This is a genomic window from Pyxidicoccus caerfyrddinensis (assembly GCF_010894405.1).
Lineage (GTDB): Bacteria > Myxococcota > Myxococcia > Myxococcales > Myxococcaceae > Myxococcus > Myxococcus caerfyrddinensis.
Map to the genome: position 1 here is coordinate 1 of NZ_JAAIYA010000025.1, position 57,671 is coordinate 57,671.

General features: G+C 70.9%; 43 protein-coding genes (1 of these 43 running past the window's edge). 33 read left to right on the plus strand and 10 right to left on the minus strand.

Annotated elements, in window-relative coordinates:
- Positions 1 to 554 (minus strand): DUF1611 domain-containing protein (locus G4D86_RS40925; protein ID WP_163999753.1); only part of this gene is annotated, 554 nt, incomplete at its 3' end.
- Positions 555 to 943: 389 nt separating this feature from the next.
- Here G4D86_RS40925 and G4D86_RS40930 point away from each other — a divergent pair.
- The 9 genes from G4D86_RS40930 (at position 944) to G4D86_RS40970 (ending at position 16,738) form a co-directional block, all read left to right on the plus strand.
- On the plus strand, positions 944 to 1,477 hold the full coding sequence (locus G4D86_RS40930; RefSeq protein ID WP_163999754.1) for a hypothetical protein: 534 nt from the start codon (positions 944 to 946) through the stop codon (positions 1,475 to 1,477).
- A gap of 37 nt (positions 1,478 to 1,514) precedes the next feature.
- A complete protein-coding gene (locus tag G4D86_RS40935; protein ID WP_163999756.1) occupies positions 1,515 to 2,747 on the plus strand; it encodes a ferritin-like domain-containing protein in 1,233 nt (410 codons plus the stop codon).
- A gap of 1 nt (position 2,748) precedes the next feature.
- On the plus strand, positions 2,749 to 3,588 hold the full coding sequence (locus G4D86_RS40940) for a hypothetical protein (RefSeq protein ID WP_163999758.1): 840 nt from the start codon (positions 2,749 to 2,751) through the stop codon (positions 3,586 to 3,588).
- Positions 3,585 to 5,030, plus strand: a complete 1,446-nt coding sequence (locus G4D86_RS40945; protein ID WP_163999761.1) for a hypothetical protein — start codon at positions 3,585 to 3,587, stop codon at positions 5,028 to 5,030. The genes G4D86_RS40940 and G4D86_RS40945 overlap by 4 nt, the downstream gene beginning before the upstream one ends.
- A 30-nt stretch (positions 5,031 to 5,060) precedes the next feature.
- Complete coding sequence (locus G4D86_RS40950) at positions 5,061 to 10,508, plus strand: trifunctional serine/threonine-protein kinase/ATP-binding protein/sensor histidine kinase (RefSeq protein WP_163999763.1); 5,448 nt, start codon at positions 5,061 to 5,063, stop codon at positions 10,506 to 10,508.
- 135 nt (positions 10,509 to 10,643) lie between these two features.
- Positions 10,644 to 11,876: an FAD-dependent monooxygenase gene (locus G4D86_RS40955; RefSeq protein WP_163999764.1), complete on the plus strand. Its 1,233-nt coding sequence runs from the start codon at positions 10,644 to 10,646 to the stop codon at positions 11,874 to 11,876.
- Between the two features lie 276 nt (positions 11,877 to 12,152).
- Positions 12,153 to 13,208, plus strand: a complete 1,056-nt coding sequence (locus G4D86_RS40960) for an Ig-like domain-containing protein (protein ID WP_163999767.1) — start codon at positions 12,153 to 12,155, stop codon at positions 13,206 to 13,208.
- A gap of 55 nt (positions 13,209 to 13,263) precedes the next feature.
- The gene (locus G4D86_RS40965; protein ID WP_163999769.1) at positions 13,264 to 15,240 is read left to right on the plus strand and encodes a hypothetical protein; all 1,977 of its coding nucleotides are present in this window, start codon (positions 13,264 to 13,266) and stop codon (positions 15,238 to 15,240) included.
- A gap of 187 nt (positions 15,241 to 15,427) precedes the next feature.
- The gene (locus G4D86_RS40970; RefSeq protein WP_163999771.1) at positions 15,428 to 16,738 is read left to right on the plus strand and encodes a peptidase associated/transthyretin-like domain-containing protein; all 1,311 of its coding nucleotides are present in this window, start codon (positions 15,428 to 15,430) and stop codon (positions 16,736 to 16,738) included.
- A gap of 62 nt (positions 16,739 to 16,800) precedes the next feature.
- Here the strand turns inward: G4D86_RS40970 and G4D86_RS40975 are convergent, their stop codons facing one another.
- Entirely contained in the window at positions 16,801 to 19,170 is a 2,370-nt protein-coding gene (locus tag G4D86_RS40975) for a gluzincin family metallopeptidase (protein WP_163999773.1), read from the minus strand.
- Positions 19,171 to 19,443: 273 nt separating this feature from the next.
- On the opposite strand from G4D86_RS40975, the gene amaB reads away from it, so the two are divergent.
- The 5 genes from amaB to G4D86_RS41000 all read left to right on the plus strand — a co-directional run bounded on the left by amaB (position 19,444) and on the right by G4D86_RS41000 (position 24,170).
- Entirely contained in the window at positions 19,444 to 20,976 is a 1,533-nt protein-coding gene (amaB, locus tag G4D86_RS40980; protein ID WP_163999775.1) for an L-piperidine-6-carboxylate dehydrogenase, read from the plus strand.
- Positions 20,977 to 21,106: 130 nt separating this feature from the next.
- Positions 21,107 to 21,490, plus strand: a complete 384-nt coding sequence (locus tag G4D86_RS40985) for a hypothetical protein (RefSeq protein ID WP_163999776.1) — start codon at positions 21,107 to 21,109, stop codon at positions 21,488 to 21,490.
- A 93-nt stretch (positions 21,491 to 21,583) separates the two neighbouring features.
- The gene (locus tag G4D86_RS40990) at positions 21,584 to 22,678 is read left to right on the plus strand and encodes a vWA domain-containing protein (RefSeq protein ID WP_240360768.1); all 1,095 of its coding nucleotides are present in this window, start codon (positions 21,584 to 21,586) and stop codon (positions 22,676 to 22,678) included.
- Positions 22,679 to 22,938: 260 nt separating this feature from the next.
- Positions 22,939 to 23,580: a metallophosphoesterase family protein gene (locus G4D86_RS40995; RefSeq protein WP_240360769.1), complete on the plus strand. Its 642-nt coding sequence runs from the start codon at positions 22,939 to 22,941 to the stop codon at positions 23,578 to 23,580.
- 17 nt (positions 23,581 to 23,597) lie between these two features.
- Complete coding sequence (locus G4D86_RS41000; RefSeq protein WP_240360770.1) at positions 23,598 to 24,170, plus strand: hypothetical protein; 573 nt, start codon at positions 23,598 to 23,600, stop codon at positions 24,168 to 24,170.
- Between the two features lie 9 nt (positions 24,171 to 24,179).
- Here the strand turns inward: G4D86_RS41000 and G4D86_RS41005 are convergent, their stop codons facing one another.
- Positions 24,180 to 26,075 (minus strand): sulfatase-like hydrolase/transferase, encoded by a 1,896-nt coding sequence (locus tag G4D86_RS41005; RefSeq protein WP_163999781.1) that lies wholly within the window; start codon positions 26,073 to 26,075, stop codon positions 24,180 to 24,182.
- A 215-nt stretch (positions 26,076 to 26,290) separates the two neighbouring features.
- Here G4D86_RS41005 and G4D86_RS41010 point away from each other — a divergent pair, with 215 nt between their 5' ends.
- Positions 26,291 to 27,211 (plus strand): LysR family transcriptional regulator, encoded by a 921-nt coding sequence (locus G4D86_RS41010; RefSeq protein ID WP_163999782.1) that lies wholly within the window; start codon positions 26,291 to 26,293, stop codon positions 27,209 to 27,211.
- A gap of 92 nt (positions 27,212 to 27,303) precedes the next feature.
- Positions 27,304 to 28,878, plus strand: a complete 1,575-nt coding sequence (locus G4D86_RS41015; protein WP_163999784.1) for an aromatic amino acid hydroxylase — start codon at positions 27,304 to 27,306, stop codon at positions 28,876 to 28,878.
- 201 nt (positions 28,879 to 29,079) lie between these two features.
- Here the strand turns inward: G4D86_RS41015 and mrpC are convergent, their stop codons facing one another.
- The 3 genes from mrpC to G4D86_RS41030 all read right to left on the minus strand — a co-directional run bounded on the left by mrpC (position 29,080) and on the right by G4D86_RS41030 (position 32,526).
- Positions 29,080 to 29,826, minus strand: coding sequence for a Crp/Fnr family transcriptional regulator MrpC (mrpC, locus tag G4D86_RS41020; RefSeq protein WP_163999786.1), 747 nt, complete (start codon positions 29,824 to 29,826; stop codon positions 29,080 to 29,082).
- A 264-nt stretch (positions 29,827 to 30,090) separates the two neighbouring features.
- Complete coding sequence (locus G4D86_RS41025) at positions 30,091 to 31,542, minus strand: sigma-54-dependent transcriptional regulator (RefSeq protein ID WP_163999788.1); 1,452 nt, start codon at positions 31,540 to 31,542, stop codon at positions 30,091 to 30,093.
- Positions 31,543 to 31,551: 9 nt separating this feature from the next.
- A complete protein-coding gene (locus tag G4D86_RS41030) occupies positions 31,552 to 32,526 on the minus strand; it encodes a sensor histidine kinase (RefSeq protein ID WP_163999790.1) in 975 nt (324 codons plus the stop codon).
- A gap of 77 nt (positions 32,527 to 32,603) precedes the next feature.
- Between G4D86_RS41030 and G4D86_RS41035 the strand changes: the two genes are divergently transcribed.
- The 4 genes from G4D86_RS41035 to G4D86_RS41050 all read left to right on the plus strand — a co-directional run bounded on the left by G4D86_RS41035 (position 32,604) and on the right by G4D86_RS41050 (position 37,686).
- On the plus strand, positions 32,604 to 35,435 hold the full coding sequence (locus G4D86_RS41035; protein WP_240360771.1) for a fused MFS/spermidine synthase: 2,832 nt from the start codon (positions 32,604 to 32,606) through the stop codon (positions 35,433 to 35,435).
- A 180-nt stretch (positions 35,436 to 35,615) separates the two neighbouring features.
- On the plus strand, positions 35,616 to 35,870 hold the full coding sequence (locus G4D86_RS41040) for a hypothetical protein (RefSeq protein WP_163999795.1): 255 nt from the start codon (positions 35,616 to 35,618) through the stop codon (positions 35,868 to 35,870).
- 151 nt (positions 35,871 to 36,021) lie between these two features.
- Positions 36,022 to 36,876: a cupin domain-containing protein gene (locus G4D86_RS41045; protein ID WP_163999797.1), complete on the plus strand. Its 855-nt coding sequence runs from the start codon at positions 36,022 to 36,024 to the stop codon at positions 36,874 to 36,876.
- Between the two features lie 48 nt (positions 36,877 to 36,924).
- Positions 36,925 to 37,686, plus strand: coding sequence for a MerR family transcriptional regulator (locus G4D86_RS41050; RefSeq protein ID WP_163999799.1), 762 nt, complete (start codon positions 36,925 to 36,927; stop codon positions 37,684 to 37,686).
- Positions 37,687 to 37,737: 51 nt separating this feature from the next.
- Here the strand turns inward: G4D86_RS41050 and G4D86_RS41055 are convergent, their stop codons facing one another.
- The gene (locus tag G4D86_RS41055; RefSeq protein ID WP_163999801.1) at positions 37,738 to 39,246 is read right to left on the minus strand and encodes a hypothetical protein; all 1,509 of its coding nucleotides are present in this window, start codon (positions 39,244 to 39,246) and stop codon (positions 37,738 to 37,740) included.
- Positions 39,247 to 39,258: 12 nt separating this feature from the next.
- Positions 39,259 to 40,425: a hypothetical protein gene (locus G4D86_RS41060; protein ID WP_163999803.1), complete on the minus strand. Its 1,167-nt coding sequence runs from the start codon at positions 40,423 to 40,425 to the stop codon at positions 39,259 to 39,261.
- 154 nt (positions 40,426 to 40,579) lie between these two features.
- Here G4D86_RS41060 and G4D86_RS41065 point away from each other — a divergent pair, with 154 nt between their 5' ends.
- Genes G4D86_RS41065 through G4D86_RS41095 form a run of 7 tightly spaced genes read left to right on the plus strand, consistent with a single transcriptional unit; the run spans position 40,580 to position 47,183 of the window.
- Positions 40,580 to 41,431, plus strand: coding sequence for a DUF6782 family putative metallopeptidase (locus G4D86_RS41065; RefSeq protein ID WP_163999805.1), 852 nt, complete (start codon positions 40,580 to 40,582; stop codon positions 41,429 to 41,431).
- Positions 41,428 to 42,108, plus strand: a complete 681-nt coding sequence (locus G4D86_RS41070; RefSeq protein WP_163999806.1) for a hypothetical protein — start codon at positions 41,428 to 41,430, stop codon at positions 42,106 to 42,108. The genes G4D86_RS41065 and G4D86_RS41070 overlap by 4 nt, the downstream gene beginning before the upstream one ends.
- Positions 42,109 to 42,147: 39 nt before the next feature.
- The gene (locus G4D86_RS41075; protein ID WP_163999809.1) at positions 42,148 to 43,473 is read left to right on the plus strand and encodes an amidohydrolase family protein; all 1,326 of its coding nucleotides are present in this window, start codon (positions 42,148 to 42,150) and stop codon (positions 43,471 to 43,473) included.
- Positions 43,474 to 43,481: 8 nt separating this feature from the next.
- A complete protein-coding gene (locus tag G4D86_RS41080) occupies positions 43,482 to 44,471 on the plus strand; it encodes a class I SAM-dependent rRNA methyltransferase (RefSeq protein WP_163999811.1) in 990 nt (329 codons plus the stop codon).
- A gap of 36 nt (positions 44,472 to 44,507) precedes the next feature.
- Complete coding sequence (locus G4D86_RS41085; protein WP_163999813.1) at positions 44,508 to 45,743, plus strand: serine/threonine protein kinase; 1,236 nt, start codon at positions 44,508 to 44,510, stop codon at positions 45,741 to 45,743.
- A gap of 1 nt (position 45,744) precedes the next feature.
- Complete coding sequence (gene truA / locus G4D86_RS41090; protein ID WP_163999815.1) at positions 45,745 to 46,542, plus strand: tRNA pseudouridine(38-40) synthase TruA; 798 nt, start codon at positions 45,745 to 45,747, stop codon at positions 46,540 to 46,542.
- 20 nt (positions 46,543 to 46,562) lie between these two features.
- Positions 46,563 to 47,183 carry a hypothetical protein gene (locus G4D86_RS41095; RefSeq protein WP_163999816.1) on the plus strand — a complete coding sequence of 207 codons (621 nt, stop codon included), beginning with the start codon at positions 46,563 to 46,565 and terminating at the stop codon, positions 47,181 to 47,183.
- 57 nt (positions 47,184 to 47,240) lie between these two features.
- Here the strand turns inward: G4D86_RS41095 and G4D86_RS41100 are convergent, their stop codons facing one another.
- A complete protein-coding gene (locus G4D86_RS41100) occupies positions 47,241 to 47,753 on the minus strand; it encodes a hypothetical protein (RefSeq protein ID WP_163999818.1) in 513 nt (170 codons plus the stop codon).
- A gap of 969 nt (positions 47,754 to 48,722) precedes the next feature.
- A complete protein-coding gene (locus G4D86_RS53380) occupies positions 48,723 to 48,938 on the minus strand; it encodes a hypothetical protein (RefSeq protein WP_240360772.1) in 216 nt (71 codons plus the stop codon).
- 3 nt (positions 48,939 to 48,941) lie between these two features.
- On the opposite strand from G4D86_RS53380, the gene G4D86_RS53385 reads away from it, so the two are divergent.
- From G4D86_RS53385 to G4D86_RS41130, 6 genes are all read left to right on the plus strand, one after another.
- Complete coding sequence (locus G4D86_RS53385; protein ID WP_240360773.1) at positions 48,942 to 49,166, plus strand: hypothetical protein; 225 nt, start codon at positions 48,942 to 48,944, stop codon at positions 49,164 to 49,166.
- An 11-nt stretch (positions 49,167 to 49,177) separates the two neighbouring features.
- Complete coding sequence (locus tag G4D86_RS41110; RefSeq protein ID WP_163999820.1) at positions 49,178 to 50,272, plus strand: efflux RND transporter periplasmic adaptor subunit; 1,095 nt, start codon at positions 49,178 to 49,180, stop codon at positions 50,270 to 50,272.
- Positions 50,269 to 53,382 (plus strand): efflux RND transporter permease subunit, encoded by a 3,114-nt coding sequence (locus G4D86_RS41115; RefSeq protein ID WP_163999821.1) that lies wholly within the window; start codon positions 50,269 to 50,271, stop codon positions 53,380 to 53,382. The genes G4D86_RS41110 and G4D86_RS41115 overlap by 4 nt, the downstream gene beginning before the upstream one ends.
- A complete protein-coding gene (locus G4D86_RS41120) occupies positions 53,379 to 54,062 on the plus strand; it encodes a response regulator transcription factor (RefSeq protein WP_163999823.1) in 684 nt (227 codons plus the stop codon). Before G4D86_RS41115 ends, G4D86_RS41120 begins: the two co-directional genes overlap by 4 nt.
- On the plus strand, positions 54,059 to 55,450 hold the full coding sequence (locus G4D86_RS41125; protein WP_163999824.1) for a sensor histidine kinase: 1,392 nt from the start codon (positions 54,059 to 54,061) through the stop codon (positions 55,448 to 55,450). The genes G4D86_RS41120 and G4D86_RS41125 overlap by 4 nt, the downstream gene beginning before the upstream one ends.
- A gap of 234 nt (positions 55,451 to 55,684) precedes the next feature.
- A protein-coding gene (locus tag G4D86_RS41130; RefSeq protein WP_163999826.1) for an Ig-like domain-containing protein crosses the window boundary here: on the plus strand, positions 55,685 to 57,671 show its 5' portion. 1,439 nt of this gene lie beyond the right edge of the window; only the first 1,987 of its 3,426 coding nucleotides appear in the window; the start codon lies at positions 55,685 to 55,687; its stop codon lies off the right edge, out of view.

Genomic DNA, 57,671 nt, shown 5'->3' on the forward strand with positions numbered 1-57,671 from the left:
CCGGAGATGAAGATGCCCGTCTGCCCGGTGGCGCGGAAGTCCGCCTTCAGGCCGCGCGCGCGCATCTCCTTCTCCAGCGCGAGCACCGTGTACTTCTTGCCCACCGAGCAGTCCGTGCCCACCGTCAAGAGCCGCAGGCCGGGGCGCTTCGAGCCCTTGCCGGTGGCGAAGTCCATGTCGGGGATGCGCACGTCGTGCAGCTTGCGGCCATTGCGCGCGGCCGCCGCGGCGATGGCGGGGAACGCGCTCAGCCGCTTGTGCAGCCCGGTGGCGATGTCCATTCCCGCGTCGAGCGCCTCCACCAGCTTGCCAATCCAGTGCTCCGGCAGCACGCCGCCCGCGTTGGCCACGCCGACGATGAGCGTCTTCGCGCCCTTCGCCTTCGCCTGGGCGATGTCCAGGTCCGCGAGGCCGCAGTCCGCCTTGCAGCCCTCCAGCCGGAGCTGACCCACACACCAGTCGGGCCGCCAGTCGACGATGCCGTGCGCCGTCTTGGCGGCGAGCTGGTCGGGAACGTCACCCAGAAACAGAAGGTACGGCTTCTCGATCTCCACCACGGACCTCCGCGCCCCATGTCCAGGGCTGTGGGCCGGGCTTTTCAGCACGCCCTCGGGGCTCGGGCAAGGTCGCTGGAGGCGACGCGCCGGCTCGGAGGGGGCCGACCTCACCCCTCAAGGCCGCGTCCCGCGCGAACGCGCGCGCGTTCCACCGTGACGCGCGTGCGTCACGCGGCGACACATGCCGGACGCCAGGGGGCCTGCATTCCCCCTGGGACTTCGGGACGCGCACCGAGGCGCTCCGTGGGCCTGACCGAAGCCCCGGCTTGCTGGCCCATGGCTTGCTTAAGGGCGCGGCGCGCGACCCCATCCAGCGGGTAACGGTGGTTTGGCGGTATCCTGGCGCGCGTTTTTCCACCCCCAAGCCAGGACCGTGAGGTCAAGCGATGCCAGACAATACCGTCGTGCCCGGGCTCTACCAGTTGCTCAACTCCCTCGAGGAGGAGGACCCGACGAGCCTCGAGAAATGCGAGTGCACGACCAAGCGCCAGTCCCTGCTCGACCGCTTCGACGTGCCCTATCCCAACGGAAGCCCGGGGTTCAACCTGCTGAAGTACGAGCAGGGCAACAACTTCAACACCTTCATCCAGCAGATCATCAACGGCTCGAAGCAGGTGCTGGTGGGAACACCCGCCGAGGAGCCCTTCGGAGACCGGCAGGCCATCCAGCCGTGGGTGACGACCGAGTTCTTCAACTTCCTCTACACGCTGACCCAGGACGCGGCCCTGCTCCAGAGCCTGCGCGACGGGACTCAGGAACAACGGCAGCAGATCCTCGTGGCCCACCTGCAGCACAACGCCTACGGCGAGCGGGAGGCCATCCAGCAAATCCTCGCCAACCCGACGAAGGATGAGGCCTTCTCGACCGCCGTGAACAAGATCTCCACCACGTTCCAGAACCAGTTCAGGTTCTGCTGCTGAGCCGCCGTGAGAGCCACGCCCGTGCACCCGAGGGACCATGCAACTTCGTGAGCCCTTGATAGCGGCCCTCTCGGACGCGGCGTGGCTCGAGCACAGCCTCACCTGCCAGTACCTCTTCGCGGCCTTCTCCCTGAAGACGCACCCGGAGGAGGGCGGCGTCGACTGGCCGGGGCTGGAGCGCATCCGTGGGTGGAAGACCGAGCTCCTGAGCATGGCCCGCCAGGAGATGGCCCACCACGGCATGGTGTGCAACCTGCTGATTGCCATCGGCGGGGCGCCGCGCTTCCTCGACACCGGCTTCCCCCATCCCACGACCTATTGCCCGCCGTACCCCACGCTCCAGCTCCTGCCCTTCTCGGAGGAGGCGCTGGAGCGCTTCGCCTGCTACGAGCGCCTGCACCAGCCCACCGACGGCAAGCTGTCCCCGGAAGGCGGCATCGGCACCCTCTACGCCGCCATCCGCCAGGCGCTGGAGCGCGCGGACCGCGCCAATCCCCGGCTCTTCATCGGGCCGCTGGAGCACCAGGTGGGCAACCCGGAGCTGCGCATCCGCCCGGGGCAGTTCGACGTGGACCTGTCCAAGGCCCACGACCTGCGCTCCGCCCTGGCGCTGGTCGACTCCATCCGCGAGCACGACCACCACGCGCGCGTGGTGGCCATGCAGCGCGAGCTGGCCGAGTGCAAGCGCGCATCCCCGGGCTTCTCGCCGGCGCGGCCGGTGGCCCCCAACCCCCGCCTGCGCGCGCTGGAGGACTCCGCCGACCCGGTCTCCCTCATCCGCCACCCGCGCACCCGCGCCGCCGCCGGGCTGTTCAGCGCCGCGCACGAAACCATGGTCCTCATGCTGACCCGGCTCTACGGGCGCTCCAGCGAGACGGACGCCGAGGCGGAGACACTCACCCGCACCGCCTTCTTCCCGCTGATGACGGCCGTCATCCGTCCCCTGGGCGAGCTGCTGACCCGCATGCCCCTGGAGGAGGGCACCGACGCGCCCACGGCGGGCGCTCCCTTCGGGGCCACCTTCGGCCTGCCGCTGCAGCCCTTCAAGCGCGGCGCCTGGGTGCTCCTGCACGAGCGGCTCCTGGACCACGCCAGCGCCTGCGCCCGGCTGTGCGCGGAGCTCCAGTCCGCGCAGGAGCCCTGGGCCACGGCCATCCAGCCGCGACTCACCATGCTCCAGGAGAACCTGGAGCGCATCGCCCGGAACTTCGAGCAGTCCCTGCACCTGGACCGCGACTCCCTGCAGCACCTGCTGAAGAGGGGCCTCTGAGATGCTGGCCATCGACTTCGAGGGCTGGTTCCAGTGCCGGCTCGCCACCGACCCGGACCCGTCGGACGAGCCCCGCGGCGCGAGCGGCTTCACCTTCGCGATGCCCGGTGAGCCGGACCTCGACCGCGTCCTCCGCTTCCACCGCCCCGTCGCCCCGCGCTCGCACGCGCCCGAGGTGGGCGTCTTCGTGCGCACCGTCTCCGTGGACGGGCGGCCCGTGGATGGGCATCCCCTGGTCGGCGCCCCCGTGGAACTGCTGGGCGAGCCCAAGTTCGAGTCGCGCAACTACGTCCTGCGCGATTCCAGCCAGGGCCCCATCGTCCCCTTCCACCTGCGCATCGCCGGCGCCGGACTCCGCGTGGAGCGCGAGGACGTGCTGTACCCGCCCGACCCGGGTCGCAAGCTCCACCACGTCCCGTCCGCGGCCCTCGAGCGGCGCGGCTCGCATATTCCGCTCACCGTCGACCTCTTGAAGATTGCAGACGCGACGGGCATCCGAGACCCCGGCGCGTACCGGCGGCAGCGCAAGGCCCTGCTGGAGGCGGACCTGCGCGAGGAGCGCGACGCCACGGCGCGGGCGGCCCTGGAGAAGCGAATCTCTGAGCTGTCCATCGCCGGCCGCGAGCGGCTCCAGGTGGTGACGCTCACCGTCTACAACGACTATCGCTTCGATGTCCGAGGCCCGGCCACGCTCGTGGACCCCGAGCGCCGCCTCGGCTTCGAGCCCGCGCTGGACAGGGACTGGCCCCTCGCCTTCTGGATGGGGGCCTGGGACAGCGACGCGCTCTGCGGCTTCGTACGGGGAATGCTCTCCATTCCCCGAGTGGGGGAGGAACCATGACGAGATGGAACGGAGTCACCTTTTTGTTCCTCGCGGCACTGCTGGCGGGAGTCGTTGCCTGCACGCCCGAGCCCGCCACGGGGGACGCCACGGACTCCGGGGTGGCCCAGGCCGGAGTGAACGCGGCGCAAGCGGATGCCGGCCACGAGGATGCGGGCAGCGGCGGGGAGGCCATCGTCGACCCGTGTGCCATCCCCCTGCAGCCGCTGGACGGAGTCATTCCCTTTCCCCGAAAGGACTGCCTGTCCATCGCCCAGCTCAGCCAGCTGATGTGGAAGAGCTTCATCGCGGTCAACTGGCCGGCGGACCCGCAGGCGGGACGGGGCGTGGCCGCCAATCCCCAGGACTCCTCCGCGATGGCCCGGACCGGCGTTCCCCGCGTCTGGGAGACGTGGAAGGCGGACTGGGAGATAGACCCCAAGCTGGGCCCTGCTTCCGAATGGAACAGCTACGCGGTGGCCAGGCCCCCCTGCAAGGTGTTGCAGACCCGGGAGGGCAAGCGACTGGAGGTCACCGCGGAGAACTGGCCCACGCTCTACCCGCAGTACGGCGGCATCCTGCAGGACAAGATCAACCTCGTGAAGCAGGGGCCGGACGGCGGGGCGCCCATCCTGACGGGTCCCCTCATCGACTCCGCTCGCGAGTACCTCCGCTACGGCACCCACTTCAGCCGGGAGCTCTACGACTGTGCCCGGAGCGGAGTGGGCGCGGGGTGCGTGAAGACGCCCACCTCCTTCGAGTTCCCGGCGGGCAGTGAAGGCGCCATCGGCTCCATCGCGGTGAAGGCGTCCTGGCGCAAGCTGCAGAAAGACGACGAGAAGGACCGGTACCACACCCGCGACGTCCTCGTGATCGACTACGAGGGGGCGCGCAAGCCCTACACCGCCGTGTGCCGCCAGGAGACGATGGTCCTGCTGGGCCTGCACGTCATCTACAAGAACAGCTACATCTTCGCGCCCGAGCGCGGGCAGAACCAGTGGGTGTGGGCCACGTTCGAGCACCGCGACAACGCGCAGGTGTGCGGGCAGACCCAGTTCGGCTTCAACAAGCCCCAGGGCTTCAGCCACGAGCCGCAGACGCTTCCCGCGGAGACGCCGCTGCCGCCCCAGGACAAGCGCATCCCGGTGATGCTGTGCCGGACCACGGCCATCCCCTCGTTCGGCGTGCCGACGGTGAACAGGGAGGCCCAGGCGGCCCTGCCTTCCCCGTGGGACCACTATGAGATGGTCAACATCCAGTGGTTGCTGGGCGGCCAGCCCTCACCCACGACGAGCGTGGCCAACGTGACGCTGGAACCCTACTCACAGTCGGATAGCTGCATGGGCTGTCACGGCTCCCAAGCCGGGGAGCAGGCCAGCAAGGCGGACTTCATCTGGGCCCTGGCGCTCGACTCGCTCAAACAAACCCCCACCCGGCAGTGGGCGATGCCCCTGTGGCGGTAGCGGTCACCGCCCCTTCGAACGGACAAGGCCATGGCGAACATCTCCGGCTACCAGCTCCTCGACATGCTGCACGAGAGCAGCAACTCACGCGTCTACCGCGCACGCGGCGAGCAGGACGGGCGGTCCGTCGTGCTCAAGCTGCTCGGTCCCGCGTACCCCTCACCGGAGAGGATTGCCTGGTTCCGGCGCGAGTATGAGACCACGCGCGGCCTGGCCGACGTGGAGGGCGTCATCCACGCCCATGCCCTGCTCAACGAGCAGCAGCGCTGGTCCATGGTGCTGGAGGACTTCGGGGGCACCTCGCTGGCGCAGCTGTCGCGCCAGCGGCGCTTCACGCTCGACGAGCTGCTGGGCCTGGCCTGCTCCCTCACCGCCATCCTGGGCCGCCTGCACGCGCGGCACGTCATCCACAAGGACGTCAACCCCTCCAACATCGTCTTCAACCCCACCACCGGGCAGCTCAAGCTCATCGACTTCGGCATCTCGTCCGTGCTGACGCGCGAGAGCGCCGCCGCGATGCCTCCCCGGAGGCGCGAGGGCACGCTCCCGTACATGTCGCCGGAGCAGACCGGCCGCATGAACCGGGCGGTGGACTACCGCACGGACTTCTACTCCCTGGGCGTCACGCTCTACGAGCTGGTGACGGGGCAGCTCCCGTTCTCCAGCCTCGACCCGCTGGAGCTGGTGCACTCCCACCTCGCCCGCCAGCCGCTGCCTCCCCACGAGGTGCGCGAGGGCGTGGACCGCCCGCTCTCCGACATCCTGATGCGGCTGCTGGCCAAGAACGCCGAGGACCGCTACCTGTCCGCGCACGGCCTGCTGCATGACCTGGAGCAATATCGGCGGCGGCGCGCCGAGGGACGGACCGACGCCTTCCCGCTGGGCCGCGAGGACGCGTCGGACCGGTTCCAGCTTCCGCAGAAGCTCTACGGCCGCGGGCACGAGCAGCAGCTGCTCCACGAGGCCTTCCAGCGCGTGGCGGACGGCGGCAGCGAGGTGCTGCTCATCTCCGGGTACTCGGGCGTGGGCAAGTCGGCCCTGGTGCGGGAAATCCACCGGCCCATCACCCGGCAGCGCGGCTCCTTCATCTCCGGCAAGTTCGACCAGCTCCAGCGCGACGAGCCCTACGCGCCGCTCATCCAGGCGTTCCGCGGGCTGGTCCGGCAGCTGCTCTCGGAGGATGAAGAGGTGCTCTCCGCCTGGCGCGTCCGGCTCGTCGAGGCGCTGGGGCCCAACGCGCGCGTCATCACCGACGTCATCCCCGAGGCGGAGGTCATCCTGGGCGAGCAGCCGCCGCTCGTCGAGGTGGAGCCGAGCGAGGCGCGGCACCGCTTCCACCGCGTCTTCCAGGGCTTCATCCAGGTGTTCGCCCGGCGCGAGCACCCGCTGGTCCTCTTCGTGGACGACCTCCAGTGGGTGGACGGCGCCTCGCTGGACCTGCTCCACGCCCTCATGACGGGCCTGGAGCGCCCGCAGCTGCTCCTCATCGGCGCGTACCGGGACAACGAGGTGGGCGAGGCCCACCCGCTCATGCTGGCCCTGGAGCGGCTGAAGAAGGCCGGCGTGACGGTGGGCGGGCTGGCGCTGCAGCCGTTGACGGAGGCGAACGTCCTCCAGCTCGTCTCGGACGCGCTCTCGCGCGAGCCCGGAGAGGTGCGGCCCCTGGCCGCGCTGGCGCATGCGAAGACGGGGGGCAACCCGTTCTTCCTGGGCGAATTCCTGAAGCTCCTGGCCGCCGAGTCGCTCGTGCGCTTCGACTTCCAGCGCGGCGGCTGGCAGTGGGACCTGGAGCAGATCTCCGCGCGCGACGTGACGGACAACGTCGTGGACTTCATGGCGGGCAAGGTGCGCCGGCTCGGCGCGGCCTGCCGCCAGGCGCTGCAGATTGCCTCGTGCATGGGCGGGGTGTTCGACCTGCGGACCCTGGCGCTCCTCCTGGAGAAGCCGCCCCGGCAGGCCGCCGCGGACCTCTGGGACGCGCTCGCCGAGGGGCTCATCCTCCCGGTCGACGACACCTACAAGCTGACCGGCCTGGACATGCAGGGGCTGCTCGACACGGTGGACGTGCGGTACCGGTTCGCGCACGACCGCGTCCAGCAGGCGGCCTATTCGCTCATCGCCGACGACGAGCGGCGCCGCGTCCACTGGAGGCTGGGCCGGCTGCTGCGTGAGAGCACGCCGGAAGCGGAGCTGGGCCAGAAGGTCTTCGACATCGTCCACCAGCTGGACCATGGCCTGGTGTTCGCGCTGGACCGCGCCGAGCGGGACGCCCTGGCCCGGCTGTACCTGCTGGCCGGACGCAAGGCCAAGGCCTCCGCGGCCTATGGACCGGCGCTGCGCTACCTGCGCACCGGCCTGTGGTTGCTGACCGAGCCGGAGGTTCCCCGGGACGACGTGGGGCCCTCGGCCGAGCAGGTCCGCGCGGCCTGGACCCGTCAGTACACGCTCAGCCTGGACCTCTTCGACGAGGCCGCCGAGACGGCCTGCCTCATGGGCGAGTACGCGGAGACGGGGCGGCGCATCGAGGTGGTGCTCCTCTTCGCCAGGACGCTGCTGGACAAGCTGCGCAGCTTCAAGACGGAGATCCAGTCCCACGCGGCGCGCAAGCAGCTCCTCGAGGGCGTGAAGGCCGGGCTCCGCGCGCTGGCGCAGTTCGGCGTCCACATCCCCGAGTCACCGGTGCCGGCGGACCTCGGGGGGCCGGGCGGCGCGGCCGCGGCGGCGTGGGCCGGGCGGGACATCGACGGCTTCATCGACCTGCCGGAGATGACCGACCCGGAGAAGCGGGCCGCCATGGAAATCATGGCACGGCTCTACATCCCGGCCTTCAACTCCAGCCCCCTGGTGTTCCTGCTCGTCGTCTTCAACCAGGTGCATCTGTCCCTCACCCATGGCGTCACCGCGAGCAGCTCGCCGCGCGCGTTCGCCGCCTATGGCTTCATCCTGTGCACGAATGGCGACGTCGCCTCCGGCTACCGCTTCGGCACGCTGGCGCCGCGCCTGGCGGACCGCTTCCATGGCAGGGACCGCTCGAGCACGCAGTTCATGTTCAACTTCTTCGTGCGCCACTGGCGGGACGACTTCCGCGACGGCGTCGACCCGTGCCTGGAGAGCTACCGGCACGGGCTGGAGAGCGGCGACCACGAGTTCGCGGCGCTGAGCCTCATCGGCGCGCTGGGCATGTCCTTCTGGAGTGGCCGCGAGCTGACCGCGGTCGCCGCGGAGGGGGCGACGTACAGCCGCACCATCCGCCACCTCAAGCAGGAGCTGCCCCAGGAGACCAACGACATCCACTGGCAGACGGTCCGCAACCTGATGGGCGTGAGCGCGGACCCCTGCATGCTGGTGAGCGAGGTGTACGACGAGCGGGAGAAGCTGCCCTTCTACGAGGCGACCCACAACGTCACCGAGCTGGCGTTCCTGCACACGAGCAAGCTCTTCCTCCACTACCTCTTCGGGAACATGGAGCAGGCAGTCGCGCACGGGCACGAGGGGCTGAAGAATGCCCCGGGCATCACCTCCATGGTGTCGCTGGCGGGCCTCCATTTCTACGACGCCCTGGCCTGCCTGGCGCGCTACGTGGAGCTGAAGGGCGAGGGTGCCGCGGGCCTCCTGGAGCGGGCGGACGCCGACCTGGAGCAGCTCCGCGTGCGCGAGCGGACCGCGCCGCACAACTACACGCACAAGGTGCTGCTGGTGGAGGCGGAGCGCGCCCGGGCGCTGGGTCAGCCGGGCGAGGCGCGGGAGCGCTACGACAAGGCCATCCGCCTGGCGCAGCGTCACGGCTTCATCCAGGAGGAGGCCCTGGCGCACGAGCTGGCGGCCCGGTTCCACCAGGAGCAGGGCCACGCGCACCTGGCCCGCAACTACCTGCGCGACGCGCACTACGCCTGGCAGCAGTGGGGGGCGCAGGCGAAGGTGCAGCAGCTCGCGACGCGCTTCCCGCAGGAGCTCTCCCGCGCGGCGCTCCGCGTCGTGCCCGTGCGCAGCGGCCCGCGGGGCACCACCACCCAGCAGCTCGAGTCCGCCGGCGCGCTGGACGTCCTCAGCGTGCTCAAGGCCTCGCAGGCGCTGTACGGCGAGATTGCCCTGGACCGGCTGCTGGCCAAGCTGCTGACCACCGTCATCGAAAACGCGGGCGCGCAGCGGGCCTGCCTCCTGCTGCAGAAGCAGGACGGGCTCTTCATCGAGGCGGAGGCCTCCGTGGACGGCGCGGAGCCGCGCGTGCTGCAGTCGGTTCCCGTCGCCGCCAGTGACGGCGTGCTGCCGTCCATCGTCAACCTGGTGGCGCACCTAGGCGGGCCCCAGGTCACCGACAATGCTTCGGAGGACGACCGGTACGCCCACGAGCCGTACGTGCGCCATCACGCGCCCAAGTCCATCCTCTGCATGCCCCTCATCAACCAGGGGCGGCCGTCCGCCATCCTCTACCTGGAGAACAACCGGGTCGTCGGCGCCTTCAACAGCGAGCGCCTGGCCCTGCTGAACCTGCTCTCCTCGGGCATGGCCATCGCCATCGACAATGCCCGGCTGCTGCGGCAGGTGGAGGTCGCGAACAAGGAGCTGGAGGTCTACAGCCGCACGCTGGAGGACAAGGTCGCACTGCGCACCCGCGAGCTGTCGGAGAAGAACCAGGAGCTGCAGCAGACGCTCGGGCAGTTGCGCGAGACGCAGGAGCGGCTCGTCCTCCGGGAGAAGATGGCGTCCCTGGGGACGCTCACGGCGGGCATCGCGCACGAGATGCGCAATCCGTTGAACTTCATCAACAACTTCGCCGTGCTCGCGAAGAACCAGGCCGAGGAGCTGGCCGGGGAGATTGCTGTCTGGCTGGAGAATCCCGCCCCCAACCGGCTGGCGTACATCCAGGAGGTGCTCGGGGATTTGACGAGCAACGCGGCGCACATCGAGCAGCACGGCAAGCGGGCCAACGGCATCGTCAACAGCATGTTGATGCACGCGCAGCCCTCCAGCGAGCGGCGCGTGGCAACGGACGTGAATCACCTGGTGAATCAATCGGTCGAGCTCGCGCGCCAATCCATCAAGGCCCGGGAGCCCTCCACCGGGATTGTCCTCACGGAGGACTACGACGCCACGCTGGAGTCCCTGACGGTGCTACCGCAGGAGCTGAACCGCGTCTTCATCAACATCCTGGAGAACGCCTGCTACACGATTTCGAAAAAGCGCCAGCAGCGGGGCGCCGGCTACGAGCCGCACGTCTGGGTGCGCACGGTGCGCCAGGAGCGGGCCCTCGAGGTGGTCATCCGGGACAACGGTCAGGGCATCGCGAAGGAGCACCTGGACAAGATCTTCCAGCCCTTCTTCACCACCAAGCCACCGGGGGATGGGACCGGGCTGGGGCTGGCCATCTGCTACGACATCGTGGTGCGCAAGCACCAGGGTGACATCCGCGTCTCCACCCACGAGGGGGAGTACACGGAGTTCACCGTCGTCCTCCCCTGGGAGCAGCCGTCGAAGTGAGTCCGTAGCGCGAGCCGGACGTCGTGCGGAGCAGAGCACTCGCATCACCCCCGAGTGCTCTAACCCGGCGGGGTGCCAGTCCCCAAGATGGACGCAGCCAGGGGTGTATCCGGGCGCTGGCGGCGGGAGGGCTGGATGAGAATCGTTTGTGTCGGCGGGGGCCCGGCGGGGCTGTACTTCGCAATCCTGGCGAAGCTGGCCAACAGGGGACATGACATCACCCTCCTCGAGCGCAATCCGGCGGGGGTGACGTATGGCTGGGGCGTCGTGTTCTGGGAGGACCTGCTCGAGAGCCTCTACCGGAGCGACCCCGAGAGTGCCCGGGAGATTGCGGAGGCAGCGGTCCGCTGGGACCAGCAAGAAGTGCACATCCGGGGACAGACGGCGCTCCACATTGGCGGGTACGGTTTCAGTATCGGGCGAGACCGCCTGCTCGAAATCCTGACCCGGCGGGCGGTGAGCCTGGGGGTCGACATCCAGTTCCAACGCGAGCTGGGTGACGTGTCCGAGCTCGCGGACGCGGACCTCATCGTCGCTTGCGATGGCGCGAACAGCACCGTGCGCCGGCTTCAGGGCGCCCACTTCCAGACGAACGTCGAGGTGGGGAGGAACAAGTACATCTGGCTGGGGACGGACAAGGTGTTCGACGCCTTCACGTTCGCCTTCGAGGAGACCGCCGCGGGGTGGCTCTGGTTCCACGGCTACCGCTTCTGCGGCGACGCCAGCACCTGCATCGTCGAGTGTCCGCAGGAGACCTGGGAGGGGCTGGGCTTCGACACGCTGGGGCCCGATGAGACCCTGAGGCGCCTGGAGGGAATCTTCCCGCGCCAACTGGCGGGCCATTCGCTCTTCAACCAGCGCAGGGACCTCGACAAGGCGCCGTGGCTCAACTTCAGGCGCCTCACCAACGAGCGCTGGTACCACGACAAGGTGGTGCTGATGGGCGATGCCGCCCACACCACGCACTTCACCATCGGCTCGGGGACGAAGCTGGCCATCCAGGATGCGATTGGCCTCGCCGGGAAGTTGGGCGAGACGCAAGACCTCCAGGCCGCGCTGAAGGCCTACGAGGAGGAGCGTCGCACCGCGCTGCTCCCCATCCAGGACAAGGCGCGCAGCAGTGCCGAGTGGTTCGAGAACGTCCCGAGCTACGTCGGACAACCCACCATCCGGTTTGCCTACTCCCTGTTCAATCGGCGCGGGGGCACGTCCTGGTACTACCCCTTCTACCTGGCGAGCCAGACCGCGGCGCTGAGGGGACTGGTGCGTTCGCTCCACTCGGCCAGGAGGTGGGTGCGCCAGGGCGGGACGTGGGCCCCTTCGCGTCGGATGGGCACTGAGTTGAGATTGCCGAGCTCGTTCCGGTGAGTGCGTGCGCGCCGACGGCCCCTCACCGTCGGCGCCGCCTCCCGTGCGCAAGCCCCTGGGGCGCGTTCACGTCTACTGACCAGGCGCTCCTGCGGGGTCTTCGCGACTCACCCCTGGCCGGAAGTGGCCCTGCTCGATGAGCCTTCGGGCTTGTCGCGGGCGCAGGCCGCGGTGAGAGACATCCGTAGAGCCAGCCGTCTTGTGTCGGTCCGCACCGTCACCTCGGGCGAAGGCGCATGTCACCCTCCGCTCGTAGTGTGCGATTGGGCGTAGTGCGTGAGCGGAAGACAACGGGTTGGAGACATCAATGCACGTCATCAGCTGGTGTCGCCCACGGCGGGGGCCACCGTGCGGCAGAGCTACGCCCTGTACGCCTACGCGTCCGACAACGTGGGCGTCACCTCGGTGGAGTACCTCCTGGACGGCGTCCTCCTCGGCACCGCCTCCCAGCCGTTCCCCACGTCGGGCCCCACGTACTACTCCCTCACCTGGAACAGCACCTCGGCGGCCAACGGGGCGCACACGGTGACGGCCCAGGCCCGGGACGCAGCGGGCTTCGTCACCTCCGCCAGCGCGAGCGTGACGTTGGACAACGACTACACCCCGCCCACCGTCGCCCTCACCGCACCCACCGAGGGCTCCGTGCTGGCCGGCATCGTCACCGTGACGGCGGATGCCACGGACAACGTGGGCGTCACCCAGGTGACCTTCTACCGGGGTAGCACCGTCCTGGGGACGGACACCACCGCGCCCTACAGCGTGACGTGGGACACGCTCGGCACCGCCAATGCGAGCTACACGCTGACCAGCAAGGCCTTCGACCCCACGGGGAATGCCACCACCTCCGCGGGCGTCAGCGTGACGGTGAGCAACGCCGGTGCGGGCGGGCCGCTCGTCAATGGCGGCTTCGAGGGCTCCTCCAGCCCGTGGGCACTGTTCGGCCAGGCCGCCTGGTTCGCCAACGGCACCCTCCCGCACGGCGGCAACGGCTACGTGGAGCTGGGGCGCATCAACAGCGCCACGAGCAGCATCGAGCAGCTCATCACCGTGCCGGCCAGCGCGCCTTCGCTGTCCTTCTGGATGTACATCACCACCACCGAGACCACGACGTCGGTCCAGAATGACCAGCTCTTCGTCGAGGTGTTGACCTCCTCGGGCACGCTGCTCGGGACGCTGGCGACGTACAGCAACCTCAATCGCGGCACCCAGTATTCGCTTCGCTCCTTCAGCCTGTCCGCCTATGCCGGGCAGTTGGTGCGCCTGCGCTTCCGCACCACCATGAACGGGTCGCTGGCGACCACCTTCCGCCTGGATGACGTGGCGGTGCAGTAGCGCCCGCTCGCCGCATGGACACGGCTCCGAGGCCCATGCCAGCCTCCCCGTGTCCATGCATTCCAGTCCAAGCGCTTCGCTCCTTCGTCCCCTGTGGCTGCTCCCGTTGCTGTCGACGCTGGCCCTCACCGCCTGCCGGGAAGCGTCGAAGTCAGGTGAAGCCGCCACCGAGGCGCCGCGTGACACGGGGCCGAAGCTCTACGTCCTCGGCTCCAGCATCCACCTGCGCAAGGCGCCCTCCCCGGAGGGGGAGAGCCTGGCGAAGGTGCGCATCGGCACCGCGTGTGTCCCGCAGGGGCCCGCCCAGGGCGAGTGGCGCAAGGTGCGGTGTGGAGACCAGGAAGGCTTTGCCTCGGTCTCCCTCCTGGGCCCGGAGATGCCCTCGCTGGAGAAGCTCAAGGCGGAGGCGCGCGACACGCACCTCAAGCTCGCCCAGCGCCATGACAGTGCCCTGCGCGCGTCGTCGCTCGCGCCCGAGGATGCCGGACTGCGCAAGGAATTGGGCGAGCTCTTCTTCGAGCGCAACTTCGAGCTGCTCGCCGGGCTGAAGAAGCCGCTGAAGGGCCGGAAGCTCGAGCTCCCGTGTCCCGGCGACAGCGTCACCCACTGCATCCGCGAGAGCGCGGGCTTCGTCCGGGGCGTGAAGCGCCGGGCCGTGACGAAAGGACAGACCTTCGTGGTCGCCGTCGGCGACGCCGAGCAGGTCGTCGTCTACCGGGGCCGCTTCCAGTACGACCAGAAGCGTCAGTGGCTGACCGAGGAGGTGCAGGAGCGGACCCGCTTCGAGTCGACCGACCCGGTGCTGGTGCAGGCCCTCTTCGACGGCATCAAGGCGGATGACCCGGAAGACACCACGGTTCCGCGCCTCGGACAGCTCGTCCTGGACGCATCCGCGCAGGCCCTCCTGGCGAAGCTGCCTCCGGCGTGGGAGCTCCTGACGCGCTCGGAGGAGGGCGCTCCCGCGGTGCGCATCAACGGCTGCAACCAGCGGCCCTACCTGCTGCAGCTCTCGGCGGACCTTCACGGGCGCTGGCTCGCGGAGATTGACCGGCCCGGGGCGCCCTTCCCCGAAGAGCGCTGGGTCACCGCCGCTTCGAGGACGGAGCACGGCACGAAGCTGACGCTCGCGAAGAGCGCGGAGGACCCCTCGCCCCAGGTGTTCGAGATTCCGGCGGAGGACGCCGCGCTCGCGTCGCTGGGGGAGGCGCTCTACTCCTACCAGGAGGCAGACCATCCGGATGCCCCCGAGCCCTGCGGGAGTGGCGAGGGGCCTGCCTTCAGCGGCGAGTTCGTTCCCGTGAAGGCCATGATCGCGCTGTACGGAAACTTCGACTCGGCGGCGGGCTCCGTCCGGTGGGCACCGTCCGGCACGGAGCGGTTGCGAATCCAGCGGCTCGAATCCTTCGGGGCCTCCCGCTTCCAGGCGCGTCCCTGGAAGTGGGCGACCTGGCGCGAGGGTGAACAGGAGAAGATGCTGTTCCTCACGGAGACGCCCTCGGAGGGCCGCTCCCACGGGTCCCCGGCGCTCATCGGCGGCGGCGTCTTCGCCAGGACGGAGGACGGCTGGAGGTTGGAGCGGGCCAACCGGGTCATCACCGAGGCGGGCCAGTTCGGACAGGCACCGCTCCGTGACATCTCCGTGCAGGCGGCAGGAGAGAGAGGGTTCATCGCCGTCATCACGGAGGCGTACGCCTTTCCTCCCGAAGTCTGGGATGAGCTCGAGCTGCTCTCCGACCTGGGGGGAGAGGAGAGCATCGACACGGTGGGCGACATCGGGAGGGTCAAGGAGACCGACGCGTTCGCCTGTTCGTCCGACGAGGAGCACGATGCCGACAGGTGCTTCTCCTACGACTCCGAGTGGAAGCTCGTTCCGAACCCCGAGAGCCCGCTGCCCGACTTCGTCGTCACCACGAAGGGGACCCGCATGAAGGACGAGCAGAGCAAGGGGGTCGAACCCTTCCACGAGGTCCGCACCTTCTCCTTCCGCTCGGGTGGGTACACCCTCTCCTCCCGGAAGGACGTGCCCCGGTAGCGGCCCGGCCCCGGGAGGGAAGGGCACGCCGGGGTGAGCCCCTGTCCTGTGTTCGACATTCACCGGCAGTGCGGGGCATACGTGGAGTGCGGGGTGTTCTGTTTTTCACTACCTTGCCATGGGTGTGCCGGGGCCATGTCTGCCTTTGGCTCCAGCACACATCACCCGCACCCCAAGAGGTCGTGTCATGGCAACGATGAAGAGGTGGTGGCTCGCGATGCTGGCTCCGGCGATGCTCTCGCTCGGCTGCCTCGAAGGACCTGACACCCAGACCTCCGAGCCCGTCCCGGCGGAGCTCCGCGAGGGTGAGGCGGCCCTGGCCACGGTCGTCTTCACCGGCACGGTGAAGGACGTCCAGGGCAAGGTCCTTCCTGGTGCCACCGTCAGCATCAATGGCATCAACCGGACCACCGACTCCGCCGGCAAGTACTTCGTCTCCCTGACGGCCGTGCCCGCCGGCTACATCCTCAACGTGAACAAGGCGGGCTACGGGCCGGTGACGCAGTTCCTGGCCGCGGGCAAGCTCAACGCCATCCACGTTCTTCCGACGGCCACGGTGCGGCCCATCAACCCGGCGGTGAACAACGTCATCGAGACGGCGGACGTCCAGATTTCGATTCCGGCGAACTCGCTGGTCAACGCCTCCGGCCAGACGGTGACGGGCACCGTGAATGTCTCCGTCGCGGCCTACGCGCCGCTCAGCATGCCGGGTGACTTCACCGCGGTGAACAACGCTGGGAAGACGGTGGCCCTGGAGTCCATTGGCGCCTTCTTCGTCGGTGCGGCCACCAGCGAGGGGGCCGCGGTGAACCTCGGCCAGAACAAGACGGCCCAGGTCTTCCTCCGCGTTCCCGCGCAGGTGAAGACCATGCCGCCCTGCGTGCTCACGGGGGCCTGCCGCGCCGCCATGTGGCGGTTCGACAACGCGACGAACCGTTGGGTCGAGCAGAACGCCAACTTCACCGCCACCTCCACGGGCACCAACTTCACGCTCATCGGCGGCCCGGCTTCCCGGCCCGGCAACCTGGTGCCCACCAACGGCGGGCTCGGCACCTGGAACGCGGACATCGAGAAGGTCACCCCCGCGTGCACCATCGTCCAGTTCGTGGGCTTCGACCAGACCTGCTACGACCTCATCGTCAACCTGCAGCTGATGAACGCCGCGGGCACCTTCATCCCCAAGACGGACACCGTGGGCTCGGACGCGCTGTTCATCGCCCTCTACAACACCCGGCCGAACGTGGAGCAGGAGGTGGGCATCAGCTTCCCGGCGGGCGCGCCCGCCAGCTGCAATGACTTCACCATCACCTCGACGCCCGCGCCGGTGGGCGGCTACCCCGTGTACACGCCCTCGGGCGGCTTCACCCGGTTCGACTCGGGGGCTCCCTGGGGCGGCGTGGGCTTCCCGAAGGACCCGATGGGCAACAACATCGACCTGACGGACGTCCTCAACTTCGACGACCCGTGCAACTCGCGAGTGGTGTTCCAGCACAACTAGCGCCGTGAAACACCGGCGCGACCGCTCGTGAGTCCGCGGTCGCGCCGGAGCCGTACCCGTGGCTAGAGCGGCGTCGCGCAGGTGCAGGTGCTGGCGCGGCCGTAGCAGGCGTTGGAGCTGGCGGGGACGATGGAGTAGCAGTACTGCCGGCCGCTCATCACCTCGCCATCCGTGTAGGCCGTGCCGGTGACGGTGGCGGCGCGCACCTTGCCGTAGCTGCACGCGGCGAAGCCCTCGGACTTCATCACCCAGTACTCGCTCGCTCCGGCGGCCGCGGTCCAGGTCGCGGTCACCTGGCCGGTGCCGGCCGTCACGGTGAGGGTGGGCGCGGCGGTGGGGCCGGCGGCACAGCCGCTGTTCACCGGCGCGGGCGCGGTACAGGCGATGTTGTGCCGGTTGAAGGCGGCATGGATGGCCGTCATGTGCGGCGTACCGTCGTTGATGTTGCCGTTGTCGTCATCCGCGGCCAGCCACTGCTTGTAGCCATGCGTGGCGGCGCAGCCGTCGGAGGTGCCGGCGGTGCAGCTGCACGCGTGCCAGGCGCCGACGTTGCCGCTGCCCTGGTAGAAGATCTTGTTGCCGATGATCTGCGCCGTGTTGGCGTCGTAGCTGAAGGGCGCGGCCCGCAAGTCACGGGCGATGAAGTCCCAGGCCGCCTGGCGGACGGGGGACGCCGCGCAGTGGACCTGCTTGCCGCAGGGGCCCGAGCCGGCGCTGCAGCTGGTACAGACGAAGTTCTGCGGCGTGGAGGGCGTGGCGGAGGCGTGGGCCCCCCAGTCCGCGTCGCGCACGCCCGAGCAGCGGGTGGTGCACTTCGCGGCGCCCACCTGGGCCTCGTTCACGTTGTAGCCGGTGCCGTCCGGCGTCATGCCGCAGCCCTGGTTGATGGTCTGGTAGAAGCCGTAGCCCACGCAGGAGGACGGCAGGCGGTAGATGGCCGCGATGTCCGCGTAGGCCTCGCTGGAGTTGCTCAGCACGCCCGCGGCGTCGTTGTCATCCAGGCCGTGGCCCCACTCGTGGTCGAACACGGCGGCAATCTCGCCCGTGTTCCGGCAGCCACCGCCGCTCCGGTAGAAGTTGACCGTCGAGCCGTTCCAGAAGGCGTTGCAGGTGCTGACGATGTTCACGTTGGCGGTCATCTGGTTGTTGAGCCACACGTTGGTGGGCAGCCAGCTGCGGGCCACCTCGGCGATGCGGTTCAGCTCGTAGAAGGAGCTGCGCGACGCGGCCGTGTTTCCGGGGGAGGTCCCGGGGGGCACGGTGCAGTCATGGTCCCCGTTGGCGCCCCCCAGGTCGATTGAGCCCGAGGCGGAGACGTTGATGGCGCCGCAGCCATCGCTGACCCGGATGTACTTGCCGTTGAGCGTGGTGGTGGTGGTGCCGGAGGTGTAGTCGAAGACGCCCGCGCCGTCGGTGAAGTTGTTCGGCAAGGCGAAGCCCGTGTTGGCCCACGGCATGGGGGTGTTGGAGAACATGGCCCCGCATGTCGCGGTGCCGGTGCAGGTGCCGGTGTTGGTCAGCGGGTAGACGCCGCCGCGGATGTTCTGGTCGAGGTAGTGGTTGTCGTCCTCCAGCGCGAGCACCTCGCCGGTGGTGGCGTCGACCGTCACCTTCCAGTGCTCCTGCTCGTTGGGGAGCTGGAAGCCATAGGTCCAGACGAGCTGGTGGCCCTGGCCCTCGCCGAAGGCGGCGTCCTTGCGGGCCACCGGCGCAATCTCCAGCGTGGGCGGCATCCACTGCTCGGGAGGGCTCTCGTAGAGGCCGAAGTGCTCGCTGCCCGCCAGCACCGCGCCGTCCGCGGACACGAGGGGCAGGGGAGCGATGTCGACGTTGCTCCACGACTCGGTGCCCAGGAGGATGAGGTTGCCGTGGCTGATGGTGGCGGCCAGCCGCCCGTGGCGCACGGGGATGCCCTTGAGCTGCTGGGGGACGGAGACCTGCCACAGCTGCTCCGTCACCTGCGTCACCCGGGGCTCGCCGAGCTGGAGCAGGTCCACGCCGATGACCGCGTGGTTGGCCTGGACGAACTTGACGAGCAGGTCGGCCACGACGGCCTCGTCGACCTTGCTGACGGAGCGCCCGAGCTGCTGGCGCACGGTGGAGAGCGTGAGCTTGTTGCCCACGCCGTCGCCGGGGATGAGGGGAATGGCGCCCTGGATGTTGGTGACCGCGCCCGTGTAGCTGTCGACGTAGACCTCGAAGCCCTTGCCATTGCGCGCGAAGAAGTCGTCCCAGGCGCCCGCGGCGTCGCGGCTCATGCGGGGCAGGGCGTCCTGCAGGGGGAGATGCGAGCTGGGCAGGGACAGCTCCGGCTTGAAGAAGGCCTGGCTCGCCAGCGAGCCGGAGGTGCGGGGCGTGGGGGGCTCGATGGCCAGCGCCGGGGTCGTCAGCAACAATGAAAGACAAACGGCTGATTTCAACAGTCGTCGCATGGGTGCTCCTTTACGGGAGAGGACTTTCGGGAGTGGGGATGGTGGATGTCTGGGAGCAGATCAGAAATCCCCGACTTACTTATATTTCCGGTTCACTCCTGGTATGTGCCCTAGAGCCTGGGTAAGTGTTGGTTGGCGGACATCCTCCAGGAGGGCGCGTGCGAGCTGGCGGCGTGTCCCGCCTGGCGCCGTCCTGGGCCGCACCGCGTCCCCCGTGGTACCTCAGGCCGTCATTCGGGCACCCCGCGTGCCGCCCACTTCCGAGAGACCTTCATGACTCGCGCCCTCCTCGACGTGTTCGGCCTGGCCGAGCGCACCCCCGGCACCTACCTCGGCAACGGCGAGTGGTCCGGAACCTCTCCGGACACGGACATCGAGGTCTTCAACCCGAGCAACGGCCAGCGCCTCGCCCGGGTGGCCTCGGCCAGCGCGGAGGACTACGAGCTGCTCGTGCGCAGGGCGCAGCAGGCCTTCGTGGCCTGGCGTGCGACGCCGGCACCCCGGCGTGGCGAGGCCATCCGCCTGTGCGGTGAGGCCCTGCGCAAGCACAAGGACGCGCTCGGCTCGCTCGTGTCCCTGGAGATGGGGAAGATCAAGCCCGAGGGCGACGGCGAGGTGCAGGAGATGATCGACATCGCCGACTTCGCCGTCGGCCAGTCGCGCATGCTGTACGGCCTGTCCATGCACTCCGAGCGCCCCGGCCACCGCATGTACGAGCAGTGGCATCCGCTGGGCGTGGTGGGCGTCATCAGCGCCTTCAACTTCCCGGTGGCCGTCTGGGCGTGGAACGCGTTCATCGCCGCCGTCTGCGGCAACATCTCCATCTGGAAGCCGTCACCGAAGACGCCGCTGTCGGCCATCGCCTCCATGCGCATCTGCAACGAAGCGCTGAAGGCCGGCGGCTTCCCGGACGTGTTCTTCCTGCTCAACGACGGCGGCACCACGCTGGCGCAGCGACTGGTGGATGACCCGCGCATCGCGCTGGTGAGCTTCACCGGCTCCTCCGCCGTGGGCAGGCAGGTAGGCGTGCGCGTGGCCCAGCGCCTGGGTCGGAGCCTCCTGGAGTTGGGGGGCAACAACGCCATCATCGTGGACCGGAGCGCCGACCTGAAGCTGGCGATTCCCGCCATCGTCTTCGGCGCGGTGGGCACCGCCGGCCAGCGCTGCACCACCACGCGCCGGCTCATCGTGCACGAGTCGCTCGTCGACGACGTCGTGGCCCGGCTCACCGCCGCCTACAAGCAGGTGGAGGCCCGCATCGGAGACCCGCTGCAGCCGGGCACCCTCATGGGGCCGCTCATCGACGATGCCGCGGTGCGGCGCTTCGAGGCCGCCGTGGAGAAGGCCCGGGCATCCGGCGCCACGGTGCTCAGCGGCGGCAGGGCCCTGGGCGGGCCGGGGAACTTCGTGCTGCCCACGCTCATCACCGGCGTGCGGCCCACGGATGACGTCGTCCAGACGGAGACCTTCGCGCCCATCCTCTACGTGCTGCCCTACCGCACGCTGGAGGAGGCCATCGCCATCCAGAACGGCGTGCCCCAGGGGCTCTCCTCGGCGGTCTTCACCCAGGACCTCCGGGTGGCCGAGCAGTTCCTGTCGGCGTCCGGCTCCGACTGCGGCATCGCCAACGTCAACATCGGCACCTCGGGCGCCGAGATTGGCGGCGCCTTCGGCGGCGAGAAGGAGACCGGCGGCGGCCGTGAGTCGGGCTCCGACTCCTGGAAGGCCTACATGCGGCGGCAGACCAACACCCTCAACTACTCTGACGCGCTGCCTCTAGCGCAGGGCATCAGGTTCGACGTCTGAGGCGGTTTCATGACGAAACCATGACAAAGAGGCGGAGGTCTCATGACCCATCGACCTCCCCTGGCTCTCTAGGCTGACTGTCGACGTTGCGCCGCACGTGGCGCAACTTCCATCCCTGGAGCACGCCCACATGCGCGTCCTCACCGCCTCGTTGCTCGTGGAAGCCGTCATCGAACTCTCGAAGGGCACGCCGTTGGTCAAGGCGAGAGACGTCTTCGCCTGGTGCCAGCGCAACGGCGTGGACTACCAGGGCGAGGGGCCACTCCATCAGGCGCTCTGGGATGCGGACCGCGAGGAGGCCCGGGGCCAGCGGCGCCTGCTGCGGTTCAAGAGCGGGGAGTGCAAGCAGTCGCGCGTGGGCTGGTCCGTGGCCGCTCGCGGGGTCCGGGCGCGTGAGGCCGCGGCGCGCCTGGGCTGGGACGAGATGTTCTGGAACGGCGAGCAGTGGGACTGGATGCACGGGCCCCACCCGAAGGCGATACCCGGGCTCATCGAGGCCCCGCGAGCGGCCTGAAAGCGCCCCGCGCCGGGCCTCCCGGAACGCGGCTGAATGTCAGACCCGACACGTATGGTTCTCCTCGTCGGCACACACGAGGGGGCCATACGCATGAGCGCGTCAGTCATTGATAACCGCGTCGAAATCGCCTTCAGCTTCGATACCACCGGCAGCATGTATCCGTGTCTCGCGCAGGTGCGCAAGAAGCTGCGGGGCACGGTGTCCCGGTTGATGAAGGAAATCCCCGGCATCCGCATCGGCATCATCGCGCACGGGGACTACTGCGACGCGGGCTCCACCTATGTCACCAAGGTGCTGGACCTGACGGATGACGAGAACGCCGTGGTCCGCTTCGTGGACCGCGTGGGACAGACGGGCGGCGGCGACGCGCCCGAGTGCTACGAGTTGGTGTTGCACGAGGCGCAATCCCTCTCATGGACGACGGGCTATACGCGCGCCCTCGTGCTGATTGGCGATGACGTGCCGCACCCGCCGAACCAGAACCCGAAGAAGCTGGACTGGCGCAAGGAAGTGGACGCGCTGGGTAGGATGGGCGTGCCGGTGTACGGAGTGCAGGCGCTCGCGCGCCGCCACGCGACGCCCTTCTACAGGGAGCTGGCGGAGAAGTCGGGCGGCTTCCACCTGAGCCTGGACCAGTTCGCCCACGTCACCGACATGCTGCTGGCCGTCTGTTACAAGCAGTCGTCCGACACGCAGCTCCAGGCCTACGAGGCGGAGGTGGTGAAGGAGGGCCGCATGAGCCGCGGGCTGAACACCATGTTCAGCACGATGCTCAAGCGCAAGACGCCGTCCATGTTCGGTGCGGCGGACCTGCGCGCGGTGCCGCCGGGCCGCTTCCAGGTGCTGGACGTGGACCGGGCCATGCCCATCAAGGACTTCGTGCAGGAGAACGGCCTGGGCTTCAAGACGGGCCGCGGCTTCTACGAGTTCACCAAGACGGAGACCATCCAGGGCCACAAGGAGGTGGTGCTGATGGACCGCAAGACGGGCGACCTCTACAGCGGCGAGCGGGCGCGCGAGCTGCTCGGCCTGCCCGAGGGTGAGACGGTGCGCATCCGCCCGGCGAACCTGGAGAAGTACGCCGTCTTCGTGCAGAGCACGTCCGCCAACCGCAAGCTGATGGGCGGCTCGAAGTTCCTCTACGAGGTGGAGGACTGGGACGGCGAGAAGGCCGCCGCGGCGTAGTCCCCGCGCATCGTCCCCCGGCCCGGGGACGGTGTCCCGCAGCAGATGTGGCGCGTGCGGCTCCACCGCGCCCTATCGACTTGTGGCCACCGCGGGTTGAAGGCGGAGCGCCGCGCCACTAGCTCGCAGCCCGTGCGCTGCTGGGTGCCATGGCTGCTGCTCTGCTCGGGCTGCGGCGTCTTCGAGCTCCACCCCTATGAGCTTCGCGGGGGGACACGGACCGCCATGCCCGGGCGCTCGAGCGGCTGCGAAGCGAAGCGGTGGACGGCCCGCTGCGCTTCGCGGTGCTTGGCGACATCCAGCTCTTCCTGGACGACGGCGCCGACGCCGTGGAGGACCTGCGACGGCGGGACGTGGACTTCGTGGTGCAGCTCGGCGACCTCACCGAGTACGGCTCCGCGCAGGAGTACGCGTGGGTGGCCGAGCTTTTCGACAGGCTGCCGGTGCCTTCCTTCGCGGTGCTCGGCAACCATGACGTGCTGGGCACCGGGGCGGACATCTATCGGAGGACCTTCGGGCCGCCGTTCCTGTCCTTCCAGCACGCGGGCAGCCGCTTCGTCCTCTTCGACTCCAACTCCCGCGAGTACGCCTTCCCGGGCAACGTCCCGGACCTGGAGGCCCTGGGCGAGGCGCTCGCGCCGGAGCCGGGCGTGGACCACCGCTTCACGTTCTCCCACGTGCCGCCGTGGAACGGCGACTTCGACGCCGCGCTGACGGGGCCGCTGGAGCAGCTCCAGGCGGAGCGTGGCGTCTCCGCCTCCTTCCACGCGCACCTCCACCAGTTCGAGAGCGAGGTGCGGCGGGGCGTGCCGTACTTCGTCGCGGACTCGCTGGAGCATCGCAACTACCTGGTGGTCGCCGTCGACGGGCCCGTGGTGCGCGTCGAGCGGGTCTTCTACTGATGGCGGCGGCCTGGCACGTGCGAGGGCTCGTCCTGGCGCTCCTCCTCGCGGCGGTGGAAGGCCGCGCGGAGCCACCGGAAGAGGAGTCGCCCTGGTTCGTCCCGGACCATGCGGCGCTCCAGCTCGCGGGCTCCATCGGCCTGCTCTCCGCGGGGCCGGGCTGGGGCTTCCTCCGCGATGGCGTGGACGCCGAGCTGCTCCTGGGCTGGGCGCCGCCGGCCGTCGCCGGAGAGGACTTCCTCACCGTCACCCTCAAGGGACAGTGGCACCCGTTCCGGCCAGCGTGGCGGGGGTGGACGCTCCGGCCGCTCACGGTGGGGCTGCTGCTCAGCTACACCTTCGGCGACGCATACTTCGTGGGGCTGCCGGACCGCTACCCCGACGGGTACTACTGGTTCAAGACGGCGCTGCGGCCCGCGCTGCTGCTGGGCGCCGGCGCGGGGCGGCCGGTGCCCGCGCTGGGCCTGCGACTGCAGGGGTACGCGGAGCTCGTCGCCACCGACTACCGGCTGCTCCACTTCCTCCAGAGTCCCGCGACGGCGGGGACGGGGCTCTTCTCGCTGGCCCTGGGCGTGAGGGTCCGGTTCTGACGCGGGGCCTCACTGCGTGGCGGCGGACGTTTCCCCGGGGGCCGGTTGCTCCGTCCCACCGCGCAGCCGGCGGAGGATGCGCGGGGCCTCCACGGCGAAGCGGGCCTCCGCGTCGGGCAGCGGGTTGTCGTGCAGGTCGGTGATTTCCGTGCCGGGCAGCCCCGCCCCGAAGCGAATCTTGAGCTGCTGGCCGATGAGCGCATAGCGGGGCTCCCAGCCGATGGTGGTGAGCAGGTAGCGCGACGAGTCCGGCCGAGTCATCGGGATGCCATCACCCAGTCGAGCCGGGTCATGCGTGTCGCCGAGCAGGTCGAACAGGGTGGACACCACGTCGATGTGTCCGGTGACGGCGTCCACCTCGCCGGGAGGAAGGCGCTCGTCGAAGATGACCATGGGCACGTGGAGCTGTGACTCCGTCACGTCGCTGGCGTGGCCGACGCGGCCGTGCTCGCGGAACTCCTCGCCGTGGTCTCCGGTGAAGAGGACGAGCGGCCGCGTGCCTCGGACGGACTCGATGCGCGACAGCAGCGCCTCCACCTTCGTGTCCACCTCGTAGGCGGCATTCCAGGCGCGGGCCTTCAGGTGCTCGGCGGGCACGCGCGCGGTGGCGAGTCCGCCGCTGCCATCCCACGCGGGCTGGAAGACGTCGGAGCGGGGCGGGTAGTCGTAGTCGAAGTGCGTGCCGGCGAAGAACAGGAAGAGGAAGAGCGGGGTGTCCCGCGGCGCCGTCTCCACCACGGAGAGCGCGTCCTTCACCATGGCCGCGTCGCGGAGGTGGCTCCTGCCGGCGTAGTCGGTGCGCAGCCCTCCCTGCACGTCGCGGAACACGGTGTCCTTCAGGCCCATCCAGTCGACCGACGACGCGGCGAAGAAGGCCTGGTGGTAGCCATTCTCCCGCAGCGCCGGGAAGAGGAGCGGCGCCCGCCCCGCGCCCACCACCGCGTCACGCCGCTGGGCCTCCAGGCCGAAGAACAGGCTGAAGAGGGAGTAGTCCGTGGAGCTCGCCCCGCTGTGGTGGGCCAGGTAGCGCGTGCCGCTTCCGGCCCGCCGCCACAGGTTGGGCATCACGTCCTCGCGGAAGAAGTCGTCGCGCAGGCTCTCCACCAGGATGATGACGATGTCGGGCCGGCGGGTGAACCGCACGGCGGCGGGGTCGATGCTCGCCGCGGGGACGCCGGCCTCGGGGCTCACGCCCAGGCGCAGGCCGGAGGCGGACGGGGCGCCGGTGAGGCGCGTCAGCAGCGTGTTCATCCGCACCGGCGCCTGGAGGGGCAGGGTGGTGGCGGCGTGCTGGACGGCGCCACCGTGGGTGAAGATGAGGTACGCGCTCAGCAGCCGCTCCCCGGTACAGAGCACGACGAGCACGAGCGCGAGGCGCAGCACCCGGCGCGGGCCGGGGAGCCGCCGCATGAAGCGGACTCCCGCCCACACGTCGAGCCCCAGCAGCGCCGCCGCTCCCGCCGCGGCGAGGAGGACCTCTGTCTGGGACAGCCCCGTCTCGGCCAGGGCGCGCGGCTGCAGCGCCACCGCCAGCACGAGCCCGTTGATGTGGAAGCCGAGGGACGACAGGACGAGCGAGTCCGCCCCGAGCATCGCCACGGCCAGCGCCGCCACCCCCGCCACCGCCGGCACGTAGTGACGGCCGAGCACCACCAACGGCAGCGCCGCCGCGAAGGTGAGCAGCCCGAGGAACAGCGCCTGGACGACGCCGCCCGCGAGCACCAGCGGGCGCACGGTGGGCGCCAGTCGCTCGACGGCGGACAGGAGGGAGGCGCCAAAGAAGCCGAGCGAGAGCAGCCCATGCAGCACGCACCAGAGCAGCGCGGGGCCCAGGAACGGCCGGGCCTCTTCCAGCCGGCGGCGGAGCCCAGCCGCGGCGGGAGGGGCGTGAAGCAGTCGTGACATCGCGCTTCCTGCTAGCCCGCCCCTGGCGGATGTTCAAGAAGTGACGAAAGCCCGGCCGCTCCTCCACCCAGGGGGCGTGGAGCCGGCTTGTACCCTCCGCCGCCTCCGGGGCCAACAGTCCCTTGCGGCCTGACTGCGACGTCGCGGGCGCCCCGGAGCAGCGTCGTGCCGGAAGCCGGCGTGTCGCACGTGGCCGGCGGTGCGAGGATGGCCGCATGCCCCCGCGCAAGCTCGTCCGGCACCTCGTCTGGTTGGAGTCCTTCGCCGCCGCCGTGGAGGCCGGCAGCATCGAGGCCGCCGCCGAGCACCTGGGCGTGGCCCGCTCGGTGGTGAGCGAGCACATCCGCGCGCTGGAGATGGCCCTGGCGGAGGGGGCCTCACTCCTGGAGCGCGGCCCCGGCCGCCGCCTGCAGCTCACCGCCCGGGGCGAGCGCCTCTTCGCGGGCACGCAGACGCCGCTGCACCAGCTGGACATGAAGCGCCTTCAAGATCTGGCCAGCGCCGAGCCGGTGGTGCGCCTGGGCCTCAACCCCACCCTGTCCCTGTCCCTGCTGGGGAACGTGGCGAGGGAGGCCGCCGCCCGGGGACTCAAGCTGGTGCTCAGCTTCGGCGGCCCGCACGAGCTGACGCGCCAGGTCAAGACGCGGCAGCTGGACCTCGCCCTGGACTTCACGCCCCTGCCTCCCCACGAGGGTGTGGAGTCCGAGTCCCTGCTGCGCATGCCCTTCGTGGTGCTGGCCGGGCCGGACAACGCGCTGGTCCGCGAGGCCGCCTCCCGTCGGGCGCTGCATGTGAAGGAGCTCGAGGGCCAGCCCTTCGTGGACTGGCTGCGGGACGACCCGTACGGAGGCGCCAACAGCGCGCGCTTCACCACCCACAAGGTGACGGTGGTGGAGGTGGCCCGCGCGGAGAGCTTCCTCCTCATCTACGAGCTGCTGCGCGCCTTCAAGGCCTGTGCGATTGCGCCGGACCTGCGCCTGATGCACCCGTTTCCGCCCGACATCCGCGCCTGGCCGCTCCGGGAGGAGGAGCCCCAGGCCGTGGAGGTGGTCGCCCTCTGGCCCGCCGGCTCGCTCAGCCCCGGCGCCCGCACCCTCCTCGACGGGGTGCGTCACATCCACTCGGCTCGTCGTTAAAACGACGAAGCCGTCGGATTCTGTCGGATTTCCGTTTTGCCCAAGAAGGGATATCTTAGCAGGGTAGAAGATTATGCCAGGGGTGCACAACGATGACTCCCACGGAACGAACGATTGCCCGCCTCCCCGCCCACCTGCGTCGCTACGTGGTGGGCCAGGACTACGCGGCGTACACCGCTCGGGACCAGGCCGTGTGGCGCAACATCCTGGGCAAGCTGCGCGGGCACCTGGCGGACAAGGCGCACCCCGTCTACCTGGAGGGCCTGGAGGCGACGGGCATCGGCTCGGAGTGCATCCCCAGCCTGGACGAGATGAACGAGAAGCTGTCGCGGCTGGGCTGGGCGTGCGTGGGCGTGCGCGGCTTCATCCCGCCCGCCGTCTTCACGGAGCTCCAGGCGCTGGGCGTGCTGGCCATCGCCGCGGACATCCGCACGCACGAGCACATCGAGTACACACCGGCGCCGGACATCGTCCATGAGAGCGCGGGCCACGCGCCCATCATCGCCAACCGCCGCTACGCGGAGTACCTCAAGGCGTGCGGGCTGGTGGGCTTCAAGGCCATTGCCAGCGTGGAGGACCAGGCCGTCTTCGAGGCCATCCGCAACCTCTCCGTGGTGAAGGAGGACCCGAACGCCAGCGAGGTCGAAGTGGCCCATGCGGAGGCGCGGCTCGAGGCGGCCAGCGCGAGCCGCCGCTTCGTCAGCGAGAGCACGCGGGCCAGCCGCCTGTACTGGTGGACGGCGGAGTACGGCCTCGTGGGTGACGTGGAGCACCCGCGCATCTACGGCGCCGGCCTGCTGTCCAGCATCGCCGAGGCGCAGCACTGCCTCACCCCGGCGGTGAAGAAGCTGGCGCTGAGCATGGCGTGCGCGGACACCGAATACGACATCACCCGGATGCAGCCGCAGCTCTTCGTCGCGCGCGACTTCGAGCACCTGTTCGACGTGCTGCGCGAGTTCGAGTCCACGATGGCGTGGAAGCGCGGCGGGGACTTCGGGCTGGCGGAGGCGCTGCGCTGCCGCACCGTCAACCACCTGGTGCTGGCGGACGGGCGCGAGGTGACGGGCCGGGTGATGGAGATGGTGGCCGCGCCGAAGCAGGTGGCGCCGGGGCTCACCACCGCGCTGGTGCGCCTGGATGGCCCAATCGTTTCTTCGCGCGGCGGGAAGGCCGAGGACGGCAAGCCGTGGAGTGGCCCGGCGCTGGTGGCCTTCGGCGCGGGGAAGCTCCCGGATCGCGGCCCGTTCCGGCTGGTGATGGAGAGCGGGCTGGAGCTGGAGGGCTTCGCCTCGGACGGCGGCGAGGTGCTGGCGCTGCGGGGCCGGCTGGCCGGGCGCGAGCTGGACCTGCCCGCGGTGGCGAGGCTCTTCGTCAGCACGCACCTGCCCTCGGTGGCGGGCGGGCCGGCGGACCCGGAGTCGTGGGACCAGTGGTTCGGCGAGCTGAGCGCCTTCTCGGAAGGGGACGGCGAGTCCAAGGCGCGCTCGCGCAAGGCCCTGGCCCTGCACCCGTCGCTGGCCGCGCTCTACCGCGAAGTCCGCCAGATGCGCGAGGCGCACAGCGTGAAGCCCGAGCGGCTGGCGCAGATTGCCGCCGCGGCCACGGACTTCCCCGACGACTGGCTGCTGCGCACCGAGGTGGACGAGCTGCGCGCGCCCCGCGCCTGAGCGTCCCGCACGGCTTCTTCGAGTCACCCGGCGCCCTCTGCTCCTTCGTGAGCGGAGGGCGTCGACGTTTCGTGCAATGCGCCGGGCCGAGTGCCCGGACTCCGACACTCCGGAGCCCTGAAAACGCCACGGGCCCGACCCCGCGGTTTCCCGCGCGGACAGGCCCGAGGTTGGCGTCAGCTCCCGCGAAGGAGCGTCTGCTCACTTCTCCTTGGAGGCAATCTTGCGCAGCGCCTTCTGGTCGCGCACGCAGAGGATGCGGCCGACGTTGCCGAGCACGCCCTCGCGCTTCATCTCGTTGATGAGCGTGGACACGAAGGAGCGCGAGGCGCCGACGAGGTCCGCGAGGTCCTGCTGGGTGATGCCGCGCAGGTCCGTCTCACCGCCGTGCGGGCAGCGCTCGCCGTGTGCCTCGACCAGGGTGAGCAGGGTGTCCGCCAGGCGGGCCGGAACTTCCTTGAACGTCAGGCCCAGCACGCGCTTGCGCAGCGAGCGGACGCGCTCGGCGTAGGCGCGGACCACGTCCACCGCCAGGGCCGGACGGGCCTCCAGCTGGGCGCGGAAGTCACGGCCCTCGATGCTCCACACCTCGGCCTCACCGGCGGCGACGGCCATCTCCTCGATGGGCGTGCCCTCGGGGCGGAACAGCTCGCCGAACAAGTCACCGGGGCGGAGGATGGACACCACCGAGCGGGTGCTGTTCTTGCCAATGCGCATCAGGCGCACGCGGCCGGACTTGAGCAGGTACACGCGGTCCGTGTTGTCGCCGGGGCGGTAGATGGTCGAGTTGTGCGGGAAGGACTCGACCTTGAAGTACCCCTTGAAGTCGATGGCCTCCTGCCCGGGGATGAGCTTGTTGGCCGTCACCATCATCCCGGAGGAGGTCGTCTGCAGCGGCGCCACGACGTTGGAACCGATAGGGCCGAGGGGGCGATTGAAACCGTGCATGGGATTCACTCCGGGGAAGGAAGGAAGAGGAAGACTGGCCGCTTGCCTCAGCGGCGGACGGGGGTTTCCTTTTCCAAGTTACGTGCCAGCCGGGAATGAAGTGCCACCGGGGGAACACATTGAGTAATGCCGGGTACTTAGCGCTACAGGACAGGCTCACCCGGGATTCTGTGTCCAAAACCTGAAACAGAACGTTCAAACAGTCTGATCAAGTTGAACGAAACGTTGAATCCGGGCACCCCATTGTCGCGCCCGCGACAATGTTCAGGAAGCGTCCTTCACGGGGAAGGTGTGCACCTGGGGACCCTGTCCCTGTGTGAGACCGTACTTCTGGAGCTTGCGCTCCAGGGTGGGGCGGCTGATTCCAAGAATCTGGCAGGTGCGACCCTTGTGCCCCTTGGTGACGGCCATCGCACGGGCGATCAGCTGCCTCTCGGCCTCTTCCAGGGTGGGAATGAGGCTGGCGTCATCCACGGCCGGGGCGGCGAACATGGCGCCGGCGGGGATGGGGCGGCCGGCGTCCAGGCTCGGGGGGGCCTCCAGCGCGGGCAGGTCGTCCCCGCGCAGCACGTCGCCGGGGGCGAGCACCACGGCGCGGGTGAGCACGTTCTCCAATTCGCGCACGTTGCCGCGCCAGGGCAGCCGGGTGAGCCGCTCCATGACCTCCATGGGCACGCGGGTGACGCGCTTGTGGACCTTCTCGTTGATGCGCTCGAGCAGGTGCTTCACCAGCAGGGCGATGTCCTCGCGCCGCTCGCGCAGCGGGGGGATGAGGAGCGTAATCACCTTGAGGCGCTGGTAGAGGTCCTCGCGGAAGCGGCCCGCCGCCACCTCCTCGGAGAGGTTGCGGTGGGTGGCGGCGATGACGCGCGCGCGCAGCTTGATGCGCTTGACGCCGCCCACGCGCTCGAACTCGCGCTCCTGCAGCACGCGCAAGAGCTTGGACTGGAGCATCAGCGACATGTCGCCAATCTCGTCCAGGAACACGGTGCCTTCCTCGGCCACCTCGAACTTGCCCAGCTTGCCGGAGGTCGCGCCGGTGAAGGCGCCCTTCTCGTGGCCGAACAGCTCGCTCTCCAGCAGCGTGTCGACAATGGCCGAGCAGTTGATGCCGATGAAGGGGCGGGGCTCGTCGTACGAGTAGTTGTGGATGACGCGGGCGATGAGCTCCTTGCCGGTGCCGCTCTCGCCGGTAATCAGCACGGTGGCGTGGCTGCCCGTCACCTTGCCAATCTCCTTCACCAGCTGCTGCATGGACGCGCTGGTGCCCACGATGTCGCCGAGGCGGGCGGCGGCATTCTCGCGGTTGACCTCGTCCGCGCGGCGCGACAGCTGGCGGTACTCCAGCGCGCGCTCCACCACCAGGTCCAGGGCGGCCGGGTCCGGGAAGGGCTTGTGGATGTAGTCGAAGGCTCCGGCCTTCATGGCCCGGATGGTGGTCTCCATGTCGTGGTAGGCGGTGACGAGGATGATGCGCGCGTCCCCGCACAGCCCCTTCATCTCCTCGATGATTTCCAGGCCCGTGCGGTCCGGAAGCATCATGTCGAGGATGACCACGCTGGGCATGCTCTCCTGCGCGGCGCGCAGGCCCGCGGCCGCGCTGGTGGCCGTGGCCACGTGGTAGCGCGGCTGGCCGTCGTGCTCGATCTCCTCGAAGTGCATCTTCAGCGTTTCGAGGAGCGAGACGTCGTCGTCGACGATGAGAAGGGTCTCCATGGCGTCGTCTCAGGTGGCGAACGTCAGTGTGAAGACCATGCCGGGCTCGGCGCTGCCCTCGGCGGCCAGGTCTCCGTCCTGGCCCGTCATCACCCGGCGCAGGGCCGCGAGCGACAGGCCGGCCCCTCTCGCCAGGCGTGAGCCGAAGGGCTCGAAGAGGGTGCCGCGCTCCTCGGGGGGCAGCGCGGCGGCGGGGTCCTTGAGCACCATCAGCACATGGCCCGTGCCGTCACGGCGCAGGGCGACCTCCACGGGGCTGTCCTCGGGCTGTCCCATGGCGACGTTGAGGAGCACCTGCGCCAGCACGGGCCGCAGCCGGTTGGGGTCCACGCGCACGCGCGGCAGGTCCTGCTCCTCGTCCACGCGCACCTCGATGCGGCGCTCGGCCAGCTCCGGGGCCACCATGGCGGTGGCCTCCTGGAGCACCGAGCGCAGCGGGTGCGCGTCCAGGTTCGGCGTGGTGTCCCGGCCGTACTCGGACAGGAGCCACAGCATCCGCTCCATGGTGCGAATCTCGCGGTTGGCGATGGTGAGCCGCCGCCTGTCGCGGTCCGACAGCCCGGTGTTCCGCGCCAGCGTCTGCACCGCCATCTTCACGGAGGACAGCGGATTGCGAATCTCGTGGCTGAGCGAGGAGGACAGGCGCGAAATCTGGACCGGCGGCGCGCCCTCCAGCACCGTGTTCAAGTCGAGCACGCCGGCGCAGGCCTCGCCCGCGTCCAGGCCCACCGTCAGGCGCAGGGGCGTGGGGTCCTCGCCGCCGAGCTGCGCGGAGATGAACTCCACGGCGCGGCGGTCTTCACGGGCACGGGCATCCAGCTCCCGCGCTCGCTCGGCCGTGACGCCGAGCACCACGTGGAGCGGGCGCTCCAGCAGCTCCGCGGTGGGGCGGCGCAACACGGTGGCGGTATCGCCCTCGACGCGGGTCACCCGCAGGCTTGGAGACCAGGCGAGCAACACGGCTTGCAGAAGGTGGGCGTTCATTTGATGGGCCTGAAACATACCGAGTAAGGTCGCGCGCTGTCCTTATGTCCATCACGGCACGTCTTCCGAAGAACCTTGTGGCCTGTCTCCTGTTCCTGTCCGGGTCCACGGCGCTGGTCTACGAGCTCGTGTGGTCCAAGTACCTCGGTAACGTCCTTGGGAACAGCGGACAGGCGCATGCCGTGGTGCTCGCCACCTTCATGGGGGGACTGGCGCTGGGGGCTTCTGTCTTTGGGAGGACAGCCGACCGGGTGAAGAACCCCCTGGCCCTCTACGGCCTGCTGGAGCTGGGCGTGGGCCTGTACGCCCTGGCCTTTCCGTACGTGCTGGACGCCCTGGGGGCGCTGTGGCTGATGCTGGCGCCCGGCGTGCCGGACGGCTGGCGGGTGGCGCCCCGGCTGCTGGTGGCGTCGCTGTCGCTGGTGGTGCCCACGCTGCTGATGGGCGGCACGCTGCCGGCGCTGGTGCGGCACTTCGCCTCCAGCCTGGCGGGGGTGCAGCGGGAGCTGGCCCGCCTCTACGCCGTCAACAGCCTGGGCGCGGCGGTGGGCGTGTTCCTGGCCGGCACGCACCTGGTGCCGGCCTTCGGCCTGGCGGCCTCCGCGAAGGGGGCCGCGGGGCTCAACGTGCTGCTGGCCCTGGCCGCGCTGGCGCTGGCGCGGCGGCACCCGCCGACGCTGGCTCCGGGCCAGTCCGCGCCTGACGCGGAGGGTGGGGCGGAGGTGGCCTATCCCCGGACGGCGGTGCGGGCGGCGCTGGTGGGCGTGGCGCTGTCGGGCTTCACGTCCATGCTGTACCAGGTGACGTGGATCCGCCTGTTGTCCATCGTCCTGGGCGCGTCCACGTATGCCTTCACGCTCATCCTGACGGCCTTCATCCTGGGCATCGGCCTGGGCAGCTTCTGGCTGATGACGCGCGGGTCCAAGGTGGACTCGCTGCGGATGTACGCGCGCATGCAGGTGGCGCTGGTGGTGAGCCTGTGCGTGGCGCTGCCGCTGTACGTCCGGCTGCCGTACTACTTCCGCACCGCGCGCTGGATGCTGACGGCCTCGCTGGAGACGTGGCCGGTATTCCAGTTCATGACCTTCGGCTTCTGCTGCGTGGTGCTGCTGGTGCCCACCTTCTTCATGGGGGCGGCCTTCCCGGCGGCGGCGCGCGTGGCCACGGCGAAGGTGTCCGAGGTGGGGCGGCAGCTCGGCGGCGTGTACCTGTGGAACACGGTGGGCACCATCAGCGGCTCGGTGCTGGGCGGGCTGGTGCTGATGCCGTGGTGGGGCATGGAGGGCAACTTCGTGGCGGGGGCGGTGGTCAACCTCGCCGCCGCGGCGCTGGCCTTCTCCGCGGTGCCAGGGCGTCCGGCGAGCCCCGCTCGCGCCCTGTGGCCGGTGGCGGTGGCGGCCGGGCTCACCGTCGTGGTGCTGGGCGGCATGCGGGGCTGGGCGGTGCGGCTCAGCAGCATCACCTCGCCGCGGGTGCACTCGCCCACGGAGAGCTACGCGCAGCTGGTGGCCGGCACCGAGCGCAAGACGGTGCCCGTCTTCTACAAGGACGACACCTTCGCCACGGTGCTGGTGGCGGACATCCCGGGCAAGCACCGGTACATGAAGCTCAATGGCAAGGTGGACGCGTCCACCGGCAGCGACGTGGAGACGCAGGTGGTGGCCGGACATCTGGGCGTGCTGCTCCACCCGCGGGAGCCGAAGAACGTGCTGGTGGTGGGGGCGGGCGCCGCCATCACCGCGGGCAGCGTGCTGGCGCACCCGGTGGAGCGGATGGACCTGGTGGAAATCTCCCCGGCCGTCATCGACGCGGCCCGGCTGTTCAAGGCCGACAACCGCAACGCGGTGGATGACCCGCGCACGCACGTGCACGTGGACGACGCCAAGACGTTCATGGCGCTGGCGCCGCGCAAGTACGACCTGGTGGTGAGCGTCCCCTCCAACCCGTGGGTGTCGGGCGTCTCCGGTCTCTTCACGCGGGACTTCTTCCAGGCGGTGGACCGGCACCTGACGGACGACGGGGTGCTGGTGCAGTGGATTCACGTCTACGAGAACCGCAAGGAGCTCATCCAGCTCGTCATGCGCACGATGCGGGACACCTTCCCGCACGCCACCACGTGGCTGGGGCCGTATGACCTGGTGATGGTGGCCAGCCGCAAGCCGCTGAACTTCGACGTGCAGCGGCTGGCCGAGCGCATGGGCCGCCCGGACGTGAAGGCGGACCTGGCCCGGGTGGACATCCACGACGTCTTCGCGCTGCTGTCCAAGCAGGTGCACAGCGAGCAGGGGCAGCTCGAGTTCGCCGGGCAGGGGCCCATCAACACCGACGACGACAACATCCTGGAGTACGCCTCGCCCATCGCCTTCTTCGTGGGCAGCCTGGACCGCTACCATGACGAGCGGCGCGCCCCGGACGGCGGCCCGCGGCTGTTCGTGCACGACTACGTGCGCCAGCACCCTCCCACCGCGGAGCAGCTGGAGCGGCTGTACCGCAACATGGCGCGCTACCACCGGCCGGATGACCCGCTGGTTCGCGGCGTGGCGGCGCGGTGGCGCGCGGCGGCCCCGGACAGCCGCGACGCGGCGTTGGCGGTGGCGAAGGCGGCGCTGGCCCAGGAGGACCTGTCGCTGGCCGTCTCGCTGCTGGAGGCCGAGGTGGCGCGAGGCGGACGCGAGCCCGCGCTCATCACCGCCTACCTGGAGATGGTGACCACGCGCCTGTGGGCCACGCGCACGGTGTGGACGCCCGCGGAGGCCGACGCGGCGCTGGCGCTGGGCCGCGAGGTGGCCCGCGCCCACCCGAAGGACACCGACCTGGCCGAGGCGCTCGGCAACCTGTGCAAGGCGCTCCCGGCCTCGGTCTGCGCCGCCGCTCCCCCGGCCCCGGTGGCGTCGCCGGACACGCCCTGAGGCCCCCTCCAGGGCTCCTCTGAGAGCTTGAGTTGTTGCAAATGCCTGAATTTACAGGAAGTCGGCCCCATCCTCCCGATGACGGATGGAGGCGGGGTGTGGAACTGCCCTAGGTTTGCCGGCGACCCTGAGTCTCAGGGTGAGTTTTTCACCGCTTCCCCGTCCCCCCAGGAGAACCCCATGAAGACGCTCCCCAAGAAGAACCTCCGCAAGGCCCGTGGCCAAGGCATGACCGAGTACATCATCATCGTCGCGCTGATCGCGATCGCCGCCATCGGCGTCATCACGCTCTTCGGCGACAACATCCGCAAGCTGTTCGGCGCGTCCGCGGCGGCCCTGGCCGGTGAGGACAACGTGGCCAACGACGGCGTGAAGTCGAACGACCAGCTCAACAAGAAGACGATGAAGTCGTTCGGCCAGAACAACACCTACTGAGCCGAGCCTTGCCCTTCGGAGGAGTCGCCCGTGGCGCACGTCATGGGCTGACTCCACCGGGGTGTCCGGGCTTGCGCCAGTGCGAGCCCCGCCGTGGTCGAGGGCGCCCGTCGCGCGCCCGGTGCCCGGCCCGGATTCCTGGACCTCCCAGATGAGCCTCTCCGTTCCAGTCGACCTCCTCGCGCTGCGGCGGCGGCTCTGGCTGTATCGGCTCCTCTCGCTGGTGCTGGCCCTGTCGTTGGGGGCGCTGCTCGTGGCCGTCCGGCTGGCCATGGTGGGCCTGGGAGACCCGGAGGTGGAGGTCTTCGATGTGCCGGCCCGCTTCGAGGCGCTGGCGCGGGACAACCCCGACTCGTCCGACGTCTCCCAGACGTACTTCACCGAGGACACGGCCTCCGTGCACATGCACGTCATGGGGCGAGGGCAGGCGTGTCCGCTGCACATCCACCGGCGCTCGCACGAGGCCACCATCATCGTCACCGGGCAGGCCGAAGTCCGGCAGGTCTGGGGAGATGGCGAAGGCCTGGCGCATCGGGTGGGGGTGCATGGCCCCGGGGAGCTCATCGCCTCACCGCCCTTCACCGGGCATGCGTGGTTCAATCGCGCCCCGGACCGGATGCTGGGCAACCTCGTCTTCTCGTGGCCACCCTTCGACGGGAATCTCTACGTGGACGGCGAGGACGCACGCATGAGGACGGGCACCGCGCCCTTCGTCCACGTGCCAGCGGCGGTGCTCCCGTCCCTCCGCGAGGGCGTACGTGAGGAGCGGTTGCCCGCGCTGGACGGACGCATGTCGAGTGTGCTGCTCGCGAGCGGAGTGCACGCGCTGGCGGCCTCTCGCAAGGCGCCGGTGGTCGTCTATGTCGCGGAGGGCGAGGGGGCCATCGAGGCCCCGGATGCGCGGCCGGTGAAGCCGGGCCAGCTCTGGGTGCTGCGCCGGGACGCGACGCTGCGCGCGGAGCCCGGCCACCCGCTGGCGCTGTATGTCTTTCGCCCGGGGGCTTGACCCTCACGCGACGTGAGGCCTTAGACATCTCATCCGAGGTGGAGGGAGATGGCCCTTACAGTGAGTCAGGTGGCCCGGCTTGCGAAGGTCAGCGTCCGGGCGCTGCATCATTATGACGAGATTGGCCTGCTGAGCCCTTCGGAGCGCAGCGAGGCCGGTTACCGGCTCTACACCCAGGTGGACCTGCAGCGGTTGCAGCAGGTGCTCTTCTTCCGGGAGCTGGGTTTCCCGTTGGAGGAGATTCGCCGCATCCTGGGGGACCCTTCCTTCGACCTCCGCTCCGCCCTGCTGATGCAGCGGCAGTTGCTGTCGGAACGCTCCGCACGGTTGGACGCGCTACTGGGCGCCGTGGACTCGGCGCTGGACGCACTGGAGAAGGGGAAGACCATGGACCAGGAGAAGATGTTCGAGGCCTTCGGCGACTTCGACCCGACGAAGTACGAGGCCGAGGTGAAGGAGCGCTGGGGCGACACGGAGGCCTACAAGGAGTCCGCCCGGAGGACGGCCCGCTACACGAAGCAGGACTGGCAGGACATGAAGGCGGAGCAGGACCGCATCGGCAAGGCGATGGCGGAGCTGCTCGGCGCGGGCCGTGCGCCGACGGAGCCGGCGGCCATGGACCTGGCCGAGGAGGCGCGGCAGCACATCTCCAAGTGGTTCTACCCGTGCTCGTACGCCATGCACCGCGCGCTGGGGGAGATGTACGTGAGCGACCCCCGCTTCACGGAGAACATCGACCGGGCGCGGCCGGGGCTCGCGAAGTTCACGCGTGACGCCATCCTCGCCAACGCGGAACGGCACGGCGAGTAGGCCGGAGGCGGGGCCCGTCTTGTTCCGCCAGGCCTCGCGCCCACCGCGACGTCAGGGACGCGTCGTCGCGGCGGGCCGCTCTCGCACCCAGAGGACGTAGTTGCCGTCCCGGACCTGCTCGCGCCAGCCGCCGCGCGCGCGCAGGTTGTCGAGCAGGATGTTGCCCGGGTTCTCCACCTTCCAGAAGAGGTAGTCCGGGTCGTACCTCGCCAGGACCTCCTCCCAGCCCGGCTCGCCCCAGACCAGCCGGAGGTGGTCCTGGTGGACGGCCAGGGGGAAGGGGTCATTGCGGCTGTCGATGAAGACCTTGTAGTCCGGCCCCGCGAAGAACGAGATGGGGCCGCCGATGACGAAGGCGTTGAGCACCCTGCCCGGTGGCAGCTGGCGGAGCGCCTGGAGGGCCGCGAGCGGAATCCGCGAGCGCTTCACGCCCTCCTCCATCGGCGTCGGCCGCGTCGCGTGGATGACGGTCAGTGCGGCCAGCACCAGCGCGGGCCAGAGGGCGCCCCGGGCCCGGGCGCTCCAGCTGGCCAGCGCGGCGTCGAGTCCCCGCCAGAGGCGCCGCCAGGCTCCGGAGGTGGCCACGCCGGCCTCGCGGGCCGGTGCCTGGGAGCCGTGCTCCACCAGCGCGAGCGCCAGCAGCACGGCGGCGAACGGCGCATGGCGCTGCACCTTGAGGGCGGCGAGGCCGAGTACTGCCGCGGGCAGGAGGCTGGCCAGCCTGCGCGAGGGGGCCCGGCCCACGGCGAACAGCGTCGCTCCCATCAGCGCGAGGTAGGCCCAGCTCCAGCCCTCGTCCAGGTCGAGCGTCCGCCACTCCACGATGCCCTGCGTGGACTCCAGCACCGAGTGGTGCAGGGGGTAGAGGTAGATGGCGGTGCCATCCGGGCCCAGGCCGGCGGCGAGGAAGGCGGCCACGCCGAAGGCGCCGGCGCGGAGGGCACGGCGCCAGGACGCCGGGCTCGGTGCATCCAGCAGGGCGCCCAGGGCGGTGCCGCCGAGCAGGGCGGGGCCCAGGGGCCAGCTCCCGTGGACGTTGGCCCAGGCCACGCCCAGGAAGGGGAAGACCCAGAGGACGCGGTCTTCGCCCTCGCGCCATGCCTGGACGCACAGCACCGCGAGGGTGAAGAACAGGTGGCCCAGGTGGAAGGGCCGCTCCTGCTGCCAGGTGGGGGCGTGCACCAGGAAGAGGAGGCCCAGCGCGCCCAGGGCGAGCAGCCCGAGGCGCCCCGAGGCGGCCCGGCCCAGGGCCGTCCAGAGCAGCAGGACGTTGGCGGACACCAGCGCGGCGATGAGCAGCGCGGGCCCCCCAGCCCCGAGCCAGCGCACCAGCAGCACGCACAGCACGCCGAAGCCCCACTCATGGGGCACCCAACCCGCGGTGCCGGTGAGGCTGAAGGGGTCCACCCGGGTGAAGCCGTGCTCCAGGATGAAGCGGCCCCCGGCGAGGTGGAAGAAGAGGTCGAAGTGCTTGAGCGGTGACAGGCCCAGCCACATGGCCAGCGCCAGTGCCAGCAGGGCCGCGGGCCCGGGAACGAGGAGGGCGTACCGCGCTCGCATCCGCGCCGCCGGTTACCGCAGCCCCAGCCGGCGCAGCATCACCGCGCGGATGGAGGGAATCCGAAACCGGTAGATGAGCGCGTCCGCGAAGTAGTGCGCCAGCACCACCGCGAAGCTCAGGGACGTCAGGACGCGCAACAGCGGCCAGGCTCGCACGAGGTCCGCCTGGCTCGCGGACACGCCGAACACGGCCTCCTCCTGGAGCACGGCGTGCACCGTCCCCAGGGCCAGCAGGGGCAGCATGCTGGCAATCATCAGCGGGACGATGAGCGAGCGGGGCACGCGGGACGTGTCGCCCGGGCGCGGCTCCAGCATCCGGGCGGAGAGCACGTAGTACTCCAGCCCGTGCATGCCGGGCAGCATCACATAGCCCCACGAGGGCGCCACGAGGACGAGCCCCGTCGCCGTCGCCATGGCCAGCAGGTAGAGCACCTTCGGCCCGCTCCGGGTGCCCGCGCTCAGGACGGAGCGGAAGAGCGCCACGAAGTAGCCCATCCACACCGCGAGCAGGACGGCGAGCGTCTCGCGGGGCAGCACCGCGCCCTGGCCCACGTCGAGGTAGGCGGAGCGGTCGGGACCGGTGGACTCGGAGACGAAGAGGATGCGCACCAGGAGCAGGGTGAGCATCAGCGGCACGTACACCTTCTGCAGCTCGCGCTCCTTCGGGGAGGACGCGGGCAGCCCGGCGTCACCTTCGCGCAGCCCGTGCAAGGACCAGATGCCCCGGTGCTGGGACAGCGTGTGGTGCAGGCCGAACACGTTGAACACCACGGCCACCGCGTAGGTGTGCGCGGTGAGGTCCGCGTAGAAGCTGAAGAAGAAGCCCGTGCCCACCGCGAGCATGGCCAGCGCGCCCGCGAGCACCTGCCTCGGCTGGCCCGGCGCCGCCGTCAGCACGTCCTTGTGCACGGCGAAGAGCAGGAAGGTGAGCACCACGTGTGTGGCATTGCCCAACAGGTTCTGCGCGGTCCACGCCGCCAGCCGGTGCGCGCCGTCCGCGGCCGGGGCGGACAGGACGCTGGACGCGGCCACGCCCAGCGCGAGCGCCAGGGGCAGGGCGATGATGAGGAGATCCGCCCGCGCCGAGAACAGCCACAACCCACGGAAGGCCAGGGTGCCCGGCAGGCCGGGGGCTGGAACGTGGGTCCGGGAAGGGGCGGCGGGAAGCACCGGCGTCATCGGGCGCGAATCCTACCACGCCTGGAGCGCGCCGTACCCCCTGGAATTCCAGGCGGTTGGACCGGCCCCGGAGGGGCCCCGTGCCACGTCCGCAACCTTCCGCCGCCGGGTGCGATAATTCCGGTAACGGATCACCACATTCGAGGGGGAAGTCATGTCCATCAACGGTATTGGCAGTGGCCGCGGCGCCACGACTCCGCAGACGGTTCGCTCGCCGGACGTCGAGGAGACCCGGCAGCCCCAGCCCCGCACCGCCAACTCCACGCCGCGGACGGGCATGCCCACCACCAGCGCCTTCGAGAAGCCCCAGGCGGACTACCGCAAGCTGGGCGCCCCCGAGCCGGGCCCCCTCGAGTCCATCGGCAAGGCCGTGGCTGATGCGGTGAAGGCCGCGGCTGCCGCGGTGGTGCAGGCCGCGGAAGACGCCAAGCGGCTCCAGGACATCAAGGACACCCTCAAGGACTCGCCCACCGGCGCGGCGGCGGTGAAGTACCTGGAGGACAAGAACATCAAGGTCGAGTTCGCCAACGGCGGCGGCTCGTACTGGGATGGCAACAAGATCGTCATCGACCGCACCCGCCCGGTGGACCGCAACGCCCTGACGCTGGTCCACGAAATCAACCACGCCAAGGCCAGCATCGACGGCCCCAAGGCGGACATCGTCAAGGACACGCGCGCCGACTACGTGACGAAGATGCTGGACGAGGAGGTGCGCGGCACCGTCGACAGCATCAAGGCGAAGAACGAGCTGGTCGCCAGTGGGAAGACCATCACCGCCACGTACCCGCTGGAGGCCAAGTACAACGAGGCCTACAAGAAGGGCGTCGAGGACGCGAAGAAGGCGAACCCCAAGGCCACCGCCGCGGAGCTGAAGGCGGCGGGTGAGAAGGCCGGCTACGACCGCGTCCTCAAGGGCTTCCAGGACGGCGAGGTGACGACCAGCACCACGGGCGTCAAGTATCCGGACTACTACGGGTCGGCCTGGGACCGCGCCCACCCGAAGTGAGACGACAGGCATTCACCGTGGGCCTGCTGGCCCTGGACATGCTCTACTGCGCCCACGCCCCTTCGCGGAGTGGGCCTCGTGAGGATGAGATGGTGATTGCCAAGACCGAGACGCTGCTGCGCATTGCCCAGGTCGACCCGGTCCACGCCGACACGATGTCCCGGCAGCCGACCACGTTCTCCACGCAGCCGCTGAGCTTCTACGGCCACTTCAAGCTGCTCACCGCCGACGTGATGCTGCCGCACCGGCCCATCCAGTTCCGCTACATGGATGATGGCAGGCAGGTGGTGGTCCTCTCCGGCCGGGAGCAGGACATCTACAACGTCAACGCGCGCGAGAAGCTCTCCCTCGACGCCGCGCAGGTGCCGGAGTACGTGCGCTTCTTCATCGCCAACACCGGGGGCACCGGCCGCCGCGTGGTGGAGAAGGCCGCGGACGTGCCCTGGCGGGGTGATGTGGACACCACGCCCGAGCTGGCCACGAAGAAGGCGGAGGCCAGCTCCCGGCTGCATGCCGTGCTCGTCACTCCTGGCGCCGAGGGCTTCCAGGCGGTGGCGCTCGTCCTCGAGGACGACATCCTCCACGAGCTCACCCTCGCGGTCCGCAAGGACGGCCACGTGGACACCACCCGCTCCCAGGTGGTGCTGTCCTCGCTGCCGGTGCCCGTCACCTTCTAGGCGGGCGCCGCCGCCGCCCGTGGTAAGACGGACCCGTTCATGGAAGGCCGCCTGCTGCTGAAGAACTGCGCCGTGTTCCGCGCGGACGGTCGCGTCCGCAACGGCATGGCCGTGGTGGTGGAAGGAAACACCATCCGCCGCGTGGCTCCGGATGCCCAGGTGCCCGTGCTGCCCGGCGACTGGGAGGTGGCGTGCCGGGGACGGCTCGTCGCGCCCGGGCTGGTGGACTGCCACTCGCACCTCGTCAACGGCCAGCTGTTGCCGCCCACCGGGCCCTTCCTGCTGCTGTCGCCCGCCGAGCGGCTGGAGCGGATGCTGCGGGTGGCGCGGCTGCTCACCGACGAGGACGTGGAGGCGCTCACCCGCTTCGCCGCGGCACGCGCGCTGCGCAGCGGCGTCACCCTGGTGGTGGAGCACCTGTCCTGCCAGGACGTGGCCGGAGGGCTCGCCGCCCAGGCCCGCGCGGCGGAGAACCTGGGCCTTCGGCTGGTGACGAGCCACTCCACCCACAGCCTGGAGGGCGCCGCGCAGGCGGACGCCTGGCTCCAGGCCAACGCCGACTTCGTGCGCGAGCGCCGGGAGCATCCGCTGGTGCGCGGAGCGCTCGGCTTCCATGCCTCGTACACGTGCGACCACGCGCTGCTCACCCGCGTGGCCCGGCTGAGCCGCGAGCTGGACGCGCCCACCGTCTTCCACCTCGCGGAGAGCGAGGACGACCTCACCATCACCTACGCCCGGCACAACCAGCGCGTGGTGCCCCGGCTGGACGCGCTGGGGCTGCTCAACCCGCGCGCCATCGCCGCCTACGCGCGCACCCTGGACAGCGCCGAGGCCGTGCGCCTGCAGAACAGCAGCGCCTTCGTGGCGCTCGCGCCTCGCGGCGTGCGCACGCTGGAGCGCGGCGCGGACCCCATGGAGGCGGTGCTGTCGCGCATGCACCTGGTGGGGCTGGGCACTGGCGGCCATGGCTCGCTCCAGGAGGAATTGCTGGCCGCGCTCGTGGGCGTGCTGCGCATCGCCCGCGCCGGGCGCCTGCCGGACGTGGACGGCTCCCTGGCCCACCTGCTCATCAACGGCCCCGCGGAGCTGTGCACGCGCCTGTTCGGGCTGCCGTCGGGCAACGTGGAGGAGGGGAGCATCGCGGACCTCGTCGTCTACGACGCCGTCCCTCCGGCGGACCCGGAGACGGGCTACTCGCCGCACCTGCTCGGGCAGATGTCGCGCGCGCCGGTGGCGTGGACGGTGGTGGACGGCCGCGTCCGCGTGCGCGAGGGCCAGTTGCTGGGCCTCGACTTCGTGGAGCTGGCCAGCGCCGCGACGGATGCGCTCCACCGGGTGTGGACGCGCGCGCGGCTGGGCAGCTGAGGGGCTTGATGGGCGCCGTGCCTTCCTCGCTGGTGGACACCCTGCGCGCCGCGCGCGACAGGCGGGGGCCGCTGCTCTCCGACGCGCGCACCACCGCCTTTCGCGTGCTCCATGGCGAGGCGGACGGCGTCCCCGAGGTGACGGCGGATGTCTTTGGCGGGGGGCTGTATGTCATCAGCCTCTACCAGGACTTCACGCCCGCGGAAGAAGAGGCGCTGCTCGACGCGGCGGTGGCCGCCTGGGCGCCGAAGAGTGTCTACCTCAAGCGCCGTCCCCGCGAGGCGCGCGTGCTGGCCAACGTGGCGAAGGAGTCGCTCGCGCCGGAAGTCCCCGCCCGGGGAGAGCCGGTGGAGTCCCTCACCGCGCTGGAGAATGGCCTGTCGTTCCTCATCCGCCCCGCGCAGGGACTGTCGGTGGGGCTGTACCTGGACATGCGTGACACGCGCGCGTGGCTCCAGGAGCGGGCGCGCGGCCTCACCGTGCTCAACCTCTTCGCGTACACGTGCGCCTTCGGCGTGGTGGCCTCCGCGAGCGGCGCGAAGCGGGCGCTCAACATCGACGCCAGCCGCCGCGTGCTGGAGTGGGGCGAGGAGAACGCGCGCCTCAACGGCCAGCCCGTGGACCGCTACGACTACGTGGCCGGGGACGTGTTCGACTGGCTCAAGCGCCTGGCGAAGAAGGGGGAGACGTTCGACGTCGTCATCTCCGATCCTCCGTCCTTCTCCACCACCCGCACCGCACGCTTCTCCGCCGCGCGCGACTACGCCCGGCTGGCGGACGCCGCCGCGCGCGTGGTGACTCCCGGAGGCCGGCTGGTCGCCTGCTGCAACCACGCGGGCCTGCCCGCGCGCCGCTTCGAGACGATGGTGGCGGAGGGCGTGGCGCTCGCGGGACGCAAGGGGAAGGCGGTGGGCTCGCTCGGTCCCTCCGCGCTCGACTTCCCTTCCTTGCCCGGCCAGGAGCCGGCCTTGAAGGTCCACGTGGTGGAAGTTCGTTAGCGCCTCGGGGCCCGGCGCGGCTAAGGTCAGCGCGTCATGGCTCCCGTGGCACAGCAGCAGCGCGACACCGCCCGCTTCGGCCGGTACCGGCTCATCGACCGCATCGCTGTCGGTGGCATGGCGGAGATCTTCCTCGCGCACCAGAAGCATGACGACGGCCACGAGTCGCCCGTCGTCATCAAGCGCATCCGCCCGCACCTGTCCAAGCACGCGGCCTTCGTGAAGATGTTCCTCAACGAGGCCCGGCTCGCCTCCCAGCTCAACCACCCCAACGTCGTGCAGATTCACGACCTGGGGAAGATCGCGGAGAGCTACTTCATCGCCATGGAGTACGTGGCCGGGCGCGACATGCGCCGGGTGGTGCCCAAGGCGGAGGCGCTCGGGATTCCCTTCCCGCTGGTGTACGCGGTGAAGATTGCCTCGCAGGTCTGCGCGGGGCTGCACCACGCGCACACCAAGGTGGACCTGTACGGCAACCCGCTCAACATCGTCCACCGGGACGTGTCGCCCGAGAATGTCGTCGTCGCCTTCGACGGCTCGGTGAAGATTCTCGACTTCGGCATCGCCAAGGCCGCCAACCAGGTGGAGCAGACGCGCACCGGCGAAATCAAGGGCAAGCTCAGCTACATGAGCCCGGAGCAGTGCCTGGGCAAGCCGCTGGACTGCCGCAGCGACATCTTCTCCCTCGGCGTCGTCCTCTACGAGTGGCTCACCGGCTTCAAGCTCTTCACCGGCGAGTCCGAGGTGGCGGTGATGCGCAGCATCACCGAGGGGAAGATCTACACGCCCTCGTACTTCCGGGAGGACCTGCCCGAGCGGCTGGAGCTCATCCTGATGAAGGCGCTGGAGCGCGACCGCGACAAGCGCTACCAGACGGCCGCGCAGATGCAGAAGGACCTGGACGCCTTCCTGGACGCGTACGAGTTCACCCCCACGCCGCTGCACCTGTCCAACTTCCTCAAGCAGCTCTTCGAGGAGGAGCTGCAGGAAGAGCAGCGGCGCATGCAGGTGCGCGCGGCGGCGGCGCCCACGTCGGAAGAGGCGCTGGAGTTGTCGGACGTGGTGGCCGCGCTCGACACGGTGAAGGGCGCGCCCGCGCCGGAGCCCGTCGCCCCGGTGGGCGAGAGCGACGACCACACCGAGCCGCGCGTGCTGGCCGTGCCGCTGAGCCCCGCTGCCTACGAGGCGCTGGAGGCGGTGGCCCGCCGCAACGACGTCCCGGTGGGCCGGCTCGTGTCCGAGCTCATCGAGTCCTGGCTGAAGTACCGCTGACATGCCCCGGTTGAAGCTGACGCTCGAGTACGAGGGGACGCACTACGTGGGCTGGCAGATTCAGCCCAATGGGCCGTCCGTGCAGGCGACGCTGGAGGACGGGCTGGCCCGGCTGCTGGGCGAGCGGGTGTCCGTGCTCTGCGCGGGGCGCACCGACTCGGGCGTCCACGCCACCGGGCAGGTGGCCTGCTTCGACACCGCGCGGGTGCTGCCGATGAAGGCGTACGTCATGGGCCTCAATGGCCTGTTGCCGGACGACCTCGCGGTGAGGTCCGCGGTGGAGGTGCCGGACGACTTCGACCCGCGCCGCTGGTCCCGGGGCAAGCGCTACCGGTACCGGCTGAGCAACCGCCGCACGCGCTCGCCGATGCGCCGGGCGACGCACTGGGAGGTGTTCGCCGCGCTGGACGTGGAGGCCATGCAGCGCGCGGCGGTGCACCTCCTGGGCCGGCACGACTACTCCGCCTTCCGGGCGGCGGACTGCCAGGCGAAGCACGCGATGCGCGAGATTCGGCGGCTGGCGGTGGAGGGCGAGGCCGGGGACGCGGTGTCCTTCGTGGTGGAGGGCACGGCCTTCCTCAAGCACATGGTGCGCAACCTGGTGGGGACGCTGGTGGAGGTGGGGAAGGGGAAAAGGCCCGAGGCGTGGGTGGCGGAGGTGCTGGCCTCGCGCAACCGGAAGCGGGCCGGGCCCACGGCGCCGCCGCAGGGGCTGGTGCTGGAGGAGGTCTTCTACGGGGATGGCCCGCCTCCTCGCACGCCGGGGGGCGTGGCGGACGCGGACGAGGATGAGTGCTGAACTGGAGTAGGCTGCCGGCCGTGAGCTCCAAGACGAGTGTCCTCGAACCGCTGCGCGTCCGCATCCGCCGCCTCCAGTTCATCATGGGGCTGGGGTTCATCGCGCTCATCGCAGGCCGGGGCATCGGCTGGGTGCTCATCATGCGCCTGACGACGCGCATCCAGGAGCTGCCATTCGCCTTCCTGCAGATGCTGGCCGCGGTGGCGCTGGTGAACCTGTGGCTGCTCGTGGGCCTGCCGCTGCTCTGCTACGGCGCCGCGCGGGTGATTGAGCTGCGGCCGTGGCCCACGGCGCTGGGGGCTTCCGCCACGGGTCTGGCCTTCATCCTGATGATCGACTTCGTCCAGGGCGGCGCGGACGCCCTGTGGGAGGGCGGCCTCTGGTCGGTGCTCAACGTGGTGACCTCCGCCGTCGGCGTGGCGCTCAGTGCCCGCGCCGTGGTGAAGGGCCGGGAAGCGGCGGCGCAGCAGGTCGGCAAGGCCCAGGCGAAGGCCCAGGAGCGCAAGTCCGAGTACGACGAGTTCCTCCGCGCGGCCGAGGCGGGCGCGGCCCGACTGGAGCAGCGTGAGGCCGCGGCGCAGCAGCCCCAGGGCGCCGAGCCCGCGCCCTCGCCGGACACCAGCAAGACGCCGGCCGCCTGAGCCGGCTTCGGCTCCCGGTGTGCCTGGCCGGGAGGCCTTCCTCCCGCCGCTGAACGCTCAATCGGTGGTGATGCGCCCGGGGGCGTCGTTGGTGCCCGTCGTCGTATGGCACGAGCCGCAGGCCCCGGTGTTCTGGGGCGTGCTCATGGCGCGCTGGACTCCGGCCACGTTGATGCGGGCGGTGTAGGGGAACGCGAAGCCCTGGGCATCCCCGGCCCGGAGGAAGAAGTTGCCCGAGGCATTGGTCAGCAGCGTGTAGCTCTTCTGCTGGGCGTCGGTGATGACCACCTGGGCGCCTTCGACGCCCGCACAGTCGTTCGCTTCGTGAGAGGTGGCGTGGACGGTGCCCGCCACCACGAACCGCGGCCCCTCACCCCGCTCGGTGTGACACTGGATGCAGTCGCCTCCGGGGTGCATCAGGGGCGACTCGCTGTCCCCGCCCGTCCACTTCATCCCGGTGGAGCACTCGGTGGTGCTCGTGGGCTCCAGGGAGCCTCCCTCGCCACAGCCCGCGTGCAGGCCACCCAGGATGAGACACAAAACGGCAAACGACTGACGGCGAAGGGTCATGGAACTCCTCTTGAGAGGGATTGAGACAAAAGAATGCGTGTGACGCCGTCTGTCAACATCAATTGCCGAGGCGTAATCATTCCAATGACTTGCGCTCACGCCGTCGCTCGCGGCGTCGGTGTGGGTGTCTGCCATTTATGAGAATTCATTCAGAGATGTCTCAAACTCGCCTGGTGTGACGCCGCTACGGTGCCCGCCATGGTGGTCGTCCTGACAGCCTTCCTGCTTGCCGCCTCGCCCGAGACGGCGCCCCTGAGCTTCGCGGAGGCGCTCGCGCTGGCGGAGCGCGCGCCCCTGCCTGACGCCGCCGCGCGCGCTGGAGTCCAAGCGCGCCGCGGATGCGCGCATGTCCACGCTGGCCAACCCGCAGCTCGTCGTGGAGCCCGGCTGGCGGCGCTCGGAGGCCGCTGGCGGTGGACTGGACCTGCGCGTCGGCGTGGCGCAGCCCTTCAACCTCTCCGGCCACGGGGCCGCGCGCGCGGAGGCCGCGCGGCTGGAGACGGAAGCCCTCCGCGCGGAGGCCCGCGCGCTCCTGCTGGCCCGGCGGCTGTCGGTGGCCGAGGCCTGGCTCCTGCTGTGGGCCGCCGAGCAGGCCCAGGCGCAGGCCGCCGAGGAGGTCCGGCTCGCGGGTGAGCTGCGACGGGCGGTGGAGTCCGCCGCGGCGCTCGGCGCGGCCACCGCGCTGGACGTGGCGGAGGCCACCACCTACGCGGCCGAGGCCCGGCTGGCGGAGCTGGACGCGCAGGGACAGGTGGCCGAGCGTCGCGCCGCCTTCTCCCGTCAGGTGGGGGGCCATGGGACATGGCCCGTCTCCGCCGCCGGCCCGCTGCCAGAGGTGGCGCTGCCGCCCGAGTCGCGGTGGCCGCAGCTGCAAGCGAGCGCGGCGCGGCTGCCGGCGGTGGTGGCGCGGCGGTTCCAGGCACGCGCCGAGCGCGCCCGGGCCGACGAGGTGCGGGCCGCCAGGGGCGTTCAGCTCCAGCTCGGCGTCGCGGCCCTGCGCGAGTACGACGGCGCGGTGGGCGGCGTGGCCACCGTGGGCGTGACGCCGCCCGTGTTCGACCGCGCCGAGCGCGAGCGCGGCACCCTGCTGGCTGGCGCCACGCGGCTGGAGGGTGAGGCCGCCGACGCCGCCGCCACCGCCGGGCGGACCTGGCGCTCGCCCTCCACGAGGTGGAGCACTCGCACGAGGTGGCGGAGGTGCTTCGCGGCACGCTGCTGCCCGGCGCCCAGAAGGCCGCGAGCCTGGCGGAGCTGCTCTTCCGCGCGGGTGACGCCACCGTCCTCGAGGTGGTCCGCCTGCGCCGCGCGCTCGTCACCGCCCGCATCCGCCTGGGCCATGCGCTGGCCGGGGAGGCCCTGGCGCGTGTGCGGGCCCACTTCCTCGTCGACGCGCTCGGCGAGCCTGCTTCGTGAGGTTGCACACCATGAGATTCGTCTTGCTGCCCACCCTCCTGCTGCTGGGAATGGCCCCTGGCTGCTCCACGCCACTGGAAGCCGGGGCCGATTCCGCACGGCCCGCGGCGCCGCGGCCGAGCTCCGCCTCTTCCTGGGTGCGTCCCCGTCCCTCGCGGGGCGTGCCGCTGGCGGAGGCGCCCGCCCGCGTGCTGCCGGCGCCCGGGGGCACGGCCGTCGTGGGCGTCCCCCTGCGCGCCACCGTGGCCCGCATCGCCATCCGCCCGGGCCAGCGGGTGAAGCAGGGCGAGGTGCTGTTGGAGGTCCGCATGCCGGAAGCCGTGGAGGCCGCGGGCCGCTTCCTGGCCGCGTCCCTGCGGCGCGACGCGTACTCGAAGCGCCGCGAGCAGCTCCTGGCGCTCCAGGCACAGGGCATGGCCCGGCTGGCGGAGCTGTCCGAGGCGGAGACGCAGGTCGCCGAGGCCCAGGCGGCCGCGCAGGCCGCGCTGGCGCTGCTCGCGGTGGCGGGGCTGGGCGCGGGGGACGCGGCCGCCATGGCGCGCGGCGGCGCCGTGCCGCTGCGAAGCCCCGTGGCGGGCATCGTCACCGAGGTGTCCGGGGAGCTGGGTGAGACGCGCGAGGGCGGTGGCGTGCCGTGGGTGCGGGTGGCGGGCGAGGGCGAGGCCCTGCTCGAGGCCCGCTTCACCCGCGCCCTTCCCGCGGAGGCCCGCTTCGAGCTGGCCCTTCCGGGCGAGGCGCCGCTGCCCCTGCGCGAGGTGGGCCGCTCGCCCGCCGTGGACGCCCGGGATGGCACCACCGCGGCCTGGTTCGCTCCCGAGCCCTCGCGCGTCCTGCCCGCGGGCCTCACCGGCACGGTGCGCGTGCGCGCGGACAGCCTGCCGGGCGTCTTGGTGGTGCCGTCGCGGGCGCTGCTGCTGGAGGCGGGGCGGGCCGAGCTGCTGGTGCGCGAGGCGGAGGGCTTCCGCCGCCAGCCGGTGGAGGTGGTGGTGACTTCCGGCGCGGACGCGCTGGTGCGGGGGGCCGGTGCGGCGGACGCGGTGGCCGCGGACGCGCAGGCCCTGCTCGCCGCCGCGAGCGTCACCCCGGGCGAGGAGGGGACACGGTGATTGCCCGGCTCGTGGAGGCCAGTGTCCGGCACCGCGGCCTGGTGCTGTCGCTGACGGCGGTGCTCGCGCTGGTGGCGGGCGCGGTGGCCTTCCGGCTGGAGCTGGACGCGCTGCCGGACATCACCACCAACCAGGTGCTCGTCCTCACGCGCGCCCCCGGGCTGACGCCCGAGGAGGTGGAGCGGCTCGTCTCGCGTCCCATCGAAGCGGCACTCAGCGGCATCCCCGGGCTCGTCGAGCACCGGAGCCTGTCGCGCTATGGCATCTCCTCCGTCACCGCCGTCTTCGACGACGGGGTGGACCCGTACCGCGCGCGCCAGGGCGTGCAGGAGCGGCTCACCGGGCTGGCGTCCCGCCTGCCGCCGGGGGTGGAGGTGCCGGAGCTGGGGCCGCTCACCGGCGGCCTGGGCGAGGTCTTCCACTTCACGCTGGGCTCGCCGGAGCGCACGCCCGCGGAGCTGCGCGAGCTGGCGGAGCTGCGCGTGGCCCCGCTGCTGCGCGGCGTGCCGGGCGTGGTGGAGGTGAACAGCTGGGGCGGGCAGCAGCGCACGCTGGAGGTGCGGGCAGACCCGGTGAAGCTGGCCGCGCGCGGGCTGACGCTCGCGGACGTGCGCGAGGCGCTGGAGGGCGCGTCGGGCGCGGTGCCGGGGGCGAGCCTCGCGGCGGGAGACCGGCAGGTGCTGGTGCGCGCGGTGGCCCGGCCTCCAGGCGCCACCGAGCTGGGCGGCGCGGTGGTGCGCACGCCGGGCGGCGGCCATGTGCGGGTGGCGGACCTGGCGGACGTGGGGCCGGGCGCGCTGCCCCGCATCGGCACCGCCACCGCCAACGGCCGGGGTGAGACTGTCTACGTCATGGTGCAGATGCTCCGCGGCGCCAATGCGCTGCAGGTGGTGGAGGCCCTGCACGCGCGCATGGCGGACGTGGAGGCGGTGCTGCCCGCGGACGTCCGGGTGGACCTCGTCTATGACCGGGGCGTGCTGGTGCGCGGCACCCTGCGCACGGTGGCGAAGAACCTGGCCGAGGGCGGCCTGCTGGTGGTGCTGGTGCTGCTGGCCCTGCTGGGCCGCTTCCGGGCGGGGCTGCTGGTGGCCTCGGTGATTCCGCTGTCCATGCTGGGCGCGTCCGTGGGCATGGTGCTGCTGGGCATCCCCGGCAATCTGATGAGCCTGGGCGCCATCGACTTCGGCCTCCTGGTGGACGGCGCGGTGGTGATGGTGGAAGGCGTGTTCCACCACGTGGGGCACGCCCGGCAGCCCGTCCCGGAAGACGCGTGGCGGCGACGGCTGGGCGAGGTGATGGCGTCGATGTCCCGGCCCGTCTTCTTCTCCGTGCTCATCATCATGCTCGTCTACATGCCGGTGCTGTCGCTCACCGGCGCGGACGGGAAGATGTTCCGGCCCATGGCGCTCACGGTGATGCTGGCGCTGGCCACCTCGCTGCTGCTGGCGCTCACCTTCATCCCCGCGGCGGCGAGCTGGGTGCTGCGGCCCCGAGACATCCCGGAGCGCGAGCCCTGGTTGGTGCGCGCGGTGGAGCGCGCCTACCGCCCGCTGCTGGAGCGGGCCCTGCGGCACCCGGCCCGGGTGGCCGGTGGCGCGGGGGCGCTGCTCGCCCTGGGCCTCGTCCTCTACATGCGGGCGGGCATCGAGTTCGTCCCCCAGCTGAACGAGGGAGACCTGGTGGTGCAGACGACGCGCGCGGGCGACATCCGGCTGGAGGCGGCGGTGCGCGAGGCGGGACGGCTGGAGGCGGCGCTGCTGGGGCGCGTGCCGGAGGTGGCGCGGGTGGTGTCTCGCGTGGGCAGCCCCGCGGTGGCCACGGACATCATGGGCCTGGAGCAGGCGGACGTCTTCGTCACCCTGACGCCGCGCGAGCACTGGCGCCCGGGCCTGACTCCGGAGGCGCTGGTGGAAGACTTGCGGCGCACGCTGGACGCACACGCCCCCGGCGGCGAGCCCTCCTTCACCCAGCCCATCCAGATGCGCTTCAACGAACTGCTGGGCGGCTCCGTCACCGACGTGGCGGTGAGCCTCTACGGCGAGGACCTGGGCACGCTGCGTGGACTGGCCGAGACGGTGGCGTCGCGGGTGGAGGGCGAGCCGGGCGCGGTGGACGTGCGCGTGCTCGCGCCGCCCGAGGTGTCGCTGCTGGAGGTGGAGCCCCGGCCGCTGGACGCGGCGCGCGCGGGCTTCTCCGTGCGGCAGGTGCTGGAGGCGGTGCAGGCGGTGCGCACCGGGCTGGAGGTGGGCGCCACCTACGACGGCGCGGTGCGGGTGCCCATCGTCCTGCGGCTCGGCGCGGACGCGGAGGCCTTCTCGCTGGAGGACCTGTCGCTGCCCACCGCCTCGGGCGGGCTGGTGCCGCTGTCCCGCGTGGCGGACGTGCGCCTGACGGCGGCGCCCAGCCTGGTGAGCCGCCAGGACGGGCAGCGCCGGCTGGTGGTGGGCTTCAACGTGCGGGGCGCGGACCTGGGGACGGTGGTGGCCGGTGCACGGGCGAGGGTGGACGAAGGGCTCCGGCTGCCGGACGGCTACCGGCTCGTCTGGGGTGGCCAGTACGAGACCTTGACGGCGGCGGCGCGGCGGCTTTCGCTGGTGCTTCCCGCGGTGGGGGTCCTCATCGTGACGGTGCTCGTCGTGGCGTTCGGGCGGCTCCGGCCCGCCCTCATCATCTTCACCCACGTGCCCTTCGCGTGCGTGGGCGGTGTGCTCGCGCTGTCGCTGCGCGGCATGCCGGTGTCCATCTCCGCGGCCATCGGCTTCATCGCCCTATCCGGCATCGCCGTGCTCAACGGCGTGGTGTGGGTGTCGCGGCTCCTGCAGCATGAGGCGGCGGGGATGTGGGTGCCGGAGGCGGTGCGGCTCACCGCCCGCGAGCGGCTCCGCCCGGTGCTGATGACGGCGCTGGTGGCGGCCCTGGGCTTCGTGCCCATGATGCTGGCGCGGGGCGTGGGGGCGGAGGTGCAGCGGCCCCTCGCCACGGTGGTGGTGGGCGGGTTGGTGACGTCCACGCTGCTCACCCTGGGCGTGCTGCCCTCGCTCTACCCCTGGCTGTCGCGCCGCCGGGTCCGGAGCGCGCCGCGGCTCGCCGCGCCGGAGGTCTCGACGTGAAGCTGCTGCTGGTGGAGGACGAGGAGCGCATGGCCCGGCTGCTGAGCCGCGGGCTGTCCGAGGCCGGCCACCACGTGGACGTGTGCGAGCGGGGCGAGGACGCGCTCCAGCAGGCGATGGACGTGGCGTACGACATCGTGCTGTTGGACTGGAACCTGCCGGACCTGGACGGGCTGGCGGTGCTGCGGCGGTGGCGCGGGCGCGGGCTGCGCACGCCGGTGATGCTGCTCACCGCGCGCGGCACGGTGGGCGAGAAGGTGACGGGCCTGCGCGCCGGCGCGGACGACTATCTGGCCAAGCCCTTCGCCTTCGAGGAGCTGCTGGCCCGGCTGGAGGCGCTGCATCGCCGGGGGGACGCGGGCACGCCGCTGTGGCAGGTGGGGCCGCTGGTGCTGGACTCGCGCCGGAGGGTGCTGCGGCACGGCGACCAGGAGCAGCCGCTCACCGGGCGTGAGTTCGCGCTCTTCCTGGAGCTGGGCGGGCACGTGGGCGAGGTGCGTGCCCGCTCGGAGCTGCTGGCGAGCGTGTGGGGCGACACCTTCGACGGGCCGCCCAACATCGTGGACGTGTACGTGGGCTACCTGCGCGGGAAGCTGGAGCGGCTGGGGGCCTCGGGGGCGGTGTCCATCCAGGTGGTGCGCGGGGTGGGCTTCAGGCTGGTGGTGGGGGGCGGGAAGTGAAGCTGGCCACGCGGCTGTGGCTGCTGGGCGCGGCCGTGCCGGTAGTCGGCGTGGTGCTGGCGCTGGTGCTGGCGGGACAGCTCTACGAAATCTGGCTGGCGCGCGTGGTGGACCAGGCGCTGCTGTCACAGGCGGCGACGGAGGCTGTGAGCCTCTTCGACGGGCCCGGGGGGGAGCCGCACCTGCACCTGGAGCACTCGCCACTCACGGACGTGGTGCGCGCCTTTGCCCCCGTGGCGGAGGTGTACGGCCCGGATGGGCGGCGCGTGCTGTCCTTTCCGTCCACGGAGTCCGCGGCCTCGGAGCGGCTCGTTCCTCCGGCTGAAGACGCTCCGCCGCACCTGGAGACGGTGCGCGAGGGGGATGTGCCGATGCGGCGGTTGACGGTGCGCGTGGTGTCGCCCGCGGGCGTGCCGCACCTGCTGCGGCTGTCCACGTCGCTGGCCTGGCACGAGGCCGCGGTCCGCGCCTTCCAGGGCACCACCCTGGGAATGGCCGCGCTGCTGGGAATCATCTTCTTCGGACTGCAGACGTGGCAGGCACGGTGGCTGGAGCGGCGACTGAAGGAGCTGCGGGGCCTCATTGCCCGGCTGCGCGAGGGCGTGCTGTCCGGCGCGCCGTCGGAAGGCGCCACGCGGGACGAGGTGGCGGAGGTGGAGTCCGCGCTGCGCGAGGCCGCGGGCCGGCTGGGCGCCGCGCGCGAAGCCCAGGAGCAGCTCATCGCCCGGGCCGCGCACGAGCTGCGCACGCCGCTGGCCCTCATGCGCACGCACCTGGACCTGGCGCTGTGGAAGGAGCGCGACGTGGCCGAGCTGCGCACGTCGCTGGAGGAGACGCGCCGCGAAGTGGAGCGCCTGTCCACGCTGGCGGGCAACCTGCTGGACCTGGCCTCCTTCGGCCGGGGGACGTGGGAAGTCCAACGGGGAGACCTGGGGGTATTGTTGGAGGACGCCTCGGCGGCGGCGCGCGCGCAGGCGGAGGAGCAGGGCGTCTGGGTGACGGTGGAGGCGCCGCGTCCCGCCTTGTGCGCGTTCCACGCCAGCTCGATACGGCAGGCGCTGGACAACCTGCTGGCCAACGCGCTGCGCTTCGCCCCGCGCGGCACCGAAATCATCCTTCGCGCCGAGCGGCGGGAGTCCCTCTGGCGCGTGTCCGTCAGGGACTTGGGGCCCGGCATCCCCGCCGCGCACCGCGAGAAGGTCTTCACCCCCTTCTACCGCGTCGAGTCCTCGGGCCCGGGCACGGGCCTGGGCCTGGCCGTGGTGGAGGAGGTGGCCCGCCGCCATGGGGGCCGCGCCTACGTGGCGGAGACTCAGGGTCCTGGTGCCGAGTTGGTGATGGAGCTGCCCGACTCGGGGCCGGCGCCTGTCTCGCTCCACCAGCCCTGAGCCATCTTGGCGCGCGCACCTCCGGATTTTCGTCCCGCGCCGCTCCGGGTTCGTCCCTCGCCCGGGCACGTTCGGCACATTCCGCGCAGCCTGATGGACCCCTGTTGGTACTGAACACGCGTCATTCGCGTTTCAGAGGGGGTTCACCACATGCAAGCCGTTACATCCATCCGGGGTGCCTTTGTTTCCGGCGCCCTGCTCCTGGCGTCCTTGTCTGGATGCCAGGGAGAAGAAGTGTCTGTCCCCGAGTCGCGGCCGGAGAGTCCCCTGGCCGCCACCACCCAGGCGCTCAACTGTGGGGCCAGCCTGGTGCCCCTGATGACCAGCCCGTCGCTGCCTTCCGGCAGCGTGACGCGCTCGGGAATCCTGGGCTCGAGCTACGAGGCGTGGTTGGCCTTCGACAGCAACGATGCGGCGCCGTCCATGTGGCTCTCGCAGGTGGGGGTGACGCCCGCCTGGATTGGCTACGAGTGGGCGGATGGCGCGAAGCGCGTCACCCACTACGCCATCCGGTTCGTGAACGGCTCGCTCACGTCGCGCGCGCCCAGGACCTGGACGTTCGAGGGCTGGAATGGCACCGCCTGGGTCGTCCTGGATACGCGCGGCAACGAGGCCGGCTGGGCCGCCGTCGAGCGGCGCGAGTACACCGTGGCCACGCCGGGCACCTACAGCAAGTACCGGCTCCACGTGACGGACGACAACGACGGCCGCAGCACCGGCATCGAGACGGTCTCCATCGGCAAGCTCGAGCTCTTCCGGTGCCCCGAGGACACCCAGCCACCGGCCGCCCCGGTGCTGACGGGCTTCGCGCCGGCCTCGCCGTCCAGCAACACGCAGCCCGTGCTGTCCGGCACCGCCGAGGCGAGCGCCACCGTGCGCATCTTCTCGGGGGCCTCATGCTCGGGCACGGCGGTGGCCACCGTGACAGCGAGCGCGAGCGGGACGTTCTCGTCGACCCGCACCGTGACGCTCAATGCGACGTCCACCTTCACGGCCACCGCGACCGACGCGGCGGGCAACGTGTCCGCGTGCTCGGCGTCGCTCGGCTACCTGCACGATGGCGTGGCGCCCTCCGCGCCGTCGCTGACGGGCTTCACTCCGGCCTCGCCCTCCAACAGCACCCAGCCGGTGCTGGCCGGCACGGCGGAGGCGAGCTCCACCGTGCGCATCTTCTCCGGCAGCGCCTGCGCGGGCACGGCGGTGGCCACGGTGACGGCCGCGGCCAACGGCACCTTCTCCTCCACGCGCACGGTGGCCCTGAACACCACGTCCACCTTCACCGCCACGTCCACGGATGCCGCGGGGAACGTGTCCGTGTGCTCGGCGGCGCTGAGCTACCTGCATGACAACGTCGTGCCGGCGGCGCCGTCGCTGACGGGCTTCACCCCGGCCTCGCCGTCCACCAGCACCCAGCCCGTCCTCGTGGGCACCGCCGAGGCGGGCGCCCGGGTGCGCATCTTCTCGGGCACGGCCTGTGGGGGCACGGTGCTGGCCACGGTGACGGCCGCGACGGACGGCTCCTTTTCCTCGACGCGCACGGTGACGGCCAACACCACGTCCACCTTCACCGCCAACGCGCTGGATGCCGCCGGCAATGCGTCCGCGTGCTCGGCGAGCATCAGCTACCGGCATGACTCCCTGGCGCCCCCGGCACCCACGCTGACGGGCTTCACCCCGGCCTCGCCCGGGGTGTCCCTGACGCCGCAGTTGCGCGGCACCGCCGAGCGGAGCGCGTCCGTCCAGGTCTTCCGTGGCAGCGGGTGCACGGCGCCCATGGTGACCACCACCACGGCGGATGCCTCGACGGGCGCCTTCACCGCCTCCGTGACGGTGACCGCCAACACGTCGACGGTCTTCTTCGCCCGCGCGGTGGACGCGGTGGGCAACATCTCCATCTGTTCCTCCGTCGCTACCTACTGGCACGACACCGTGGCGCCCGTGCCGCCGACCTTCCTCACGGGCTACATCCCGCTCGACGCGCCTCCCGTCGCCGGGCAGGTGCGCGCCCAGACGGAGCCGCGAGGGAAGGTGGCCGTGTTCACCGACGCGGCCTGCACCCTGGCGGCGTCTCCAGCCGGCGTGGCGCAGGCGGACGGGAGTGGCTTCGCACTGCTGTCCCTGTCACAGCCGCAGCTCGCGACGACGATGTTCGCGGTGGCCCTCGACGCCGCGGGCAACCGCTCCTCGTGCGTGTCCTTCGAGGCGGACTGCCCCGTGGGCT

Bases quoted from the DNA above. Each gene is read 5' to 3' on its own strand.
- G4D86_RS40930 (WP_163999754.1), top strand. From the start codon at position 944: ATGCCAGACAATACCGTCGTGCCCGGGCTCTACCAGTTGCTCAACTCC.
- G4D86_RS40935 (WP_163999756.1), top strand. From the start codon at position 1,515: ATGCAACTTCGTGAGCCCTTGATAGCGGCCCTCTCGGACGCGGCGTGG.
- G4D86_RS40940 (WP_163999758.1), top strand. From the start codon at position 2,749: ATGCTGGCCATCGACTTCGAGGGCTGGTTCCAGTGCCGGCTCGCCACC.
- G4D86_RS40945 (WP_163999761.1), top strand. From the start codon at position 3,585: ATGACGAGATGGAACGGAGTCACCTTTTTGTTCCTCGCGGCACTGCTG.
- G4D86_RS40950 (WP_163999763.1), top strand. From the start codon at position 5,061: ATGGCGAACATCTCCGGCTACCAGCTCCTCGACATGCTGCACGAGAGC.
- G4D86_RS40955 (WP_163999764.1), top strand. From the start codon at position 10,644: ATGAGAATCGTTTGTGTCGGCGGGGGCCCGGCGGGGCTGTACTTCGCA.
- G4D86_RS40965 (WP_163999769.1), top strand. From the start codon at position 13,264: ATGCATTCCAGTCCAAGCGCTTCGCTCCTTCGTCCCCTGTGGCTGCTC.
- G4D86_RS40970 (WP_163999771.1), top strand. From the start codon at position 15,428: ATGGCAACGATGAAGAGGTGGTGGCTCGCGATGCTGGCTCCGGCGATG.
- G4D86_RS40975 (WP_163999773.1), bottom strand. From the start codon at position 19,170: ATGCGACGACTGTTGAAATCAGCCGTTTGTCTTTCATTGTTGCTGACG.
- amaB (WP_163999775.1), top strand. From the start codon at position 19,444: ATGACTCGCGCCCTCCTCGACGTGTTCGGCCTGGCCGAGCGCACCCCC.
- G4D86_RS40985 (WP_163999776.1), top strand. From the start codon at position 21,107: ATGCGCGTCCTCACCGCCTCGTTGCTCGTGGAAGCCGTCATCGAACTC.
- G4D86_RS40990 (WP_240360768.1), top strand. From the start codon at position 21,584: ATGAGCGCGTCAGTCATTGATAACCGCGTCGAAATCGCCTTCAGCTTC.
- G4D86_RS41005 (WP_163999781.1), bottom strand. From the start codon at position 26,075: ATGTCACGACTGCTTCACGCCCCTCCCGCCGCGGCTGGGCTCCGCCGC.
- G4D86_RS41010 (WP_163999782.1), top strand. From the start codon at position 26,291: ATGCCCCCGCGCAAGCTCGTCCGGCACCTCGTCTGGTTGGAGTCCTTC.
- G4D86_RS41015 (WP_163999784.1), top strand. From the start codon at position 27,304: ATGACTCCCACGGAACGAACGATTGCCCGCCTCCCCGCCCACCTGCGT.
- mrpC (WP_163999786.1), bottom strand. From the start codon at position 29,826: ATGCACGGTTTCAATCGCCCCCTCGGCCCTATCGGTTCCAACGTCGTG.
- G4D86_RS41025 (WP_163999788.1), bottom strand. From the start codon at position 31,542: ATGGAGACCCTTCTCATCGTCGACGACGACGTCTCGCTCCTCGAAACG.
- G4D86_RS41030 (WP_163999790.1), bottom strand. From the start codon at position 32,526: ATGAACGCCCACCTTCTGCAAGCCGTGTTGCTCGCCTGGTCTCCAAGC.
- G4D86_RS41040 (WP_163999795.1), top strand. From the start codon at position 35,616: ATGAAGACGCTCCCCAAGAAGAACCTCCGCAAGGCCCGTGGCCAAGGC.
- G4D86_RS41045 (WP_163999797.1), top strand. From the start codon at position 36,022: ATGAGCCTCTCCGTTCCAGTCGACCTCCTCGCGCTGCGGCGGCGGCTC.
- G4D86_RS41050 (WP_163999799.1), top strand. From the start codon at position 36,925: ATGGCCCTTACAGTGAGTCAGGTGGCCCGGCTTGCGAAGGTCAGCGTC.
- G4D86_RS41055 (WP_163999801.1), bottom strand. From the start codon at position 39,246: ATGCGAGCGCGGTACGCCCTCCTCGTTCCCGGGCCCGCGGCCCTGCTG.
- G4D86_RS41060 (WP_163999803.1), bottom strand. From the start codon at position 40,425: ATGACGCCGGTGCTTCCCGCCGCCCCTTCCCGGACCCACGTTCCAGCC.
- G4D86_RS41065 (WP_163999805.1), top strand. From the start codon at position 40,580: ATGTCCATCAACGGTATTGGCAGTGGCCGCGGCGCCACGACTCCGCAG.
- G4D86_RS41075 (WP_163999809.1), top strand. From the start codon at position 42,148: ATGGAAGGCCGCCTGCTGCTGAAGAACTGCGCCGTGTTCCGCGCGGAC.
- G4D86_RS41080 (WP_163999811.1), top strand. From the start codon at position 43,482: ATGGGCGCCGTGCCTTCCTCGCTGGTGGACACCCTGCGCGCCGCGCGC.
- G4D86_RS41085 (WP_163999813.1), top strand. From the start codon at position 44,508: ATGGCTCCCGTGGCACAGCAGCAGCGCGACACCGCCCGCTTCGGCCGG.
- truA (WP_163999815.1), top strand. From the start codon at position 45,745: ATGCCCCGGTTGAAGCTGACGCTCGAGTACGAGGGGACGCACTACGTG.
- G4D86_RS41100 (WP_163999818.1), bottom strand. From the start codon at position 47,753: ATGACCCTTCGCCGTCAGTCGTTTGCCGTTTTGTGTCTCATCCTGGGT.
- G4D86_RS41110 (WP_163999820.1), top strand. From the start codon at position 49,178: ATGAGATTCGTCTTGCTGCCCACCCTCCTGCTGCTGGGAATGGCCCCT.